This is a genomic window from Ilumatobacteraceae bacterium (genome assembly GCA_033344875.1).
Lineage (GTDB): Bacteria > Actinomycetota > Acidimicrobiia > Acidimicrobiales > Ilumatobacteraceae > Ilumatobacter.
In genome coordinates, this window is sequence record JAWPMO010000001.1 from 573,446 (window position 1) to 630,781 (window position 57,336).

Genomic DNA, 57,336 nt, shown 5'->3' on the forward strand with positions numbered 1-57,336 from the left:
CACCGCCGCGGTGGCCAAGGCGCTCGAGCACGGGCGCGTGGCATCCGGCGACAACGCGCTGGTCCTCGCCGGGTCGCCTGACCGCGACGCCACCACGGCCGCCAACGTGATGCGGGTCGTGACGGTTCGTTGACCGAGATCTGGTCGGCGAGCGCAGGTCCCGACGACGCACCGCACATCACGCTCATCCACGGCTCGCTCGATCGTGCCGCCGGACTGCTCAAGCTGAGCCGACGGCTCAGCGGCCGGTATCGGGTCACCCGCTACGACCGCCGGGGCTACGGGCGGTCGTTCCCGAGCGACGGCCCCTTCGGCATCGACGAGCAGGTCGCCGACCTGTCCGCCCTGCTGGCGGCCGAGTCCGGTCGGGTTCGGCCGAGCGTGCTCGTCGGCCACAGCTACGGCGGCAACGTCGCGCTCGCGCTCGCGCAACATCGCCCCGACCTCGTCGACGGCGTCGTCACCTACGAGACGCCGCTGTCGTGGCGCGACTGGTGGCCGGGCGAGTCCGCGGGCGGCGACGCGGTCGCGTGGCGTTCCGACCCGGCCGAGGCGTCCGAGCGGTTCATGCGCCGCTTGATCGGTGATGAGCGATGGGAGCGTCTGCCGGCCTCGACGAAGCGATCCCGCCGTGCCGAGGGTCCGGCGATGGTCGGCGAACTGCTCGACCTGCGGGCTCGGCCCGCGTGGCTGCCCGAGCGGATCTCGGTGCCGGTGCTGGCGATGTACGGCGAGCACGGTCGGCCGTACCATCGACGTGCCGCCGAGACGATCGCGAGCGAGCTGGCCGACGCCGAACTGGCGATGCTGGCGGGTGCCCGGCATCCGGGTCCGAACACCCACCCGGACGACGTCGCCGAGATGGTGCACGCCTTCGTCGAAGCGCGGGTCAGGCCGACGACGACAGCGTGAGCACCACGGCGGCGGTGGCTGCGACCGCAGCGAGCGTGACCGTGCCCGTCATCCCGAACGCCTCGTAGAGCTGCCCGCTGACCACCACGGCGCCGGCGCGGCTGATGGTCCCGCACGCGTTGCTGATCCCGATCGCGCGTCCGCGCGATTTCGGTGCCGCCTCGGTGACGAGCGTCAGCGACGAGACGAAACCGAACTCGAACCCGGTGAGGAACACGAGCAACCCGACGATCGCCACGGCACGCGAGTCGCCGGCACCGAGCATCACGCCGAGCCCGGCGAGCAGTCCGGTGAGACCGATGAGCACCGAGCGTCGGGAGCCGATTCGGTCGCCGACGGTCGCGACCCCGGTCGACGACGCGAGTTCGACGGCCCCGAACCCCGCGGCCACGACGCCGAGCCCTCCGGTCGAAATGCCGTATGCGTCGTCGAGCCAGGTCCCGGCGACGACGAATGTGCCGAGCCCGGCGGCGGCGGTCGTGGCCGATGCGAGCATTGGGAACCAGGCCGACCGGGGGAGTGGCGCCCGGGGCGGCTCGACACCGCTGGCGTGGTGCGTCGTGCCGGGCGACACGAACGCGGTGACGGCTCCCGCCGCGACGAGGCTCACGATCGCGAGCGCCACGAACGGTCCCCGCCAGCCGAACCGCTCGATGAGGACGGCCACGATCGGTGCGCCGACGAGGAGCGCGATCGCCCACGATGTCTCGAACACCCCGATCGCGCGTCCACGTGCCGAGAACGCGACCCGGTGCCCGATCCAGGTGTGGCCGGCGACGGTGAGGTTCGACACACCGAGTATCAGGATGACGAATGCCACGGCGAAGCTCGTGACGGTTCCGATCAGGGCGATCAGCGACGAGACGGACACGGCGGCCAGGCCGAAGACGAACACGCGCCGCTCGTGCCCTCGGTCGAGCAACGGCCCGCTCCCGATCGTGCTCAGCCCCGCCAGTTCGGACACGCCCATGATGCCGGTGAGGGTCCCGGTCGTCGTCGAGAATGCCCGTTCGAGGGTGGGGAGGAACGGGCCGACCCACCGCAGCGCGGTGTTCGACACGACCTTGGCGCCGGTGAGGACTCCGAGTTGCGTTCGTCGCGACCGCTGAGCAGCCGCCGGAGTCACGAGTCGGAGGTCCGTTTGATCTCGATGTCACGGCCGAGGAACGAGCACGTGGTGTCGACATCGGGGTCGTTCAGATCGACGCCGGCGGCCCGAACCTTCTCGGAGCACTCCTGGAGCGACGAACGCTGCGTCCACACGAGGAGGGCGAGCAGACCGAGGATGACGACGAGCGCCACCTTCTGCATGACCTCCTTCATGATCCACGCCGAGACGAGTGCGAGGCCGACCAGCGCGACCACCACCAGTACGGCGATCGTCTTGGCCTGACCGAGCGTGAGCGCGAGCATGCGGCGAGTGTAGGTGAGCGGGCGTGTCGCTGGCGGTTCGCCGAGTACGGCCCGTATGGTGGTCGAATGTCCGACCAGCCGATCCAGATGTCGAGTGGAATTCCCACCACGGTGCTACCCGAGCCCGACCCAGCGCTTCGGCACGAACTGGGCCAGGCACGCCAGGCACGCCAGGCCGACGATCCCCGCGAGGCGGTGTCGTCGTTCGTTGCGGCCAACCCACGTTCGCTCGACGGTTGGGCCGAGCACGGCGACCTCGGGCGTGACGTGATGGACCGGTACGCCGCCTACCGAGTCGGCTATCACCGCGGTCTCGATGCACTGCGGGCCAACGGATGGCGCGGTTCGGGCTACGTGCGTTGGTCGGCGCCGGGCAACCAGGGTTTCCTGCGCTGTCTCCTCGGCCTCCATCTGATGGCCACCGAGATCGGCGAGGACGACGAAGCCGGCCGTTGCGCCCAGTTCCTGATGCAGCTCGACCCGTCCGGTGTGCCTGAAGAGTATGTGGAGGCGATGCGGCGATCATGACCGGCCGACGCCCCGTCGGAGTCGTGCTCACCGGAGGGGCGAGCACACGGATGGGGGTGGACAAGGCGACGTTGACCGTCGGAGACAAGCCGATGGCGGTCCGCGTCGCCGATGTCATGTGGGAGGCCGGGTGCCAGCCCGTCGAGTGCCAGGGCGGCGATCTCGCTGCCATGGCCGAGTACGGACTCGAGGCGTTCCCGGATCGCGACCCGGGCAGCGGCCCGGTCGCTGCGATCCGCGACGCGCTCGTCCGCCACGACGACCGAGACGTCGTCGTGGCCGCGTGCGACCTGATCGAGCTCGATGCGGCGACGGTCGCCGCGCTCGTGTCGGCCGGGGAGTCCGATGGTGAGCCCGATGTCGTCGTCGTGTCGGCCGGGGGTCGTCGTCACCTGATCTCGTGGTGGCGCTCCGGGCTCGGCAGCGGGCTCGACGAACTCGTGGGCGCCGGCGTCACCTCGTATCGCGGCGCTCTCGACCGGTTCCGAGTGCTCGAGGTCGAGGTCGATCCGGCGGTGGTTCGCAACGTCAACACCCCCACTGACCTGGGTGATGTCGGGTAGCCTCCGATCTCGTATGACGATCCAGGAGATCACGGTCGACGAGTTGGCCACCATCATCGAGCAGGGCGGTCGGGTGATCGACGTGCGCGAGCCGGCGGAGTTCGACGAGGCCCGCGTGCCCGGCGTGCAACCGGTGCCGCTCGGCACGGTTCCGCAGAACGTCGAGGCGTTCCGCGGCGACGGCACCACGTACGTCATCTGCCGATCCGGCGGACGGAGCATGCAGGCGTGCGAGTTCGTCGCCGCCCAGGGCGTCGACGTCGTCAACGTCGCGGGCGGCACGCTCGCGTGGATCGCATCCGGCCGCGACGTGGCGTCCGGTCCGGCGTGACCGTCTCACACCCGCACCGCTGGGTCGATCAGCAGGACGAGCTCGAATCGATCGTCCTCGAACTGCTCGATCAGCCCCGCTACGCGATCGACACCGAGTTCCATCGGGAGCGGACGTACTATCCGGCGCTCGCCCTCGTCCAGATCGCCTGGCCCGACAACCTGGTGCTCATCGACCCGCTCGCGCTCGACATCACGGCACTGCGGCCGCTGTTCGAGTCCGACGTCGTCGCCGTGTTCCACGCCGCACAGCAGGATCTCGATGTGCTGACCCACGCCGTCGGTGCGGTGCCCGAACGCTTCTTCGACACCCAGATCGCCGGCGGTTTCGTCGGCTACGGCACGCCGTCGCTGGTCTCGCTCCTCAACGGCGAGATCGGTGTCAACCCGCCGAAGGGCGATCGCCTCACCGACTGGCTCCGGCGGCCGCTCACCGAGGCACAACGCAACTACGCCGCGCTCGATGTGGCCTACCTGCTCGAGGTGCAAGACCGGCTCACGGCGCAGCTCGCGGAGCTCGGGCGGCTCGACTGGGTCACCCAGGCGTGTCAGGAACTCCGCGACCGTCCGGTCAGTGGCCAGCACCCCAACGATGCCTGGGCTCGGTTGAAAGACGTGCGGGGTCTGCGGCCCCGGCCGCGTGCGGTCGCCCAGGCCATCGCCGCATGGCGCGAGCGCACCGCGATGGAGCGCAACGTGCCCGTCCGTCAGGTCCTGCCCGACCTGGCGATCCTGGGGATCTCGCAGCGCCAGCCCAGCTCCGACAAGGAACTGTCCCAGGCGAGGGGGGTCGACGACCGCTTCAGTCGGGGCAAGGTCGCCGCTGCGATCCTCGAGGCGGTCCGGGTCGGCAAGGCGGCCGAACCGCCCGAAGCCCGAGGCGGCACCGACGACCTCGAACGCGACCTGCGGCCGGCGGTCACGCTGATCTCGGCGTGGGTGAGCCAGGTGGCCAAGACGGAGAAGATCGACACCTCGATGCTCGCGACCCGCGCCGATCTGGTGGCGTTCCTGTCCAACGACGAGTCGGCGCGCCTGCGGCACGGATGGCGCAACGAGATCCTCGGTGAGGGGATCGAACGCCTGGTCACCGGTCGCGCGGCGTTGACGTTCGACCGCGGCGCGGGCCTGCGCCTCGTCGACGTCCCCGACGCCTGAGGTCCGCTCGGGTCAACGCGAGGCGGCACGAACGGCGCCGCGGACCTTGCGCCACAACGTGTCGAACACGGCGATCGGCTCGGCGGCCCGTGATCCGTACGAATGGATCGAGCGACGCTCGCCGACCGCCTGGTTGAACACGACGCGCTGCGGGACCTCGGGCGTCCAGATCGCGGGGCGACTGACGATCCGTGCCAGTTCGGCGATCCGGCGTTCGGCTTCGCGCGAGACGGCCGGCACCCGGTTGAGGACGACGCCGGCGAGTTCGAGGTCGGGGTTGGTCGAGTCCCAGACGTCGTCGATCAGATCGGCGACGCCGCCGATGCCGCGGAGTCCCAACGCCGACGGTTCGACCACGATCAGCGCGTGACGGGACGCCGTGAGTGCGCTCCGGGTCAGGCTGCCGAGGGACGGTGGGCAATCGATCAGGACCGCTTCGTATCCGTCTTCCACCCGCGCGAGCGCCTTGCGGAGCCGCTTCGAGGGTCCGGCCTCGAGTTCCTGCAACCCGGACGAGCTGGGGAGGACGTCCACGTGGTCCGACCAGGCGGAGGGTCGGATGATGTCGTCGATCCGGCGGGCCTTGTCGGCGAGCAGGTCGACCACCGTGGGAGCCTCGGCGTCCGGTTCGATCCCGAGCACCCAGGAGGTCGATGCCTGCGGGTCGAGATCGACCACGAGGACGCGGCGGCCGGCTGCTGCGGCGGCCGACGCCAGGCCCAGTGTGACGGTCGTCTTGCCGACACCACCCTTCTGATTGAGGATCGCGAGCGTTCTCAGCATGTCTGCATGCTGCCACGGACGCTGGGCCGGCGCACCGGCGAGTTCTGATGGGCAAGACTGCCGAAGCGGCGAGATGACCAGGTAGGGTGCACTGCACTGTCAACTCTCTCGCAAGTAGGAGCCCTGTCGTGAAGAAGGGTCGTCATCGTCGCTTCGAAGAAGCACGAAAGCTCAAGCAATCAGGCCCAGGGGCCTTTGACCTCGGTTTCGGAGATCGTTCGCGCGGCGACTCCGAAGACGACGATGAGTACGCTGCGCTCGCCGAGAAGTACGGCGTCACGTTCGAAGACGACGACGACTCCGACGACTGAGTCCCATCCTGATCTCACGCGTCGGCGTGATCGATCGACGTGAAGCGCCACCTCGCTCAACTGAACATCGGGCGCCTGCGCGCCCCGTCCGACGATCCGCTGGTCGCCGAGTTCATGGAAGCGCTCGATCCGGTCAACGAGCTCGCCGACCGGAGTCCCGGGTTCGTCTGGCGGTTCCAGACCGACGAGGGCAACGCCACGGCCGAACGCCCTTTCGACGACGAGGGGATCCTGGTGAACTTCTCGACGTGGGAGAGCATCGAGGCGCTCGCCGACTACGTCTACCGCAGCGAGCACGCCGTGTTCATGCGCCGGCGCCGCGAGTGGTTCGAGCGGTTCGACGGGGTCCATCAGGTCCTGTGGTGGGTTTCGGCAGGTCATCGACCGACGGCGGCCGAAGCGATCGAGCGGCTCGATCACCTGCGCGAGCACGGGCCGACGGCACACGCGTTCACCTTCCGCCATCGGTTCGCGCCCGATGTGCCGGTCGACGAGGTCGCCGACAGCGACACCCACCGATCGTGACGACTCAGGTGCGCAGCGTCGGGTGGGGGAGCGGCACCCACTCGGGGCGCTCCAACTGTTCGAGCATCAGGTCGTAGATCGGCGCTCCGACCAGCTCGATGATCTCGTCGCGCGAGGTGATGTACACCGGGTCGGCGCCGACGAATGCCTCGGGTGCCTCGGTGCACCACCAGTGGAACTCGTCGCCACCCTCGCCCCAGTCACGTCGCTTCCACTCGCGGAGGCGCGACGTGACGTGGCCGTTGTCGTCGGTGGTGTGCTCGAGGCGGATCGGCACCTGCCAGCAGACGTTCGGCTTCCAGTCGAGCGGCCGTTCGCCGGCCTCGAGCGCTGCGATGTGCAGGGCGCACCCGGTGCCGCCCTCGAACCCCGGACGATTCAGGAAGATGCAGGCGTCGTCGACCAGTCGGGTCACGGTCGGCGGTTCGTCGTCGCTGTCCGGGTCGGGGTCGCCGGCCCGAAGGAAGCCGCCCTTGAGTGCCTTGGCGTGGAACTGCATGTGCCTCGGCTCGATCTTGACGAACGCCGTCACGACCGTCTGGACGTCGTCGTCGTCGACGAAGTGGGCGCCGTAGCTGCAGCAGCCCTGCGACATCTCCTCGGCGGGGGCGTCGAGCACGCCCTGGCACCCCTCGCCGAAGATGCACTTGTGGTTCGAACGGAGGTAGGTCGCATCGAACATCCACGTCCGCTGTTCGGCGGGATCCTCGAACGAGATCCATTCGTGCACGGAATCGGCGTCGGCCACGGCGCCGCAGGGTACCCGCGAATCGTGGCCGCCGGCCCGCTCAGACGACAGCAGGTTCGCGGACCTCGTCGGGCTCGGTCGCGGTCTCGCGGACGGGTCCACGAACGACGAGGTACGCGAGGGCTACGGCGGCCAGGCCGACGCCCACCCACATCGACTGGACCCAGCCGTCGACGAACGCGTGCTGGGCCGCTTCGATGATCGCCGGGGCACGATCGCCGGCCTCGGCGGCGACGGCGAACGCGCTGCCGATGCCCTCGCCGGCCGGCTCCACGAGCTCGGGTGGGAGCCCTTCGAGCGCCGGCTCGATCGCGCTGGCGTATCCGGAGCTGAGGATCGACCCGAGCAGGGCGACCCCGACGGCACCGCCGACCTCGCGGGAGGTGTCGTTGAGCGCCGATGCGACGCCCTGCTTCTCGGCGGGAAGGGTCTCGGTGATCGCCGCGGTCGAGGGCGTCATCGTGAGGCCCATGCCGAGTCCGATGATCACGAGGCCGGGCAGCACCGACATGTAGCCGCCTTCGACCGATGCCCGGAGTGCGAGGGTGACGAGCCCGGTCATGAAGATCGCGACGCCGAGCATCATCGTGTTGTTGCTGCCGATCCGTTGCGCCACCTTCGGGGCGACCGTCGACATCGGCATCATCATCGCGGCCATCGGCAGGAGGCCGACCGCCGAGCGCAGCGCCGACCAGCCGATGACGGCCTGGAAGTACGGGAACAGCACGAGGAAGATGCCGAACATGACGGCGAACACGATCACGAGCGTCACCGAGCCGGCAGCCAAACCACGGTTGCGGAACACGGAGATGTCGAGCAGCGGGTCGGCGTGGCGGCGCTCCCAGATGACGAACGCCACCAGCGCGATGACGCCGGCGACGATGCCGGCGACCGCGATCGGGTCGGACCAACCGCGCTCGGGGCCCTCGTGGATGCCGAGCACCAGTCCACCGATGGCGACGGCGGACAGGACCGATCCGAGCGTGTCGAACGGGTGCTCGCTGTCTTCGCTGGAGTTCGGGACGAACCGGATCGCCATCACGGCCGAGACGGCGACCAGGACCACCGGGAGCGCGAACAGCCAGCGCCAGGTGACCACGTCGACCATGAACGAGGAGACGAACAGGCCGATGATGCCGCCGCTGCCGGCGAATCCGGCCCAGATGCCGATCGCCTGGGCACGGTCCTCCTCGGGGAAACTGGACGTGATCACCGACAGGGTGACCGGCATGACCATGGCGGCTCCCATGCCGGCCACGACGCGAGCGCCGATCATGAACGCGGTCGTCGTCGCGATGCCGGCGCCGATGCTGGCCAGGCCGAACAGCGCGAGCCCGACGAGGAGCACCGGCTTGCGGCCCCAGCGGTCGCCGATCGCGCCGATCGGCATCAGGAGTGCCGCCAGCGCGATCGTGTAGGCGTTGATGATCCAGAGGATCGCGTTCTGCGAGGCGCCGAGGTCGATCGCCAGGTCTTGCTGGGCGACGTTGAGGCCCGAGACCGACGCGATCACGGCGATCAGGGCCGTGCACATGGCGATCAGGATGTTGCGTTGGGCACGCTTGTCGGTGGTGACGACGTCGGTGTCGTGCAGCTCGTGCTGCTGGGCGGGGGGTGTAGTCACGGATGCCTCCGGGCGATCGATGGGATGATGGGTGGACGAGCGCCGGATGACGCAACAGTAGAACGAAACGGTATCGTAGCGAAGTATCGGAATCGAGCAGAGAGGGGGCAGTGTGACAACGAACACATCATCGAGAACGAACGACGGCGAGACGTCCGGTGAGGCCCCGCGGGGCGACGAGTGCGGCGCGGTCGACCCGCGGGTGGTTCGCAGCCGACGGCTCGTGCTCGCTGCCGCCACCGAACTCCTGGTCGAGTCCGGGCCGCGGGCCGTGACGGTCGATGCCGTGTCCGAGCGGTCGGGTGTCGCGAAGTCGACGATGTACCGACACTGGGACTCTCGCACCGCGTTGCTCGTCGACGTGATGTCGTCGAACGTGCCCGACGTCGCGGTACCCGACCCCGGCCTCGGCTTCGCCGAGGCGCTGCGCTCGCTTGTCCGCGACGTGGCGGCCACCCTGGGGACGCCCGAGTGGGCGAGGCTCCTGCCGGCGCTCCTGTCGCTGCAACAGCACATGCCCGAACTCCGGCAATTGGCCGAGACCGACCACGAGCGGAAGATGGGTGCCTTGAAGCGGGTGCTCGACCTCGGCGGCGCCGAGGGGGTGCTCCCCGGAGACATCGACGCATCGCTCGTCGCGACGGTCGTGATCGGACCGGTCATGTTCGCTGTCCTCACGGGCCGACTCGACGAGATCGACGCGGTCGCCGACTATGCGGTCGACCGGTTCCTCGCGTCGTACCGCGCCTGATCCGGGCGGCTGCCCGGTCGCTACGTTGTCCGGATGCGCCCCGAACACCTCGACCTGCTCCACGCCGTCGGCCGACCGAGCCTGACCCCTGACGGAGCGATGGCGGTCGTCCCCGTCACCCGCCCCGATCTCGGCGACGACGAGTACCGCGGTGGGCTGTGGGTCGTGCCGATCCGTGGCGGTGCGGCTCGACGGCTGACGAACGGCGACCGCGATCTGGCGCCGGCGGTCAGCCCCGACGGCACCACGGTCGCGTTCGTGCGGAGCTCGGCCGGCGGGGCGCCGCAGATCCACGTCGTGCGGATCGACGGCGGCGAGCCGATGTGCCTGACCGATCAGCCGATCGGTGCCGGTACCCCCACGTGGAGCCCCGACGGGCGTCGGCTGGCGTGGAGCGCTCGCGTCGCCGAACCGGGCCGCTACGGGACCGAGGACGCCGACGGCAAGGCGCCGGATCCGGGCGCCGAACCTCCCCGACTCGTGCGCGAGTTCGCGTACCGCAGCGACGGGCTCGGCTACACCCGTGACCGCCGCCAACATCTGTTCGTCCTCGACGTGCCCGACCTCGGCGGTGGCCCGGGCGACTCTGAGCCGACGTTGCCCGTCGAGGCCCGCCAGGTGACCGACGGCGACGTCGACGACACCAACCCGGTCTGGAGCCCGGACGGGACCCGGCTCGCATTCCTCTCGGCCCGTCACCCGACGCGCGAGTCCGACCTGCGCTCGTCGGTGTACCTGGTCGACGTCGACGGTGCCGACGGGTCCGACGCGGCGCTGCCCGCTCCGACCATGGTGGTCGACGGTGACCTCTCCGTGGGCGGGGCACAGTGGTTGCCCGACGGTCGACTCGTGCTGCTCGCGACCGACATGGGTCCGACCGGACGCGATTTCGTCGGCCGCCCGACCCAGCTGTTCGTCACCGAGACGGTGGTCGGCGGGAGCGGCCCGGTCGCGGTTCGGGCGCTGACCGGCGACGTCGAGTTCGACCTCGCGGGCGGCACCGACGCCCTCGTCGTCGTCGGCGACCGCGTCATCGTCCGCGACCTGCATCGCGGATCGGATCGTGTGCTGGCGGTGGCCGCCGACGGATCGGCCGCGGACCGACCGCAGATCCTGCTCGACCGATCCGTGGTCGTGTCGGGCCTGGCCGCCGGCGCCGACGACACGATCGTCGTCGCGGCCTCGGACGAGTCACGCGTCGGCGACCTGGCGCTCCTGACCGATGGCGAACTGCGGTGGCTCACCGACGTGAGCGAACGGCTCCGGGCCGACGGCGGGCTGGTGCCCGTGATCGACGTCGAGGCCCCGACGCCCCAGGGAGGAGTGGTGCACGGCTGGGCGCTGCTGCCCGACCCGACCGAGTACGGCGACGGGCCACACCCCGTCCTGCTGGTCATCCACGGTGGGCCGTTCGCCCAGTTCGTCGGGTCGTTCTTCGACGAGGCGCAGGTGTACGCGGGCGCCGGGTACGCGGTGCTGATGTGCAACCCGCGCGGCTCGGCCGGCTACGGACTCGACCACGGCAGGGCGATCCGGCATGCGATGGGCACCGTCGACGCCGATGACGTGCTGACCTTCCTCGAACACGCTCTCGGCCGCGACGAACTCCCGCTCGACGCCGATCGGGTCGGGGTGATGGGCGGCTCCTACGGCGGTTACATGACCGCACTGCTGACGACCCGGACCGACCGGTTCGCCGCCGCGATCGTGGAGCGTGGCTACCTCGACGCCGACTCGTTCGTCGGATCGTCCGACATCGGCTGGTTCTTCCCGGGGGAGTACCACGGCTCCCCGGAGGCGGCGGTCGCGCAGAGTCCGATGGGGCAGGTCGCACGGGTCACCACCCCGACGCTGGTGATCCATTCCGAGGCCGACTGGCGCACGCCGGTCGAGCAGGGTCAGCGGTGGTTCACCGCACTGAAGATGCAGGGCGTCCACACCGAGCTGTTGCTGTTCCCCGGCGAGGGGCACGAGTTGAGCCGGAGCGGCCGGCCGCGACATCGCCGGGCGCGGTTCGAGCACGTCCTGCGATGGTGGTCGGAGCATCTGCCGGTCGCCGCGGCGACCGACTGAAACGCCGGGCGGCGACGATTCCCCACCGTGGCGGCGGCGGTCGCCTCGGTAGGCTGTCCGGACTATGAGTAGCGGCCTGACCAGCGATATCACCGCGGATCGACTCCGCCAGTCGTTCATCGATTTTTTCGCTGCCAAGGACCACACCCCGGTCCCGTCGGCCAGCCTGATCCCGCACGACCCGACCGTCATGTTCACCGTGGCGGGCATGGTGCCGTTCAAGCCGTACTTCGTCGGCGACGAGGTGCCGCCGTACGCCCGTGCCGTCAGCTCGCAGAAGTGCGCCCGCGCCGGCGGCAAGCACAACGACCTCGACGACGTCGGCCGCACGAAGCGACATCTCGTGTTCTTCGAGATGATGGGCAACTTCAGCTTCGGCGACTACTTCAAGGAGCAGATCATCCCGTGGAGCTGGGAGCTGGCCACCGCCGGCCGCGAGAGCGGCGGCTGGGGTATGGACGGCGATCGGCTCTGGATCACGGTGCACGAGAGCGACGACGAGGCCGAAGCGATCTGGCACGAGCAGGTCGGCGTCCCGATGAGCCGCATCCAGCGGCTCGGCGACAAGGACAACTTCTGGCAGATGGGCGACACCGGCCCCTGTGGGCCGTGCTCCGAGATCCACATCGATCGCGGCCCCGAGTTCGGTCCCGACGGCGGTCCGCTCGGCGATCCGGCCGGCGACCGGTTCATGGAGTTCTGGAACCTGGTGTTCATGCAGTACAACCAGGCCCCCGACGGCAGTCGCACGCCGCTGCCCAGGCCGTCGGTCGACACCGGTGCCGGCCTCGAGCGCATCCTCGCGTTGCTGCAGGGCGTCGACTCGGTCTGGGAGACCGACCTGATGGCGCCGCTCGTCGAGACCGCCGAGTCCGTCACCGGCAAGCACTGCATCAGCGGCGACTACGACGACCGCGACAGCTTTGCGATGCGGGTGCTCGCGGAGCACGCCCGGTCGTCGACGATGCTCGTCAGCGACGGTGTCTTCCCGTCCAACGAGGGTCGCGGCTACGTGTTGCGGCGCATCATCCGGCGAGCGGTGCGCTACGCGTTCCTGCTCGGCACCGAACAGCTCGTCATGCCGCGGCTCGTCGAAACGGCGATCTACGTCATGGGCAACGCCTACCCCGACGTCGTGAAGAACCGCGACTTCCTGCTCGGTGTGCTGACACGTGAGGAGGAGCGCTTCCGCCACACGCTCAAGACCGGACTGTCGATCCTCGACGACGAACTCGAGTCGGGCGAGAGCCTCACCGGCTCGACCGCGTTCCTGCTGCACGACACCTACGGCTTCCCGCTCGAACTGACACAGGAGATCGCCGGCGAACGCGAGATCGAGGTCGATCTCGCCGGGTTCCAGGCCGAGATGACCGAGCAGCGCGAGCGGGCCAAGTCGGCCCGCAAAGACGCGTCGGCCGACGACGGGCGGCTCGAGGGCTACCGCGAGGTCGTCGAGCAGTTCGGCACCACCGAGTTCGTCGGGCACGCCGACGACGAGTCGCAGAGCCGCGTGCTCGCGGTGCTGCCGGCCGGGCACGACGACGACGGCAACGAGTTGGTCGAGATCTTCCTCGACCGCACGCCGTTCTACGCCGAGTCGGGTGGCCAGGTCGGCGACACCGGCACGATCACGACCGACACCGGTTCGGCACGGGTGAGCGACACCACGTTCGCCCTGCCCAATCTCCGCCGCCACACGGCGGTGGTCACCGCGGGCACGATCATCGGTGGTCAGGAGGCCACGGCAGCGATCGACGCCGATCGCCGCAACGCGATCCGCCGGAACCACACCGGTACCCATCTGCTCCACTGGGCGCTGCGCCGCGTGTTGGGCGACCACGTCAAGCAGGCCGGCTCGCACGTCGACGACGAACGCCTCCGCTTCGACTTCTCGCACTACGACGCGGTGACCGCCGACGAGATCGAGGAGATCGAGCGTCTGGTCAACGAGGAGACGCTGCGCAACGAGCGGGCCCGCATCTTCGAGACCACCAAGGAAGAGGCCGAGGCGATGGGCGCCATCGCCTTCTTCGGCGACAAGTACGGCGACATCGTGCGCGTCCTCGAGGCCGGTCCGTCGATCGAGCTCTGCGGCGGCACCCACGTCAGGGCCACCGGCGACATCGGCACCGTCAAGGTCACGAGCGAGTCGTCGATCGGCTCCAACCTGCGTCGCATCGAGGCGATCACGGGGGCTGCGTCGGTGGCGATGCTCCAGCGCGACGAGCGTCAGCTCTCCCGGATCGGCGACCTGGTCGGCACGACCGGCGACGTCGTCGAGGGCGTGCAGCGCAAGCTCGACGAGGTCAAGGCGCTGCACGCCGAACTCAAGCAGATGCGGGCGCAGTTGGCGACCGGTCGGGCGAGCGAGATCGCCGGCGACGCCACCGACGGCGTGGTCGTCGCCCGGATCGACGGTGTCGACCCCGGTGATCTGCGCGACCTGGCGATCGCCGTGCGTCAGCAGGCGGGGATCCGCCGTGTCGTGCTGATGGGAGAGACCGCGAGCGGCGGAGTCAGCCTCGTCGCCGCCGTACAGCCCGACGAAGGGATCCCGGCCGCCGACCTGATCAAGACCGCCGCTCGGGCGGTCGGCGGTGGCGGTGGCGGCAAGGGCGACATCGCGACCGCGGGTGGCAAAGATCCGTCCGGCCTCGACGAGGCGATGCGGATCGCGCAGGAGGCCGCACGCGGCTGATGAGCACATCGTCGCCCGGTGCGAGCGAGGGAGCGTCATCGAGCGAGCTGGCTGCGGCCTCCGTGGCCGGGGAACGGCGTGATCGTATTCGGGCGTTGGGCATCGACCCGGGCTCGAAGCGGATCGGTGTCGCCGTCAGCGATCTGTCCGGCTCGATCGCTTCGCCGTTGGTCGTCATCCAGCGCAGCAAGTCGAAGCAGCACGACCTCGGCGAGATCGCCAGGCTCGCTCGCGACGAAGAGGCCGACGTGATCGTCTACGGCCTGCCGCTCAACATGGACGGCTCGATGAGCAAGGCGGCCAAGACTGCCACCTACGAGGCGAAACAGCTGGCTACGTTGGTCGACGTGCCGGTCGAGATGCATGACGAGCGCCTGACCACCGTGTCGGCCGATCGGAGCATGCTCGACGCGGGGATGAACGCCCAGCAGCGCCGTCAGGTCGTCGACAAGGTCGCCGCGGCGATCATGCTGCAGTCGTGGCTCGACGCCCGCGCGATCCGTCTCGCTCGCGAGGATCGGCCACAGCCATGAGCCGTCCGACCCTCCGCCACCGAACGGAGCGAACCGGGTTCGCTCCGTTCGCCCGAGCCCGTGGGTGTCGGTGGTGGCCGTGAGCCTGATCGAGGAGGAGGAGCCGAACCTCGACCGCCGTCGGTCCGACTGGGCGCTCGACGAGTGGGACGAGGTCGCCGAGGTTCCGCTGGTCGAACCACTGCGGCAGCAGACCCGCATCGTCAAGTGGGTCGTGTGGATCGCATTCGCGCTCGTCGTGATGTTGATCATCGTGGCCGGCTACGTCGGCTGGTGGTATCTGGGCCAGACCCGTCCCGACACCGAACCGGGCGATGCGGTGGCGTTCACGGTGCTCGAGACCGACACCCTCGACTCGCTGACCACTCGACTCGTCGACGAAGGGTTCGTCGTCGACGAATCCGTGTTCAAGTGGTACGTCGAACAGAAGGGCGGCCTCGAACTGACGCCCGGCTTCTACCAGTTGCCGTCCGGGGCGCACATGGGCGACGTGCTCGCCCGGTTGCGCACGCCGCCTGGTCAGACCTACTTCCGGGTGACGTTCCCCGAGGGGTTCACGCTCGAACAGATGGCCGAACGGCTCGACGAGGCGTCGCCACGGCTCGACGCCGAGGCGTTCCTCGCCACCGCCGAGGGCGGCGGGCTGCCCGTGCCGTTCGACCGGCCGCCGGGCGTCACCACCCTCGAAGGGTTGCTGTTCCCCGACACGTACCAGGTGTCGAACGCGGACAACGAGGCCCAGGTCGTCGACCGCATGATCAAGATCATGGAGCGGGTCGCCGCTCAGGAGGATCTCGAGGCTCGGGCGGCCGAACTCGGCCGTACCCCGTACGAGATCCTGATCATCGCGTCGATGATCGAGAAGGAAGCGAAGCTCGACGAGGATCGCGCCAAGATCGCCAGGGTCATCTACAACCGTCTGTTCATCGACATGAACCTCGAGATCGACGCCGCGGTGCGGTACGGCGCCCCCGACGGTGTCACCGAGTTCTCCGAGATGCGCCAGATCCCCGGCCCGTACAACACGTACCTCAACGGCGGGCTGCCGCCCACGCCGATCGCCAATCCCGGCCGGGCGTCGATCCGGGCTGCGCTCAACCCCGCGCCCAATCCGCCGCCCGGCGATCCGGTGTGCCAGGTGCTCGACGACCCGACGCAGGGCTGCATCTACCTGTTCTACGTGCTGATCAACGAGGAGGGCGGCCACGCGTTCGCCGTCACCGGCGAACAGCACCAGGCCAACGTGAACCGCGCCGCCGACCTCGGGCTGCTCGACTGATGACACGCCTCGCCGCCGTGATCGGCTCGCCGGTCCGGCACTCGTTGTCACCGGCGATGCACAATGCCGTGTTCGAAGCGACCGGTCTCGACTGGCGGTTCACCCGGTTCGACATCGTCGAGGGCGGGGTTCCGGCGGCGCTCGCGGCGATGCCGGTCCTCGACATCGGCGGGTACGCGGTCACGATGCCCCACAAGGAGGCGGTCGCCGCTGCGGTCGACGAGATCGACCCCGCTGCACAGGCGCTGAACTCGGTCAACACCGTGGTGCTGCGCCCCGACGGATCGACCTATGGCGCGAGCACCGACGGAATCGGGTTGGTCGCCTGGGTCGGGGCCTCGGGGGTCGAGGTACAGGACCAGTCGATCGTGGTGCTCGGTGCCGGCGGCGCTGCCCGCCCGATCATCGATGCGTTCGGCCGCGCCGGTGCGGCCGAGATCATCGTCGTCAACCGGACGCGGCGCTCCGCCGAACAAGCCGCAGAACTCTCGCCGGTGGCCCGGGTCGGCGGCGTCGACTCGATTCCCCACGCCGGGCTCGTCGTCAACGCGACCTCCGTGGGGATGGGGACCGACGACTGCCCGATCGATCCGGCGCTGTTGCACGACGGCCACGCCGTCGCCGACATCGTCTACCACCCGCTCGACACAGCGCTGCTGCGGGCTGCCAGAAGCGTCGGCGCACGGGCGATCGACGGACTCGGCATGCTCGTGTACCAGGCGGTCGAGCAGGAGGAACTGTGGACCGGGTTCCGTCCCGACCCGACGCTCATGCGCTCCGCCGCCGAGCGGGCGTTGTCGAACTCCCGTTGAGCACGGGTCGGTGGTCAACCGCCGTTCGATCGGACGGGGCACCGGGATAGCCTCGCTCGAATGCTTCGTTTCCTGACCGCCGGTGAGTCCCATGGACAGGCGCTCGTCGCCGTGGTGGAGGGTTTGCCGGCCGGTTTGGAGATCACCGTCGAGGAGATCCAGTCCGAGATGGCCCGCCGCCGGCTCGGCTACGGCCGCGGCCCCCGTCAGAAGTTCGAGCAGGACGAACTCACGCTGATCGGCGGCGTTCGCCATGGTCGCACGCTCGGTTCGCCGGTCGTGATCGAGATCAAGAACTCCGAATGGTTCCGCAGCGACAAGTGGCACGAGGAGATGTCGCCGGCACCGGGCGAGACCAAGGATCCCCTCACGCAGGTGCGTCCCGGCCACGCCGACCTGGCGGGGATGCAGAAGTACGGCTTCACCGATGCCCGTGACGTGCTGGAACGCGCGTCGGCCCGCGAGACCGCCGCTCGCGTGGCCGCCGGTTCGCTCGCCAAGAAGCTGCTGTCGCACCTCGGCGTCGAGATCATCTCGCACGTGATCCAGATGGGCGATGCCCGCGTCGCAGCCGATGCTGCCCGTCCGACGCCGGCCGACCTGGCCGCCGTCGACGCCTCCGAAGTTCGCTGCTTCGACGCCGACGGCACCGAGCGCATGGTGGCAGCGATCAAAGCGGCGGCCAAGCAGGGCGACTCGCTCGGCGGCATCGTCGAGGTGCTCGGGTTCGGTGTCCCGGTCGGGCTCGGCTCGCACGTGCACTGGGACCGCAAGCTCGACGCGATGCTCGCGCAGGCCCTGATGTCGATCCAGGCGGTCAAGGGTGTCGAGATCGGCGACGGGTTCGAGGTCGCCGGACGTCTCGGTAGCGAGGCCCACGACGCGATCCGCTGGGATTCCGAGCACGAGCGGTACGCCCGCCTGAGCACGCTGGCCGGCGGGCTCGAGGGTGGCATGACCAACGGTGAACTGGTCGTGGCCCGGGCGGCGATGAAGCCGCTGGCCACGCTCAACCGGCCGACGCTCGAAACCGTCGACACCGAGACCAAGGAATCGGGTGTGTCGTTCAAGGAGCGCACCGACGTCACCGCGGTCCCGGCGATGGGTGTGGTCGCCGAGACGATGGTCGCGCTGATGCTCGCCCAAGAGGCGCAACGCAAGTTCGGCGGCGATTCGGTCGACGAGTTCGTCCGCAACGCCGACGCATTCCGACGTTCTCTCTGACCCGAACTGGCAGACTCGGGAGATGAGTGGACTCCGCCGGATCACGGTGCCGTTGGCCGAACGTTCGTACGACGTGTTGGTGGGGCACGGAGCCGCCGAGTTCCTCGGCACGCTGATCCCGGCCTCGGCCAAGCGGGCGGCGGTCGTCACCCAGCCGGGACTGCCGCTCGAGATCGAGGCCAGCATCGCCCACGAGCGGTTCGAGATCGGTCGTGGCGAGCAGCACAAGTCGCTCGAGACCGTCGGCGAGCTCTGCCGAGGGTTCGCACGCATGGGCCTGACCCGCAACGACGTCGTGATCGGCGTGGGCGGCGGGATGGTCACCGATGTGGCCGGCTTCGCCGCTGCGAGCTATCACCGCGGTGTTCCCGTGGTGCACGTCGCCACCACGCTGCTCGGCATGGTCGACGCGGCGATCGGTGGCAAGACCGGGGTCAACCTGCCGGAGGGCAAGAACCTGGTCGGAGCGTTCTGGCAGCCATCGGGTGTCGTGTGCGACCTCGATGCCCTCGAGACGCTGCCGGCACGCGAACTGCGGTGTGGCTACGGCGAGATGGCCAAGTACCACTTCCTGACCGGGGACGATCTGCTGAAGATGGAACTCGCCGACCGGGTGGCACGATGCGTCGAGATCAAGTCCGACGTCGTGGCGTCCGACGAGCGCGAAGGCGGCCGCCGTGCCCTGCTCAATTACGGCCACACCCTCGCCCACGCGCTGGAGATCGCGACCGAGCACCGGCTGGCCCACGGCGAGGCGGTGGCGATCGGGTTGATCTTCGCGGCCCATCTCTCCGAGGTCATGGGGCGGATCCCACTGGAGCGGATCGACGAACACTTCGCGGTCGTGGGGAGGGAGTACGGCCTCGGTACCGACATCCCGGCGGGTCTCGACCCGCGCCAACTGCTCGAACTGATGCGGCGCGACAAGAAGGCCGTCGCCGGGCTGACGTTCGTGCTCGACGGTCCCGACGGGGTCGAGGTCGTGTCGGACGTCCCCGACGAGCCGGTGCTCGACGCGCTCGACCGCATGGTCTGAGACCTCGTGGGTGCCACCCGACTCGTCACCGAACGCCTCGTGCTGCGCGGCTGGCGCGAGTCGGACCGGGCGGCCTTCCACGCGATGAACTCGGATCCGCAGGTGATGGCGACGATCGGTCCGGTCATGACGAGAGCGCAGTCCGATGCGTTCATGAACCGTGTCACCCACCACTTCGACGAACACGGCTTCGGCCTGTGGTGCGTCGAGTTCGACGGTGTGGCCGTCGGCTTCACCGGGTTCATGGTGCCCTGGTTCCGCGAGGGCGTCGAGATCGGGTGGCGGATCCGCAGCGGATACTGGGGTCGTGGCCTCGCTCCGGAGGCAGCGGCGGAGTGCCTGCGACACGGTTTCGACGATCTCGGATTCGACGAGATCATCTCGTTCACGGCGGTCGGCAACACCAGATCCCGTCGGGTGATGGACAAGATCGGCATGGAGCGAGACCCGACGGGCGACTTCGACCATCCCGGCGTTCCCGAGGACAGCCCGCTGCGCCGGCACGTGCTGTACCTGCTCCGGCGGCCCGGCCGAGCCACGGCTGCCGACGCGGTCCGAACCGATCGTTGAGAACAGCCACGTTTGACATCCGGGTGGTCGGGTAAACACCGCCGGACCACATGGACACCGAACACGGTGCGACCACACACCGAAAAGGCGGCAGATGAACGCGGGTGAAGCGAGTGCAATTCGATCGACGGCGACGACGTCACCGGGTTCGGTGCAACGGATCGAATCGCTGTGGCGTGCCGCGGTCGGCTCCGCCCGCACCCAGGTGGGCCGCGACTCGGGTGGCGTGTCGTCGAACGACCCGGGGCGTCACGGTGAGCGTGAGGCTCCGACCCGACCGATCGGCGATCGGTCGCCACGTGGGCGGGCCCGTCGACGGAGGCTGTTGCTGGCGCTCGCCGACGCCACCGCGCTGGTGGTGTCGCTGTGCGTTGCTCTGACGTGGCTCGGGTCGCCACGACCGGCCACGCCGCATGGCGTGGCGTTCGAGGTCGCGGCGCTGGTGGCGGCCTGGATGTTCGCGCTCGTGACCAATCGCCTGTACCTGGCTCGCTGTGTGGAGCGGGCGCTCGAGGAGACGCGCCGGATCCTGGTGTCGGGCGGCGTGGCGATGTCGGCGTATCTGATCGCCTGCTACCTCGTCGGGGCCGAGCCGGCGAGCCGCGCCTGGGTGATCGGTGCGTACGCGGTCGGGTCGATGGGTCTCGTCGTGGAGCGAGCGATCGCCCGATTCGTCTTCCAACGTCTTCGGCGGCGGGGGAAGTCGGTGCGACGCATCGCGATCGTCGGCAGCGACGCACATGCGATCGCGCTGTACCGATCAGCGGTCGACGACCCCGACGCCTACGACGTCGTCGGGGTGATCGGCGACGGTGGGTCGTCGGGAAGCGTGCAGGTGCTGGGTGGGTACGACCGGGCGGTCGAGTTGCTCCGTGAGCACGGTTGCACGGGCGCGATCGTGTCGCTGGCATCGCTCACCAGAAGCCAGGTCAACTCGGTCGTGCGCTCGTTGACCGATGCGAAGATGCATGTCGCACTGGCGACGAACATGAGCGACATCGACGTGCACCGGCTGCGGGCGCAACAGATGGACGGCGAGGTCATGATGTACGTCGAACCGACGGTGCGCACGGGTTGGCGGATGGTGGCCAAGCGCACGTTCGACCTGGTGTTGTCGTCGGTCGCCCTGCTGCTGTGCCTGCCGGTGCTCGCGGTGGTGGCCGTGGTGATCAAGTTGGACTCGGCCGGGCCGGTGCTGTTCCGTCAGGAGCGGGTGGGTCGCAACGGCGTGCCGTTCGACATGATCAAGTTGCGCACGATGTGCGTCGGCGCCGAGGCGAAGCTCGACGAGTTGAGCGAGTCGAACGAAGCGAACGGTCCGATGTTCAAGATCAAGGCGGACCCACGCATCACCCGTTCGGGGCGCTGGTTGCGACGACTGTCCATCGACGAGCTCCCTCAGTTCTGGAATGTGCTCCGTGGCGACATGAGCCTGGTGGGACCTCGGCCCGCGCTCGCTCACGAGGTCGAGGCATGGGACCCGGAGCTCCGCAAACGCCTGGAGGTGCCGCCGGGCCTGTCGGGTCTGTGGCAGGTGTCCGGTCGTTCGGACACGACGTTCGAGCAATACCGTCGACTCGACCTGTACTACGTCGACAACTGGTCGTTGGCGCACGACCTGCGCGTGATCGTCAAGACCGCCTGGGTCGTGCTGGCCATGAAGGGCGCGAGCTGACGAGGCCGAACCATCGCTGCTTCCGACCGAGCGCCGACTACCGTGACTGCTCGTGAGCAAACTGGTGATGCTGTTGCACGGCCCGAACCTGAACCTGCTGGGGGAGCGCGAGCCGGAGATCTACGGCACCGACACGCTCGACGACTACGTCGACTTCACCGGAGCGGCCGCTGCAGCCCACGACATGACGGTCGAGGCGTACCAGTCCAACCACGAGGGTGACCTGATCGAGCACATCCACCACGCTCGTGGACGTTGCGATGCGATCATCATCAACCCCGGTGCGTTCACCCACTACGCCTGGGCGATCCACGACGCGCTCGCGGCGTTCGAGGGGCCGGTCGTCGAGGTACACATCTCCAATCCGAACGCCCGCGAACCGTGGCGCCACACGAGCGTCATCGCGCCGGTGTCGACCGGATCGATCATGGGGTTCGGCAAGCAGGGCTACGACCTCGCAGTCCGTGCGGTCGCCGCCAAGTTGGCCTGAACCTCCGTGGACACCACGACGCTGCCACCGATCGGTTTCCGGGGGCGGGCCGACGCGATCCGCGACCGGCTGACCGATCATGCGGCCGAGGCGATGGCGATCACGAACCTCACCAACGTTCGCTGGCTGACCGGGTTCACGGGGTCGAACGCCTCCGTGGCACTGCTGCCCGACCGGCTCGTGCTGGTCACCGACGGCCGGTACCGCGAGCGAGCCGCCGACGAGTTGGCTTCGGCCGGCGTCGACGGCGATGTCGTCGTCGGGTTCACGCAGGCCGAGCAGCACGATGCGTTCACGAGGTCGTTCGAGGGTGTCCGGGCGGTGGGCGCCGAAGCGGGGTCCCTGACCCACGCCCGCTGGACCGCACTGGCGGCCGACCTTCCGCTCGTGGCCGCCGATGGCTTGGTCGAAGACGGTCGCCGCTCGAAGGACGAGGGTGAGGTCGCCCGGATCGCGGCGGCGTGCGGCTTCGCCGACGCCGCGCTGGCCGAGGTCGCACCGCTGCTCGGCGACGGGTTGACCGAGGCCGACGTGCGGATGGAACTCGAGTACCGCATGCGGCGGCACGGCGCCGACGGCCCCAGCTACGACACGATCGTCGCGTCGGGCCCGAACCATGCCGCCCGCCCGCACCACGAGGCCGGTTCCCGCCTGATCGTCGACGGTGACACGGTGGTGATCGACGTCGGGGCGCTCGTCGACGGCTACCACTCCGACATGACGCGCAGCTACGTGATCGGTGAGCCGACCCGGCAGCAGAGCGAGATCTACGCCTTGTTGCTCGAGGTCCAGCAGGAGGGGATCGGTGCCGTGCGGTCCGGCATCCCCGCACGCGACGTCGACGCGACCTGCCGTGACCTGATCGCCGAGGCGGGATATGCCGACTGGTTCATCCACTCCGTCGGTCATGGCGTCGGGCTGGTGATCCACGAAGACCCGTTCGAGTCGCCCACGTCCACGTCCGAACTTCGGGTCGGCGATGTCGTGACGGTCGAACCTGGCCTCTATCGTGTCGGATTCGGCGGTTTCCGCATCGAAGACCTCGTCGAGGTCACGGAATCCGGTTGCCGAACACTCACTGCATCGCCGAAGGACTCGCCATGCCCACCATCACCACCAACGACCTGAAGACCGGCATCACGCTCGAACTCGACAACGGTCTGTTCCAGGTCGTCGACTTCCAGCACGTCAAGCCGGGCAAGGGCAGCGCCTTCGTGCGCACCAAGCTCCGCAACGTCAAGACCGGCAACGTCTTCGACCGCACCTTCAACGCCGGCATCAAGGTCGAGCAGGCGATCATCAATCGCGAGGACATGCAGTTCCTCTACCGCGACGCCGAGGACTACGTGTTCATGAACACGAGTACGTACGAGCAGATGCACGTGCCGCCGGTCGCGCTGGGTGACGCCGCCGACTACCTGATCGAGAACATGACCGCCCAGGTCGCGTTCTTCAACGACGAGATCATCGGCGTCGAGATCCCGGCCTCGGTCGAACTCACGATCACCGAGACCGAGCCCGGCGTGCAGGGCGATCGCAAGACCGGCGCCACGAAGCCGGCGACCCTCGAGACCGGCAAGGTCGTCAACGTGCCGCTGTTCGTCGAGCAGGGCGAGAAGATCCGCGTCGACACCCGCTCCGGCGATTACATGACGCGGGTCTGACGTGCTCCGCCCCGACGAGCGCTCCGACGCTCGAGAACGAGCCCTCTACCTGCTGTACGAAGCGCACTCGAAGGGCATCGAACCGTCAGCGACGATCGAGCTCCAGGTCATCGCCCCCGACGAGCTCACGCAAGAACTCGTGTTGGGGGTCGGCCGGACGATGGCCCAGCTCGACGCGCACATCGAGCAACGTGCCAAGGGCTGGACACTCGCCCGGATGCCGGTGCTCGACCTCAACGTGATGCGGCTCGGCGTGTTCGAACTGCTCGAACGGACCGACGTGCCCACCGCCGTGGTGCTCAACGAGGCCGTCGAGCTCGCCAAGCGCTTCTCGACCGACGACTCCGGTCGGTTCGTCAACGGCGTGCTGGCGGCCGTCGCCAACGACGTCCGCAACAGCGCCTGACGAAACGGTGCACGCTCCCGTCGATCTGATCGCCGGCGGCCAGCGTGGCCGGTGACGGACGGACGACCTCGGCTAGCGTTCGTCGGATGAGCGATCCGTCGCCCGCGGTGGTCGAACGCGGCGACACGCCGACGGCAGAGGGTTCTATCGACGGCGACACCGGCGACACCGGCGACACCGGCGACATCGTCGAGATCGACGACGACACGTCTGTGGACGATGTCGACGAACCGCATGTCGGGCAGTGGTCGCCGGCCCGGCTGACGAGCGTCGAACCGGCGACGTGGGTCGTGGTCCTGCTGGTTGCGGCCTACACCGCCTACTTCACGAACCGCACGCTCGACATCCATCACGGGCTCGGAACGGCGTCGTACGACTCGGCGCTGTACGACCAGGGAGTGTGGTTGCTCTCCCGCTTCGAGACGCCGTTCGTCACCCTGATGGGACGCAACCTGTTCGGGGACCACACGTCGTTCATCCTGCTGCTGCTGGTCCCGGTCTACTGGGTGATGCCGGCCGCCGGCGTGCTGTTCTTCAGTCAGTCGCTCGCGATCGGCGCCGGTGCGATCCCGGTCTACCTGGTCGCGAGGTCGCGGTTGTCGTCGAGTTGGCTCGGTGTGCTGTTCGCCGCCGTGTACCTGCTGCATCCCGCCGTGTCGTGGACCAACATGGAGAACTTTCATCCCGACTCGTATCTCGGGGTCCTCGTCGGCTTCGCCATCTACGGCGCGGTCGAGCGACGGTGGCGCGTGTACACGGTCTCCGTCGCACTCGCGCTCCTGGTCAAGGAGGACGTGTCGCTCGTCATCGTGCCGCTCGGCATCTGGGTGGGTTGGAAGCGCAACCCTCGTTACGGGCTGGTCACCGTGCTGGCATCGGCGGCGTTCATGGCCGTGGCCATGCTGGTGGTGATGCGATCGCTGATCGGCGTCCCGACCCGGAATGGCTGGCGGATCCCGTTCGGAGGCCCTGCGGGATTCATCGAGACCGCGGTGCGGAACCCGACCCAGATCGCCGATCACTTCCGATCGGAGGGGCGTCCCTGGTACGTGTGGCAGATGTTGAGCCCGACGGCGTTCATGTTCGCCCGCCGTCCGAGCGTTGCGGCGATCAGCGCGCTCGTGCTCTTCACGAACGTGCTCAGCACGTTCTGGTACCAGTTCCACATCCAGTACCACTACAGCCTGGTCGTGGTGCCCGGGTTGGTGATCGGCACGGCGTACGCGATCGGCTCGCTCGACGGTACCGGCTGGTGGACCAGGGGCCGGTCGCTCACCGCCGTGGCGGTGTGCTCGCTCGCAGCGGCGTACGCGTGGGCGCCGCTCCCGTACGCTCACCACGAGGTCGGTTACTGGGCGCCGAGCCACCCGAGCGCGGTCGCCGCCCGGGAGATCATGGCGGAGGTACCCGACGATGCGTCGGTGGCGGCGCACTACGCGCTCACGCCGCACCTGGCCCACCGCCGCGAGATCTATGAGTTCCCGAATCCGTTCCGTGTGCGGCTCTACGGCACCGACATCGCGATGGAGAACACCCGACTCGAACGTCGGTCCGAGGCGGTCGAGTACCTCGTCCTGCAGGTGGGCAAGTCGCCCGAGGTGCTGCTCGACTTCGAGCGGATCCGCACGGCGTTCACGCGTGTGTCGGCGAACGAGTACTGGGAGCTCTGGCGGCGCGACCCGACGATCGCCCTGCCGCCGCTCGACCTCGGCGGCGATGTCCCGTGACCGGGTCGTCGGGTACGGTCACCGCGTGTCCACGTCGCAGCTGATCGTCGTCCGCCACGGTGAGACCGAGTGGTCTCACACCGGTCGGCACACGGGGCGCACCGACATCCCGCTGACCGAGCGCGGCGAGGAGGAGGCCCGGGACGCCTCACGAACGGTCGCTGGATGGAGCGTCGACCGGGCGTACACGAGTCCACTGGTGCGGGCCCGTCACACGGCGCAGCTGGTGGAGCCCGCCTGCGAGCTGGTCGTCGACGACGATCTGGTCGAATGGGACTACGGGGTGTACGAGGGCGAGGCGACGCCGCAGACGCGTGAGCGCATTCCCGGCTGGTCGGTCTGGACACACGAGATCGTCGACGGCGAGTCGGTCGACGAGGTGGGGGAGCGCGCCGACCGGTTCATCGCGCGCTTCGACCGCGAGGTCGGCGGCGGCGGTACGGGCGTGGTGTTCGCGCACGGCCATCTGCTCGCGATCCTGATCGCCCGCTGGTGCGGCCTGCCGGCGGTCGAAGGGCGGCGGTTCGCGCTCGCGACGGCGACCGTCAGTCTCCTCGGTTGGCACCGCGAGGATCGGGTGATCCGAGCGATCAACCACCGGGTGGGCGACCGCCTCGACCCGCCGGCGCGAGCGTGACGGTACGAGGCAGCGAGGTTCAGCGCGGTCCGCGGACGAGTCGACCGGGCAGTTCGCCGGTGAACGCGTCGTCGGTGACGGTCTCGACGCCGGCGCAGAACGTGTGGCGGTAACCGCTCGCTTTCTGGACGAGGCGCGGGGCGCCGCCGGGCAGGTCCCAGGCCATGCGCGGCTTGCCGAACGTGAGCGCGTCGTAGTCGATCACGTTGACGTCGGCGCGCATCCCGGGTGACAACAGACCGCGATCGCCGAGACCGTAGAGCTCGGCGGTCTGGCGGGTCTGACGGTGGATGACGTACTCGAGCGGCATCTTCGGTCCGCGCGACCGGTCACGGGTCCAGTGGGTGAGCATGAACGTGGGGGTGCCGCCGTCGCAGATCACACGCACGTGGGCGCCGGCGTCGGCCAGGCCCATCCGGGTCGACGGGTTCATGTGTGCGTCGTACACGAAGCTGAGGTCGCCGTAGCTGTAGTTGAAGAACGGCGAGTACAACATGCCGTGGCCGTCGGCGGTGAGCAGTTGGTCGATCATCAGGGCCATCGGGCCGGCGCCGGTCCGGGCAGCGACGGCACCGACCGCCTCGTCGGGCGAGGGCTCGTAGTCGATGTCGCCGTCGGCGACCGCCCAGATCTTGTGCGTCACGTTGAGGACGGCTCGCTCGAAGAACCCGCCGTCGTCGGGGACCTCGTCGATGATGCGGTCGCGGATCGGTCCGGCCTGCAGCGCCCGGCGGCGTTCGTCGAGGGGCAGCTCGGCGATCTCCTGGTACGCCGGGTGGAACATCAGCGGGTGATAGCTGCCCTCGAGGCACATCAGGAGTCCGACGGTGCGGCCGTGGACCTGGGCGACGATCGGCACGCCGTTGGCGCGGTCCTCGTCGAGCTTGGCGATCACCTGCTTCCACAGGTCGGGCTGCTGGTCGGTCTGCGAGAAGTTGACGCTGACGGTGCGGCCGCTTCGGGTCGCGAGCTCGCGCATCCAGGTCCACTCCTGGTCGGGGAGGATCACGTGCTCGGGAGCGAACTGGAACACCCCGTGACCGACGTCGGCCATCGCGTCGGCGATGCCGTACAACTCGGTCGCGTCGACCATGGTGCCGGGCACGAGCTCGCCCGACTTCGACTTGTGGAGCGGTGTTCGACTGGTGGAGAAGCCGAGCGCGCCCGCTCGCAGGCCCTCGCCGACCAGGTCGGCCATGGCGCCGATGTCGTCGGAGTTCGCCTCCTCGTTGGCGGCGCCGCGTTCACCCATCACGTAGCCCCGCACCGCGCCGTGCGGCACCTGGGTGCCGATGTCGAGCACGTACCGGCGACGATCGAGGGCGTCGAGGTACTCGGGGAAGGTCTCCCACTCCCACTGGATGCCCTCGGTCAGCGCCGCGCCGGGGATGTCCTCGACACCCTCCATCATCTCGATCAGCCACTCGTGCTTGTCGGGGGCCGCCGGGGCGAAGCCGACGCCGCAGTTGCCCACGACGGCCGTCGTGACACCGTGCCACGAGCTGGGCGTCAGGTACGGGTCCCAGGTCGCTTGGGCGTCGTAGTGGGTGTGGACGTCGACGAAGCCGGGCGTGACGAGCAGCCCGGTCGCGTCGATCTCGCGGGTGCCGGGCCCGACGTCGGTGCCGACCGCGGCGATGACACCGCCGTCGATCGCGACGTCGGCGACGCGGGCGGGCGCCCCGCTGCCGTCGACCACGTTGCCCCCACGGATCACCAGATCATGCATGGCGGTCACGGTATCGCTTGCGGAGGTTCGACGTGGGTGGCGGCGGAACGCCCACCCGCGTGCACGTTCAGGTCACGACGAGCTCGGCGAACATGCCGTGTGCGAGATGGGGCGCACCTCCGTCGACGTCCGGAGGGCCGTCGCTCGTCGCTGCTGCGGCCAGGTACTCGTCGGGATCGGCCCCCGTCGGGATGAAGCAGGCGATCAGGTAGCGCCCGGGCTCGGTGAGGGTGCCGTCGCCGACCGCGACGATCTGTTCGTCGCTCCCTGGCGCTGCGAGCACCACGAGCGCCGGCTCGCTCGCCATGAGCGCCGCCGCGTCGGCGAGCACGTCGTCGACCGAACGGTCGTCATCGTCCGCGAGTCGGAACGCGACGAGTTCGTGGAGCTCGCTCGACGACGTGTTGGAGACGGCGATCTCGGTACCGGCGGGGACGGAACTCGGCAGGTCGTCGAAGCTGAAGTCGCTCATCTCGACCTCGATCGTGCCGGGTTCGGCGGCACCGTCGTCGCCGCACCCGACGAGTGCGAGTGAGGCAAGGGCGAAGACGGCGGCGACGGGTCGGTGTGGTCTGGTCATGATGTTTCCTCGGATGTCGGGGGCGGGTGTGGGGACGCGGCTCATGCGAGCGGCCCCGGGGGCGGCCCGAGCACTTCGATGCCGTGGGCGGCGCACACGGTCGAGACGTGCGCGGGATCGATGCCCTCGGCCTCGATCGTCGTCGGGTCGTCGATCGGACGTCCGAGCGTGCTGACGAACGTGTCGAACGACGGCTGCGTGTCGCGTCCGGAGCTGATGGTGGTGAACCGGGCCGAATCCGACTCGACCTGGAAGGTGTGGGGGATGCCGACCGGCAGTACGGCGACGTCGCCGGCACTCACCAGCGACTCGACGTCTCCGGAGCGCAGCCGGATGTCGCCGTCGGACACGATCATGATCTCGTCCTCCTCGGCGTGTGCGTGCAGCGGGGGACCGAATCCGCGTGGCGCGGTGAACTCGACCACGTTCGTCCCCGACGACAGGTCGCTGCTGCGGACCTTGACCGTGGCGAGGTGGTCGAGGAAGTGGTGGTGTTCGCCGGTGCCCGCCGGCACGGCTCGGACGACTGGTTCGGTGCTGGTGGAGTTGCTCATGCCCACACCGTCGTCCGGCGCTCTTTCGAAACTCTTCAGGCGGCGACGACCGACTCAGTTCGGCAACAGGATGGCGTCGAAGTCGTCGGCCTCGACCCCGAGCTCGGTCATCCGAGCCTGGTACGTGACATACGCCTCGCGGGCGGCTCCGTGGCTGCCGCCCGTGTGGAGGCCGGCGATGACGGCGCAGTGGGCAGGGTCGTCGTAGGGATCGAGCGTGAGGATGCGGCTGCCGACGGCGGCTGCCTCGAGGGGCTCGCCGCGCTCGAGCGCCTGGTCGATCAGTTGCCGAGCCGCGATCAGGAATCGGTTGCGGGCGGCGGCGCGAGGCGGGGCCGCCCAATCCTCGTACTCGTCGTCGGGGAGCAGGTCGCCCGGGTACGCCTCGTAGATCGCGAGCGGGTCGTCGAGGCGATTGAACGCGACGAGGTCGCACCGGACGTGGTCGACGTCGAGCCGGATCGTCGACCGGTCGGCGACGACACCGCCGTCGAGGATGCGTCGGACCGTCGACAGCTGCACCGACAGCCGGGGCCGCAGCCGGTCGTGATCGGGCTCGTCCGGCCACAGCAGGTCGCAGAGTTCGTCACGTGTGACCGGCCAACCCTCGGCGACCACCAACCGCTTCAACAGTTGCCGCGCCCTTCGCGAACCCCAGGCCGACGGGTCGACCTCATCGCCGTCGACCGTGACGGCGAATCGACCCAGCACGAAGATCTCGACCTGCGGCCGGCTGCGTCTGACGGGAGCGGTGGAGACCGTGCCCGTGACGAAGTGTTCGATCGTGTCCATGATGGCGTCGATGTCGGCGGCGTACATGAAGTGGTCGGCGCCGGGGAACTCGACGACCCGGGCGTCCGGCAACGCAGCTGCTGTCTCGTGGGCGAACCGCACCGGCGTGATCGGATCGTCCGTGCGATGGAGGAGCAGGACAGGGACCGTGATCCGGGGCAGTACGTCCCTGGCGTCCATCAGCCCGTTCATACGCATCAGCGTGACGATCGCGTCGCGGCTCGCCGATTGGCGCTCGTAGCCGGCGTGCCACGCCCGGAACTCCGGGTCGTCGACCAGCGACGGTGCGAAGAGTTCGGGGGTGAGTGTCTCGGGTGTGCCCCAGGCGTCGGCGAACCGGAGCAGTCCTTCCTGGCGTCCGTCGTCCGGCTCGGCCTGCTCACGGTCGATCAGGCGGGCGCCGGAGCCGTCGAGGATGATCCCGGCGACGCGGTCGGGGTAGGTCGCGGCGTACAGCAGCGTCATCGGCCCGCCCTCGGACGTGCCGAACAGGAACGCCCGCTCGACGTCGACCGCGTCCATCACCGCACGCAGGTCGTCGACCCGCTGGTCGACTTCGGGCAGGAACACGTTCGGTCCGATGCGCCCGTGCCGCGCTTGTCGAAGTGGACGAAGCGGCAGAACGAACCGAACCGGTCGAGCATCGTTCGGATCCCCGGCCAACCCCAGCAGTGTTCGATGTTCTGTGCCATCGGCGGGATGGAGACCATCGTCGGCGGACCGCTGCCGAAGACCTGGTAGGCGATGTTCGTGGATGCCGCGCTGGCGAAGCGGATCGGCGCGCGCGAGTGGTCGGTCTCGTCCATGACTCCGATTCCACCACATCGGCGCGCGCGGCGGCCTGGCGCGCTAGGTTGCTGTCCCGACCGTGAAGTGAGTTCTGTGAGGCTCACACGGCAGGAGACAACGTGACGAACACCAAACAGGTCCTCGGGCCTGACGACGTGCGCCGGGCGATCACCCGGATGGCACACGAGATCATCGAGCGCAACCACGGCATCGACGGGGTCGCTCTGATCGGCCTCCAACGTGGGGGCGTCTGGCTCGCCGAACGACTCGGTGCCGAGATCGAACGCATCGACCGGGCGGTGCCCGTCGGCTCGATCGACGCCTCGCTCTACCGCGACGACATCGGGCTGCGGCCGGTCTCGCCGGGCAGCGTCAGCCACGTCGACTTCGAGGTGCGCGACGCCGTGGTGGTCCTGGTCGACGACGTGCTGTACACCGGACGCACGGTCAAGGCGGCCCTCGATGCGATCACCGACTACGGGCGTCCGAGCGCCGTGCAACTCGCCGTGCTGGTCGACCGGGGCCACCGTGAGTTGCCGATCCGGCCCGACTTCGTCGGCAAGAACCTGCCGACCTCGACGTCGGAGCGGGTCGCCGCCACCGCCGACGGGGTGACGATCTCGTGAAGCACTTCCGTTCGATCGAGGAAGCCGGCGTCGACGGGATCACGAAGTTGCTCGACCTCGCCGACCACATGGCCGAGGTGAACCGCCGGCCCAACCCGAAGGTGCCGGCGCTTCGCGGCAAGACGGTCTGCAACGTCTTCTTCGAGGACTCGACCCGCACCCGGCTCAGCTTCGAGACGGCCGCCAAGCGATTGTCGGCCGACATCATGAACTTCGCCGTCTCGTCGTCGAGCGTCAACAAGGGCGAGAGCCTGCGCGACACCATCGAGACGATCGCCGCGATGGGGGTCGACGCGTTCGTGATCCGCCACGGTTCGAGTGGTGTCCCGTGGCAGGTCGAACAATGGACGAACGCCTCGGTCGTCAACGCCGGCGACGGCTGGCACGCCCATCCGACACAGGCGCTGCTCGACTGCTACACGATCCGCACGGCGCTCGATCGGCGCGAGAGCTTCGACGGCCTCAAGATCGCGATCGTCGGTGACGTCAAGCACAGCCGCGTCGCCCGCAGCGACATCCGGGCGTTCACGCTGCTCGGCGCCGACGTCACGCTGGTGGCGCCACGAACGCTGCTGCCGCCTTCGGTCGACGTGCCGACCACGACCGACCTCGACGACGTGATCGGCGACGTCGACGTGCTGTACCTACTGCGCATGCAGCAGGAACGGATGACCGAGTCGCTGGTGCCGTCGCTGCGGGAGTACACGAGCCGCTTCGGCCTGACGCCGGCCCGGGCGGCCCGACTCGCTGAACACGCCCTGATCATGCACCCCGGTCCGATGAACCGCGGGGTGGAGATGGCGGTCGATCCGAGCGAACTGCCGGGATCGGTCATCACCCAGCAGGTCACGAACGGCATCGCCGTTCGCATGGCCGTGCTGTTCGAGTTGCTCGGCAGTGGCAGCAATCTGGAGGAGAACGTATGAGCGAACAGATCCTGATCACCGGTGGCACCGTCATCGACCCGACGGGCGAGCGGCACGCCGACGTCCGGATCGCCGACGGACGAGTCGTCGCGGTGGCCGACCGGCTCGGTCCCGCCGACGGCGATCGTGTCATCGACGCATCGGGATGTGTCGTGAGCCCCGGCTTCGTCGACCTGCACACGCACCTGCGCGAGCCCGGCAAGGAGGAAGCCGAGACGATCGAGACCGGCTCCCGTGCGGCGGCGAAGGGCGGTTACACCTGCATCGTCGCGATGCCGAACACCGACCCGACCCAGGACTCGGTCAGCGTCGTCGAGTTCGTCCGCCGGCAGGGCGAGATCGCCGGCCTGTGCGACGTACGTCCGTCGGGGTCGATCACGATCGGCCGGCGAGGTGAGCAACTGTCGCCGTTGGGCGAACTGGCCGAGGCCGGCGTGCACCTGTTCACCGACGACGGCGACGGTGTACAGGATCCACTCCTGATGCGTCGTGCGCTCGAGTACGCGGCCGATCTCGGCATCGTGCTCGCCCAGCACTGCGAGGTGAAGCGGCTGACCGAAGGCGCCGTGATGCACGAAGGAGACTGCTGCTCGACGTTCGGACTGCCCGGCTGGCCCTCGATCGCCGAGGAGATGATGGTCTTCCGCGACATCGAACTCGTCCGCCTCACCGGAGCACCCGTGCACATCCTGCACCTGTCGACCGCTCGGAGTGTCGATCTGGTGCGGGTGGCGAAGGCCGACGGCCTGCCGGTCACCGCCGAGGCGACGCCGCACCACATCAGCCTCACGGACGAACTCCTCGCCGGATACGACTCGATCTACAAGGTCAATCCGCCCCTGCGCACGATGGTCGACGTCGAGGCCGTTCGGGCCGGCGTCGCCGACGGCACGATCGACGCGATCGCGACCGATCACGCACCGCACGCACCCGAGACCAAGGAACAGCCGCTCGATCACGCGCCCCCCGGCATGCTGGGCCTGGAGACGGCACTCGGGGTGAGCCTGGCCCATCTCGACATGCCGGTCGCCGCGGTCGTCGCCGCGTTGAGTTGGAAGCCCGCCGCGATCGCCGGCGTCGCCGACGACCACGGCCGCCCGATCGCCGAGGGCGAACCCGCCAACATCACCGTCTTCGATCCCGACGAGACCTGGCAGGTGGTGCCCGCCCACCTGGCGAGCAAGAGCCGAAACACCCCCTTCGTCGGCGTGGAACTCCGCGGGAGGGTTCGCCACACGATCCTGCGCGGACAACTCACCGTCGGGGACGGCACACCGCGTCGATGAAGCATGACCATGCGATAGGATGCATGACCATGCATCGAGTCACCGGCCAGCGCCGTCGCGCTGCCGAACGCCCAGCACACGCCCCATCCAACCCCCCGACAGGAGCAGCAACATGACGATCCAGGAGGGCCAGCTGGTCCTGGCCGACGGCAGCGTCTTCGAAGGTGATTTGATCGGTGCGCCGACCAACGGTGGCGTCGCCACCGGCGAAGTCGTGTTCAACACGGCGCTGTCCGGTTACCAGGAGATCATCACCGACCCCAGCTATGCCGGGCAGATGATCACGTTCACGTATCCGCACATCGGCAACTACGGGGTGAACGCCGTCGACGAGGAGTCCCGCGGCGCGTTCTGTCGCGGCGTGATCGTGCGCGACATGGCGCGCCGTCACAGCAACCATCGTGCCGAGGGACACCTCGACTCGCTGCTCCACCGGCACGGGATCCCCGGCATCGCCGGCATCGACACGCGCCGTCTGACGCGCATCATCCGCGACACCGGAGCGATGCCCGGTGCTTTCGGTGACGCGAGCGAGGCCGATCTCCTGGCCGCCGCGGCCGGCGAGCCGGGCACCGACGGCGTCGACCTGGTCGCGCAGGTCACCACCGCGGAGGCGTACACGTTCGACGCCGCCGCCGGCGCCCCCGATCGCGTGATCGTGGCGTACGACTTCGGGATCAAGACCAACATCGTCCGGCACCTCTCGCAGCTCGGGCGGGTCGAGGTCGTCGCCGCATCCACCAGCGCCGCCGACGTCCTGGCGATGTCGCCCGACGGCGTGTTCCTCTCCAACGGCCCCGGCGACCCGGCGGTCGTGCAGTACGCCGTCGACGAGATCTCACAGCTCATCGGCAATGTGCCGGTGTTCGGGATCTGTCTGGGGCACCAATTGCTCGGCCGGGCGCTCGGCGCCGGCACGGTCAAACTCCCGTTCGGTCATCACGGTGCCAATCATCCGGTCAAGAACCTGGTGAACGACACGATCGAGATCACCAGCCAGAACCACAACTTCGCCGTCGACGCCGATTCGTTCTCCGGCCTCGGCAAGCAGGTGCGGATGACGCACGTCAACCTCAACGACGGTGTCTGCGAGGGGCTCGAGGTCGTCGGGGAGCGGTGCTTCAGTGTGCAGCACCATCCGGAGGCCGCACCCGGGCCGCACGACAGCCGCTATCTGTTCACCCAGTTCGACGAACTCATGACCACCGGGAAGGTGAGCGCCTGATGCCGCGCCGCGACGATCTCCACTCGATCCTGATCATCGGCTCCGGCCCGATCGTGATCGGGCAGGCCTGCGAGTTCGACTACTCGGGCACGCAGGCGTGTCGAGTGCTCCGCGAGGAGGGGTACCGGGTGATCCTGGTCAACTCGAACCCGGCGACGATCATGACCGATCCCGACTTCGCCGACGCCACGTACGTCGAGCCGATCACCTGGGAGGTGGTCGCATCGATCATCGAACGCGAGCGGCCCGACGCGGTGCTGCCGACGCTCGGTGGTCAGACCGGGCTCAACACGGCGATGGAGTTGTACGAGCGAGGACTGATCGGCGTCCCCGGCAAGCCGGAGATGATCGGCGCCAACGCCGAGGCGATCGCCACGGCCGAAGACCGCGAGCGGTTCAAGCAGGCGATGACCGAGATCGGTCTCGAGTCGCCCCGTTCGATGATCGCCCGCAGCATGGACGAGGCGCGCGTGGCGGTCGAGCAGATCGGTCTCCCGATCATGATCCGCCCCGCCTACATCCTCGGTGGCCGTGGCACCGGCATCGCCCACGACGCCGCCGAGTTCGAGCGGATGGCGAAGAACGGCCTCGACGCCAGCCCGATCGGCGAGATCCTCGTCGAGGAGTCGATCGTCGGTTGGAAGGAGTACGAGCTCGAGGTCATGCGCGACCACGCCGACAACTGCGTGATCATCTGCGGCATCGAGAACGTCGATCCGATGGGCGTGCACACCGGCGACTCGATCACGGTGGCGCCGATCCAGACGCTCACCGACGTCGAGTACCAGCAGATGCGCGACGCAGCGCTCGCGTGCATCCGTCGCGTCGGCGTCGAGACCGGCGGCTCGAACGTGCAGTTCGCGGTCGACCCGGCGACCGGCCGCCAGGTCGTGATCGAGATGAACCCGCGCGTCTCACGGAGTTCGGCCCTGGCGTCGAAGGCGACCGGGTTCCCGATCGCCAAGATCGCGGCCAAGCTCGCCGTGGGCTACACCCTCGACGAGATCCCGAACGACATCACCAAGGCGACACCGGCGAGTTTCGAACCGACGATCGACTACGTGGTCACGAAGATCCCGCGCTGGGCCTTCGAGAAGCTGCCGGGCACCTCGGGGATCCTCGGGACGCAGATGCAGTCCGTCGGCGAGGCGATGGCGATCGGGCGCACGTTCCCCGAGTCGCTGCAGAAGGGTCTCCGTTCGCTCGAGCAGGGCCGGCTGGGTCTCAACTGCGACGCGGCGAGCGAGCAGTACGCCGACATCACCGACGAGGAACTGCTGTCGAGCACGGCGACGCCGACGCCCGACCGGATCTTCCACATCGGTGAACTGCTGCGGCGCGGTGTCTCGATCGAGACGATCAACGAGGTCAACCACTTCGACCCGTGGTTCCTCGATCAGATGTCGATCATCACCGAGGAGCAGGCCGTGCTCGCCGAGACGGGCCGGGACGCGATGACGCAGCGGTCCTGGCGGCGCGCGAAGCGCCTCGGGTTCTCCGATGCGCAGCTGGCCTGGCTCTGGGGTGACGACGAGGACGATGTCCGCGTCGCCCGAGAAGCCGCCGGTGTGATCCCGACCTACAAGACCGTCGACACCTGCTCGGCCGAGTTCGCGGCCGAGACGCCGTACCACTACTCCACGTACGAGGACGAGAGCGAAGTCCGGTCCAGCGACCGCAAGAAGGTGATCATCCTCGGCTCGGGTCCGAACCGGATCGGCCAGGGCATCGAGTTCGACTACTGCTGCGTGCACGCCAGCTTCGCGCTCCGCGAAGCCGGCTACGAGACGATCATGGTCAACTGCAACCCGGAGACGGTCTCGACCGACTACGACACCAGCGACCGCCTGTACTTCGAGCCGCTCACGAAGGAGGACGTCCTCAACGTCATCGCCGCCGAGCAGCCGTACAAGGTGATCGTCTCGCTCGGTGGGCAGACGCCGCTGAAGCTCTCGGGTGAGATCCCGGTCGAACTCGTCGCCGGCACCTCCGCCCAGTCGATCGACGACGCCGAAGACCGCGAGAAGTGGAACCAGCTCTGCAACGAGCTGCAGATCCCGCAGCCTCCCGGTGGCACCGCCGTCGACCTCGAACAGGCACTGTCGATCACCGACGAGATCGGGTTCCCGGTGCTGGTGCGCCCGAGCTACGTGCTCGGCGGCCGGGCGATGCAGATCGTGCACGACCGCAACCATCTGGCGCGGGCGATGGACGAACTCAGCGGAATCGGGAGCCTCGGCAAGGAAGGCGGTCTCTCCGCGGAGCGCCCGGTGCTGATCGATCGGTTCCTGGCCAGCGCGACCGAGGTCGACGTCGACGCCATCCGAGACCACACCGGCGAGGTCCTGATCGGTGGTGTGATGGAACACGTCGAGGAAGCCGGGGTGCACTCGGGCGACTCCGCGTGCGCGATCCCACCCCAGACGCTGCCCGACTGGGTCGTCGAGGTGATCAAGGCGTACACCCGGTCGATCGCGAACCGACTCGACGTGCGTGGCCTCATCAACGTGCAGTACGCCGTGACCGGCACGACGGTCTACGTGATCGAGGCCAACCCACGGGCGAGCCGCACGGTGCCGTTCGTCGCCAAGGCCAAGGGTGTCTCGCTCGCCAAGGTCGCCACCCGGGTGATGCTCGGCGCGACCCTCGCCGAACTGCGCCACGAGGGCGTGCTGCGCGAGCCGGTCACCGGTCACGTCGCGGTCAAGGAGGCGGTATTGCCGTTCAACCGCTTCCCCGAGGTCGACCCGGCCCTCGGCCCGGAGATGCGTTCGACCGGCGAGGTCATGGGCATCGACGACACGTTCGGGCGAGCGTTCTTCAAGGCCGAACTGGCGGCGGGCAACGGATTGCCGAACGAGGGCACGGTGTTCCTGTCGCTCAACGACCAGGACAAACCGGCGGGTCTCGTCGTCGCCCAGCGGATGCGCGAGCGCGGGCTCAGCCTCGTCGCCACGGCCGGCACGGCCGACTATCTCGCTCGCTTCGGCGTCGAGGTCGACCAGGTGCTCGGCAAGGTGCAGGATGTCGACGGTGGGCGGACCGCCGTCGACCTCATCGCCGACGGCACGATCGTGTTCGTGGTCAACACGCCACGGGGCTCGGTCGGCCGGAGCGACGGCGAGCACATCCGCAAGGCTGCATCGATGCACCGGGTGAGCTGCGTGACGACCGTCAGCGCCGGTCTCGCCGCCGCGCAGGGCATGGGCGAGTCGCCGGCGCAGCTCCCCGTCAAGAGCCTGCAGGAGTACCACGCTCGATGACCGTCGACACCCGCGTCACGATCGGTTCGGTCGAACTCCGGCACCCGGTGATGACCGCGTCGGGCACGGCGGGCTACGGCAGCGAGTTCGCCCCGTACTTCGACCTCGCGTCGATCGGCGCGGTCGTGACCAAGTCGATCGCGCCGTTCGAGTGGGCCGGCAATCTGGCCCCGCGGGTGCATCCGACGCCGCAGGGCATGATCAACGCGGTCGGCCTCCAGGGGCCGGGCATCGAGCACTGGTTGACCCATGAGTTGCCGGCGCTGACGGCGACGGGTGCGACGGTCGTGTGCAGCATCTGGGGGCGTTCGGTCGACGACTACCGTCGGGCGGCCGAGATGCTCGCGTCAGCGCCGTCGGCGGTCGTCGCGGTCGAGGTCAACCTCTCGTGCCCGAATCTCGAGGGTCGCGGCAGCATCTTCGCCCACGACGTCGACCTCTCGGCCGAGGTGATCGCCGCCACCGACGCCTGCGGGCGCCCGCGGTGGGCCAAGTTGAGCGCCAACACCGACCGGATCGTCGACGTCGCAGGAGCCTGCCACGACGCCGGCGCCGAGGCGGTCACGCTGATCAACACCCTGCTCGGACTCACGTTCGACCCCGAGACGATGCGGCCGTCGCTCGGTAACGGCGGCGGCGGTCTGTCCGGTCGGGCGATCCATCCCGTCGCCGTCCGAGCCGTCCACGACGTCCGCCGGGCACATCCCGGACTGCCCATCGTCGGCGTCGGGGGCGTGGCGACCGGCTGGGACGCCGTCGAGATGATGGTCGCCGGCGCCCAGGCGGTGCAGGTCGGGACGGCGAGCTTTGCCGATCCTCGGGCATGCGCCCGGATCGCCGAGGAGATGGTGACGTTCGCCACGCGGCGCGGGATTGCACGTCTGGCGGATTGCAACGCGGTAGTTTGACCGGCATGGCAACACCTCCGCAGTTGACACCTGAGCAAAGGACGGCTGCCCTCGCGAAGGCGGCCGAGGCTCGCGCGGCCCGGGCCGACATCAAGGCACGACTGAAGATGGGTTCGATGAGCCTCCAGGAGGCGCTCGACTCCGACGATCCGAACGTCGGCAAACTCAAGGTCGTCTCGATGCTCGAATCGCTGCCGGGCGTCGGCAAGGTCAAGGCGCGTCGCGTGATGGACGACGTCGGTATCGCCGACAACCGTCGCGTGCAGGGTCTCGGCGCACAGCAACGCGCTTCCTTGCTGAACCAGCTTGGCTCGTGAACGTCTGATCATCGTCGTCTCCGGCCCCGGAGGCGTGGGCAAGGGCACGATCGTCGATGCCCTCGTCCGGCGCGACCCCGGTCTGTGGCTGAGCCGGTCGTGGACGACCCGCGAGCGCCGTCAGGGCGAGGACGAGGACGCCTACGTCTTCGTGACGTCCGAGGAGTTCGAGAAGCACATCACCGACGGCGGGTTCCTCGAGTGGACCGAGTTCCTCGGCAACTACTACGGCACGCCGCGACCCGACCACCTCGAGGGCGACAACGACATCGTGCTCGAGATCGAGCTCGACGGTGCCCAGCAGGTCAAGCGCCAGTACCCCGAAGCGATCCTGATCTTCGTGCTGCCGCCGTCGCGCGAAGAACAGGAGCGCCGCCTCCGCGGCCGCGGCGACCCGGGCGACAAGGTGCAGGCCCGGCTCCGCAAGGCCGAGATCGAGGAGCCGGTCGGGCGCGAACAGGCCGACCATCTCGTCGTCAACGACGAACTCGACCGGACCGTCGACGAGATGATGGCCATCATCGAGCGCGAACGCGGCCGGTCGGGTATCTCCCGGTAAGCTTGTCGGGCTGCAATTCGCACCCACTGAGGAGCTGGTCCATGGCAAACAGCCACGAAACGATGATGACGCCCGCGATCGAGGGTTTGCTCGACCGCGTCGACTCCAAGTTCAGCTTGGTCACCCTCGCTGCACGTCGGGCGCGCAACATCAATTCGTACTTCAACCAGCTCGGTGACGGCCTCGGCCACATGATCCCGCCGCAGGTGTCCTCCACGGCCCGTAAGCCGCTCAGCATCGCGTTCGAAGAGATCTCGGTCGACAAGATCGTCCAGACCGACGCCCCCGAGCCGGTCGAGCCCGAGCTCGACCTCCCCGAGGGCGACCTCGACACCGACGCCTGACATGTCCGGGCTCCGGCTCACGGCTCCATCGACCGCCCGCATCGCGACAGCGGGCTGAGTCGTGCTCGCCGGCAAGCGAATCGTCCTCGGTGTCACCGGGGGGATCGCGGCGTACAAGGCCGTCGAGGTCAGCCGCCGTCTGGTCGACGCCGGCGCTCACGTGGTCCCGGTGATGACCGAGGGGGCCGAGCGGTTCCTCGGGCCGACGACGCTGTCGGCACTCGCCAGTGAGCCCGTCAAGACACGGTTGTGGGACGACCCCGAGACGCCGATCCCGCACACGAAGTTGGGCCAGGGTGCCGATCTGATCCTGGTCGCACCGGCGACCGCGCGCCTGATCGCCGCGCTGCGGATGGGGCTGTCGACCGATCTGCTCACCAATGTCCTGCTGGCCACCCGTGCGCCGGTGATGATCTGCCCGGCGATGCACACCGAGATGTGGGAGCACCCCGCCGTCGTCGACAACATCGCGACCCTGCGCGAGCGCGGCGTGCACATCGTCGATCCCGAGGCCGGTCGCCTGGCGGGCGGCGACGTCGGTGCGGGTCGTCTGGCGTCGCCCGAGTCGATCGTCTCGGCGGTCGAGCAGCTCTTCACCCCGCGCGACCTGGCCGGGGTCGACCTGGTGGTCAGCGCAGGCGGCACTCGCGAACCGATCGACGCCGTGCGCGTCATCGCCAATCGCAGTTCCGGCAAGCAGGGGTACGCGATCGCGGCCGAGGCGGCCCTGCGCGGCGCCAACGTGACGATCGTGTCGACGGTCGATCTGCCGGTGCCGCACGGTGCCGAGATCGTTCCGGTCGACACCGCAGCCGACATGGAAGCGGCGATGCAGCGCCTCGCCCCCACGAGCGATGTGGTGATCATGGCCGCCGCGGTCGCCGACTTCCGACCCAAGGTCGCAGCACCCAACAAGCTCAAGAAGCACGACGGCGTGCCCGAGATCGTCCTCGAACCGACACCCGACATCCTGGCGGGGCTCGGCGCCGCCAAGCCCGCCGGCCAGGTGCTGGTCGGCTTCGCCGCCGAGACCGACGACCTGGTCGCCAACGCCGAGCGCAAACTGGCCGCCAAACATCTCGACCTCATCGTCGCCAACGATGTCGGGGCCCCGTCCACGGGCTTTCGGCACGACACGAACGCCGTCACGATCCTGGCGCCCGGTGCCGAGCCGCACGTGGTTCCACTGGCCGACAAACGTACGATTGCGGCGTCGGTGATCGACCGAATCGTGTCGATCCGTGATGCAGCCGGCTGAATCTGCCACGCTGCCAACCCATCTCCGTGTCGGCGTCGCTGTCGCCCACCGACACATCAACCCAGCATCGACAGCAGAACCGAGGAGGAGCCGTGGCTCGTTGGACATTCAGTTCCGAGAGTGTGACCGAAGGTCACCCGGACAAGATGGCAGATCAGATCAGTGATGCGGTACTCGACGCCATTCTGACCGAGGATCCCGACGGTCGCGTCGCCTGCGAGACCATGGTCACGACCGGGCTGTGCGTGATCGCCGGCGAGATCAGCACGACCGCCTACGTCGAGATCCCTCGGATCGCTCGCGAGACGATCAACGGCATCGGCTACGACAACGCCCTCTACGGCTTCGACGGGAACACCTGTGGCGTGATCGTCTCGATCGACGAGCAGAGCCCCGACATCGCGCAGGGCGTCGACTCGTCCGAAGAGCTGCGCGCCGGGCAGGCCGGCGAAGACGTCATCAACGCCCAGGGCGCCGGCGACCAGGGCATGATGTTCGGGTACGCCTGCAACGAGACACCCGACCTCATGCCGCTGCCGATCTGGACGGCTCACCGTCTGGCCGAACGGCTGGCCGAGGTCCGCAAGTCGGGTCAGCTCCCGTACCTGCGTCCCGACGGCAAGACCCAGGTCACCTACGAGTACGAGGACGGCCGCCCGATCGGCATCAGGAGCGTGCTGATCTCCACCCAGCACCAGGACGGCATCGATCGCGACAGCGTCATCCGTCCCGACCTCATCGAGCAGGTGATCCGACCCACGATCCCCGAGCAGTACGCCGACGACGACTACGACGTGTTCGTCAACCCGACCGGCACGTTCGTGCTCGGCGGCCCCCACGGCGATTGTGGCCTGACGGGTCGCAAGATCATCGTCGACACCTACGGCGGCATGGGCCGCCACGGTGGCGGCGCCTTCTCGGGCAAGGATCCGTCGAAGGTCGACCGCTCCGCCGCGTACGCCACCCGATGGGTCGCGAAGCACGTCGTCGCGAGCGGTGCCGCCGACCGGTGTGAACTGCAGGTCGCGTACGCGATCGGCATGGCCCAGCCGCTCAGCATCCACGTGACCACGTTCGGTACCAACCACGTCGACGACGCCACGATCGAAGCAGCGGTCCGCGAGGTCTTCGACCTCCGCCCCGGTGCGATCGTCCGGGATCTCGACCTGAAGAAGCCGGGCTACCAGCGTTCGGCCGCGTACGGACACTTCGGTCGCTCGGGCTTCACCTGGGAAGACACCAACCGCCTCGACGACTTCAAGGCTGCCGTCGGCCTCTGAGCTGCGACGAGGCACGGTGACCGTCGCCAGGGTGCTCCCCAACGTCACCGGACTCGACAAACAGTTCGACTACCTCGTCCCGGCCGCGCTCGTCGGCGATGTCCACGTGGGCTCGCTGGTTCGCGTCGAACTCCATGGGCGTCGCATCGGCGGATGGGTGGTCGCGCTCGACCCTCCCGATGCGCTGGCGGTCGACGAACTCAAGGAGATCGCCAAGATCACCGGTCATGGCCCGTCCGAGGACGTGGTCGAGCTGTCCGAGTGGGCGTCGGTGCGGTGGGCGGCACGGCGGCGCCGGTTCCTGATCGCGGCATCCCCGGAACGGGCGGTCCCGCGGATCCCTGCGGAGCGACGGTCCGGCACGGTGGTCGAACCGCGGTCGCCGGCATCGACCGCGATCCTCGAATCGGGCGGGGGAGTACTCCGGCTCCCTCCGGCCAGCGATCCGATGCCGGCGGTGCTGAGCGCGGCGGCGATCGGGCCGACCTTGGTGATCGTCGCCGCGGTGGACCAGGCGATGCTGCTCGGCGCCCGCCTGCGCCGCTCGGGGCTCGTCGTCGCAGTGATGCCGAAGGAGTGGCCCGCGGCGGCGGGTGGGGTCGACGTGGTGATCGGTGCCCGTGCGGCCGCCTGGGCACCCTGCCCCGGCCTCCGCTGCGTCGTCGTGCTCGACGAGCACGACGAGACGCTCCAAGAGGAAGGCTCGCCGACGTGGCACGCGCGTGACGTGCTGATCGAACGGGCCCGTCGTGTCGACGCGGCGGTCCTGCTCGTGTCGCCGGCCCCGACGCTGACCGCGCTCGAATGGGGGCCGCTGACCAAGCCGCCGATCGACCGTGAGCGTGCGGGTTGGCCGATCGTGGACGTGATCGACCGGACCGATGACGAGCCGTGGAAACGTTCGCTCGTGACGTCCGACCTCATCCGTCACCTGCGCGACCCGGAGCGGACCGTGGTGTGCATCAGCAACACCACGGGTCGTGCTCGCCTGTTGGCCTGCCGACAGTGCCGTGAACTCACTCGCTGCGAGCGGTGTGATGCCGCCGTCATCCTCGACGACGACGGCGATCTCGCATGTCTGCGCTGCGGCACCGTGCGTCCACCCGTCTGTCTCGTGTGCGGTGCGGGGCGGTTCGCGAACCTCCGCCCGGGTGTCACCCGTCTGCGCGAAGAGCTCGAGGCCGCGGCGAACCGTCCGGCGGTGCTGGTCACCGGAGCCGACACCGAACGTCCGGCGCCTGCCGGGGTGTACGTCGGGACGGAGGCGGCCCTGCATCGGGTCGATCATGCCGACACCGTGGCGTTCCTCGACTTCGACCGGGAAGTGCTCGCCCCCCGGTACCGCGCCGCGGAGCAGGCGATGGCGTTGCTGGTTCGGGCCGCCCGCCTGGTCGGCCCCAGATCACGGGGCGGACGCATCCTGATCCAGACCTTTCAGGCCGACAACGAGGTCATCCGAGCGGCACTGCACGCCGATCCGGGCCGGATCGTCGACGGTGAACGTGAGCGTCGCCGCATGCTCGGGCTCCCTCCGTTCGGCGCGCTGGCGGAGATCAGCGGTGCCGGGAGCGACGAGTTCGTGGCGTCGATGCCACCGACCGTCGGCGTGGAGATCGTCGGCGGCGACGGTGAGTACGTCGCCCGTGCCGATGACTGGATGGTGCTCGGTCGAACGATCGCGGCGGGTACCCGGCCCGCCGGCGCCCGTCTGCGGATCGCGGTCGACCCGAGCCGCTGACAATGGCCGGTCAGCCGGTCAGCCGGTCAGCCAGTCAGCGACCGGCGTCGGCGGAGCGGCCGGTTCGGCGTACGAGTTGCAGCACACCGCCGACCAGGACGAGGACCGACGCGTACGCGAGCAGGATCGAAGTTGACGACGACCCGGTGCGCGGCAATCGGGTAACCGGCGTGGTGGTCTGAGGTCCCGGGTTCGTGGTCGTGGTCGTGGTGGTGGTGGTCGTGGTCGATCCGGGCGGGACCTGCTCCTCGTCGATGCAGTCGACGGTGCCGGTGAACGTCCACATCGTCGTGGTGCCCGACTCGAACTCGTAGCCGGCGTTCGGCGTGGCCACGACCGTGATCGAGTACGACTCGCCTTCCGCGGCACCGAGGTCACCGTCGACGGCGAACGTGTACGCATCGCTGACCGGTGTGTCGACCACGAGGTCGTCGTTCTCGCAGACGAGTGCAGGTGCGGCTGGGGCGGTCTCGACGAGGCAGTCGACGGTGCCCGAATACGTCCACTCGTCTGTCGTGTAGGCCGGGAACTCGAACCCGGGTCTCGGTTCGGCGGTGATGGTGATGGCCCAGGTGTCGCCTTCGCCGTCGGCGGGGTCGGTGGTGGTGATGGTGTAGTCGATGCTGGCGGTGTCGTCGGCGCCGATGATGACGATGGTGTTGTTGGGGCAGTCGTAGGAGGCGACGGGTGTGGTGGGTGTCGTGGTGTCGAGGCAGTCGACGGTGCCGGTGAAGTCCCAGTGGGTGGTGGTGTCGGTGGGGAATTCGTAGCCGGGTCGGGGGGTGGCGGTGATGGTGATGGCCCATGTGTCGCCTTCGCCGTCGGCGGGGTCGGTGGTGGTGATGGTGTAGTCGATGCTGGCGGTGTCGTCGGCGCCGATGATGACGATGGTGTTGTTGGGGCAGTCGTAGGAGGCGACGGGTGTGGTGGGTGTCGTGGTGTCGAGGCAGTCGACGGTGCCGGTGAAGTCCCAGTGGGTGGTGGTGTCGGTGGGGAATTCGTAGCCGGGTTGGGGGGTGGCGGTGATGGTGATGGCCCAGGTGTCGCCTTCGCCGTCGGCGGGGTCGGTGGTGGTGATGGTGTAGTCGATGCTGGCGGTGTCGTCGGCGCCGATGATGACGATGGTGTTGTTGGGGCAGTCGTAGGAGGCGACGGGTGTGGTGGGTGTCGTGGTGTCGAGGCAGTCGACGGTGCCGGTGAAGTCCCAGTGGGTGGTGGTGTCGGTGGGGAATTCGTAGCCGGGTTGGGGGGTGGCGGTGATGGTGATGGCCCAGGTGTCGCCTTCGCCGTCGGCGGGGTCGGTGGTGGTGATGGTGTAGTCGATGCTGGCGGTGTCGTCGGCGCCGATGATGACGATGGTGTTGTTGGGGCAGTCGTACGACACCGTCGGCTCGATCGGCTCGACGGTGTCATCGCAGTCGACGGTGCCCGAATACGTCCACTCGTCTGTCGTGTAGGCCGGGAACTCGAACCCGGGTCTCGGTTCGGCGGTGATGGTGATGGCCCAGGTGTCGCCTTCGCCGTCGGCGGGGTCGGTGGTGGTGATGGTGTAGTCGATGCTGGCGGTGTCGTCGGCGCCGATGATGACGATGGTGTTGTTGGGGCAGTCGTACGACACCGTCGGCTCGATCGGCTCGGTTCGGCAATCGGTGGCGGCCGGACGGGTGGCGGTTGCGTCTCGGGAGCCTGATGCCGACGGGGTGCCCGTCTCCTTGATGAACCACTGTGACTCCACGACCACGGTCACCGCATCGACCGATGCGTCGAACGGGCCGAGTTGGGCCACGTACGGGACCTGATCGTCGGCCGACGCACTCCACTCGGACGTCGCGCCCTCGACATGGTGTCGGCTCTGCCAGTCCTTGTCCCAGTCCCGATCTGACCGGGCCGTGACGGTTGCCGTCCAGGGCGACTCGTCGCCGCACACTCGGTCGGTCGAGACCGAGATCTCGGGATGATGTGCTACGGCCGACCCGCTGAACGTCAACGCAGCGAACAGGCCGACGAAGGCGGCCACGAACGCACACACGATCTGGTGAATGGCGAGACGTCGATGCACGATTCCAGCTTTCCGAGCCATGGGCGGTCCTCCGCCGGTTCCGGCCGCCGATTCTCACCGCGGTCATCGGGCATTTCAATGTAATGACAGCGAATTCCTCACGAATTGTCCTCGCTGAGCGCGAGTGGGCGCCAAAGCACCACGGTACGCGGTGGTACGTATCAATGCTTGAGGAAGTCTCGACAGTTCGGCCGCTGGCAGCGGTCGCGGAGCTCTGTTCGCCTCAGAGCGTGAGATCCGAGACGACTTCGATCAGTCGATCGAGTTCGGCCTCGGAGTTGAAGTAGTGGACGCCGACCCGAGCGACGGCGTCGATGTTCCGACGGCCGAGGTCCCACCTGGCATTCACCGCTCCGGGCGCGCCGATGTTGATGCCGGCCGCGCCGAGCGACGACCGGATGTCCACAGCGGTCAGGCCCTCGAGGGTGAAGGTGACGATGCCGCAGCGGTCATCGCCTTCGTCGCGGACCCGCACCCGGTCGAGCCCCGCGAGCTGACCGCGAAGTCGTTCGGCCAGCATCCCGACCCGTTCGGCGATCGTGTCGAGGCCGACGTCGAGCGCATACCGCGTGGCCTCGGCGAGTCCCACCTGGGCGGCGAACGATCGCTCGCCCAGCTCGAACCGAGCGGCTCCCGGGGTGTGCTCCCAGGTGTCGTCGCCGGTCCAGATGCCGGAGCGGCCGTCCACGAACGGTGACGGGCCGAGCCGATCGACCGTCGAACGGCGGGCATACAGCACGCCGGTGCCCCGCGGACCCCGCATGAACTTCCGACCGGTGTACACCAGGAAGTCACAACCGAGTCGGTCGACGTCGAGCGGGCGCTGCCCGGCGACCTGGCAGGCGTCGAGCAGGAACGGCACCCCCGCATCGCGGCACAGACGACCGACGTCGGCGGCCGGGTGCACGGCTCCGTTGCTCATCGACACCTGCGTCAGACAGACGAGTCCGACGCGATCGTCGATCGCCGCCGCGAGTGCCGCCAGGTCGATCGTGCCGCGCTCGTCGTTCGGGATCGTCTCGACGAGCACGCCCCGGTCGCGCGCTTGGAGCAGGCCGAACGCGTTGCCCTGGTACTCGCTCGTGCCGGCGAGGACACGGTCGCCCGGTTGCAGGTCGATCGACAGGAACGCCCGCCACCAACCCTCGATCGCACTGCCCTGGAACGCCACTTCGTCGACGCCGCACCCGAGCATCCGGGCGGTCAGCAGGGTGAAGTCGTGAAGGTCGTCGGAGCGGGCGGCGGCCACCTCGTAGCCGCCCATGCGCTGCTCCTCCCTGAGGTAGTCGACCTGGGCGTCGACCACCGACCTCGGCGGGAGTGACGACCCGCAGTTGTTGAGATGGACGATGTCGTCGACGCCGAGTGTGTCACCCCGGACCCGTGCGAGGTCGATCATGGCCCGGACCCTACGTGGGGTCGGGGTCGTCCGCTCGCCCGACCGCTCGGGCGGAGCACTCGAGCAGCCGGAACCCGGCGCGGCTCGCCCGCCGTTCGGTGCGGAAACCCTGACCGTCGAGCCACCGGTGGAGCGAGTCGGCACCGAGGTGCTTCTGGACGACGAGCACGGCGGTGCCGTCGTCGGTCAGTCGTCCGAGCCAGCCGCCGAGCAGCTCGCGCATCGCCGGTTTGCCGATCCGGATCGGGGGGTTCGACCAGATCGTCCCGAAACGCAGGTCGGCCGGTACGTCGTGCGGTGCGCACGCCCTGAGGTTGTCGGCGCCGGCGCCGGCGGCATTGCGGGAGGTCAGCGCCAGCGCTCGCTCGTTGGTGTCGACCGCCCAGACGGTGGCGTCCGGGCTGCGCAAGGCGAGCGTGATCGCGATCGCCCCGCTGCCGCATCCGAGATCGAGCAGGTCACCCGATGCGGCCGGGGCCGGGGCCTCGCGGAGGAGCAGGGCGGTGCCGGTGTCGACGTGACCGTGGGAGAACACGCCGCGGTCGGTCTCCATCGTGAAGGCGACGTCGGGCAGGGCGACGTCGACCGTTCTCACGTCGGATCGGACCGAAGGTTGCTCGTCGAAGTAATGGGACACCGCAGGTAGCCTGCCATGCCATGGCCTACGCGATCCGCACCTTCGGCGACCCGGTCCTGAAATCGAAGGCCGCTGAAATCACCGATGTCGACGGCAAGCTCGTGCGGCTCGTCGACGACATGTTCACCACGCTGTACGAGAGCGACCTCGGCATCGCGCTGGCCGCCCCGCAGATCGGTGTGCAGAAGCAGATCTTCGTGTGGGACCTCGACGGCGAACGCCAGGTCATCTTCAACCCCGAGATCGTCGAGAGCGACGGCGAGTGGGTCTACGACGAGGGATGCCTGTCGATCCCCGGGTTGTACGTCGAGATGCTGCGGCCCAAGACCGTGCTGATGCGCGGGGTCGACATCAACGGCGACGTCGTCGAACGTGAGGCCGACGAGCTCGAGGCACGCATGTACCAGCACGAACTCGACCATCTGCACGGTGTGCTGATGTTCGATCGGATGCAGCCCGATCAACGCAAGGAAGCGATGAAGGAGTACCGACGGCTGCAGGCTGAGGCGGCTGCGCCCAAGCCGGCCGAGTCGCGCTTCCGTCGTCTGCGTCTGCAGTGAGGCTCGTCTACCTCGGTACGCCCGAGATGGCCGTGCCGCCGCTCGAGGCGCTGGTCGCTGCCGGGCACGAGGTCGCCCTGGTCGTCACGCGGGTCGACAAGCGGCGCGGCCGGGGGAGCGGCACGTCGCCGAGCCCGGTCAAGGAAGCTGCGGTTCGGCTGGGCCTGCCGGTCTCGCACGAGGTCGACGACGTGCTCGCGGTCGGCGCCGAACTGGGCGTGGTCGTGGCCTTCGGCCGCATCATCAAACCGCACGTGCTCGCCGAGTTGCCGATGATCAACCTGCACTTCTCGTTGCTCCCACGGTGGCGCGGTGCGGCACCCGTTGAGCGGGCCCTGCTCGCCGGCGACGAGATCACGGGCGTCGATGTGATGGCGGTCGAGGAAGGGCTCGACACCGGCGGGATCTACGCCGAGGTCGAAGTCCCGATCGGGCCGACCACCACCGCCGACGAGCTCCGCCACGAACTCGTCGACGTCGGCACCCGCCTGCTGATCGACACGCTCGCGGCCGGCCTCGGTGAACCGGTCGAACAGGTGGGTGTGCCCACCTATGCCGCCAAGATCGACCCAGCCGAGCTCCGCATCGACTGGTCCGCTCCGGCCGACGAGATCCATCGTCTGATCCGGGTCGGCGGTGCCTGGACCACGTTCCGGGGCGAGCGCTTCAAGATCCACGCCGCCGATCTCGCCGACGGCGAGATCGTTCCCACGGTGGTGCAGCCAGCCGGCAAACCACGGATGGATGCCGCAGCCTGGCGAAACGGTGCTCGCCCGGCCGAAGGTGAAGGTTTCGAATGATGACAGCCCGACGTGTGGCATACGACGCACTCAAGCGGATCGACGCCGACGGCGCGTACGCCAACCTCGTGCTCGGGTCGATGCTCGACCGGTCGGAGCTCTCGGATCAAGATCGACGCTTCGTGACCGAACTCGTCTACGGGACCACGCGGATGCGGCGGGCCTGCGACGCGCTGATCGACCGGTTCGTCACCACACCGCCCGATCCGGCGACCCGCACCCTGCTGCGACTCGGCGTCTACCAGCTGGAGTTCGCCGGGGTGCCACCCCATGCCGCGGTGAGCGAGACGGTCTCGCTGGCTCCCAAGCGGGTGCGCGGCTTCGTCAACGCGGTCTTGCGGAAGGCCTCCTCGACCGACATGGTCTGGCCGTCGGACTTCGCCCGCCTCAGCTACCCCGACTGGATCGGCCGGTTGCTCGTCGACGAGCTCGGCGACGACGCCGCGATGCGGTCGCTCGCCCGCATGAACGAAGCGGGGTCGATGACGGTCCGCGCCGACGGCTACGTGCAGGATGCGTCGTCGCAGTGGGTCGCGGCAGCGGTCGAGGCGGTCGCCGGTGAGCGTGTGCTCGACACGTGTGCGGCACCGGGGGGCAAGGCCACGGCCTTGGCGACGACCGGGGCCTCGGTCGTCGCCGCCGACGTCCGACCGCGACGCGTCCAACTGATCGCCGAGAACGTGGCTCGGCTCGGCTCGGCCGACGTCGAGACCGTCGTCGCCGACGCCACCGACCCGCCGTTCGAGCCGGGGTCGTTCGACGCCGTGCTGATCGACGCTCCCTGCAGCGGTCTCGGCGCGCTCCGCCGCCGCCCCGACGCCCGCTGGCGGATCCAGCCCGACGACGTCGCCGAACTGGTCGCTCTCCAACGACGGATCCTCGCGGCATCCGCGCCGCTCGTCGCTCCGGGTGGGCGACTGGTCTACAGCGTCTGCACGCTGACCGCGGCGGAGTCGATCGACCATGCGGTGCCCGACGGCTTCGTCGTCGACGATCGTGTGCCCCCGGCGGGTGCATGGCAGGCGTTCGGACACGGTTGGCGAGTGCTGCCTCACGAGGCCGACACCGACGGCATGGTCCTGATTCGGTACCGTCGGGCGACATGAGCCACACCGGCACGCACGAGGCGGACGAGCGGCCGCTGCTCGCCAAGGTCCTGACCGTCAGCGACGGCGTGTTCCACGGGGCTCGCGACGACACCGGGGGTCGCGGCCTGGCCGATCATCTGAGGGCGAACGGTTTCGACGTCGTCGATCATCAGGTGACCCAGGACGGCGCCGACGAGGTCGCCACCCGTCTGACGGCGATGTCCGACGGATTCGCCGGGTTGATCGTGACGACCGGCGGCACCGGGTTCGCGCCACGCGACCAGACCCCCGAGGGCACCCGGTCGGTCATCGAGCGTGAAGCACCCGGGTTGGCCGAGGCCATGCGACTCGTCAGCCCGTTCGGACGGCTCTCGCGAGGCGTCGCCGGGGTCCGGGGACGGTCGATCATCTGCAACACCCCGGGCTCGCCGAAGGGCACCATCGAGCAGATCGACGCCGTGATCGACGTGCTGCCGCACGCACTCCGGCTGTTGCACAGCGACCCCACCTCGCACTGACCGGTGACGTTCGGGGGCCGGCTCAGGCGGAGAGGCGTTGCTCCCGGACCGGCTCGATACGCAGACCCTCGTAGTAGTGGTGGATCGTGCGGACCGACCCGTCGTTGCGCCATTTCGTGATGGCGGCGACGTCTCCGCAGTCGTGTCGGCGGCCGTATCGGAAGTGTTCGCGATACTTCCGGGCACCGTCGGCGAAGAAGCCTTCGACGGCGGGCGCACCGAGCGCCGGATCGTGCAACCGACCCTGCCGGTAGTGCCGAACCTGCTTGGGTTTGCCGTGCGCGCGGAACCGCACGTACGCCGGTGTCCGAGGCTCCGGGTCGTCGAGTTCGCCACGCGAGAGCCACATCACGGTGTCGAGGCGGCCGTCGACCGACACCCGGACGCGTCCGGTGAACCCGGGCGGCACCGCCGACGGTGAGGTGACGTCGATCGTCGCGACGAAGCGGAACGACATGGAGTTCGGGAAGAGGTCCACTGTGACGTGTATCGACCCGGGTTTCCTCGTGCTTGAGCCCGGCCGAGCACGAACTCACCGAGGCCACGAGGCGATCCCTCGCTAGCCTCGCCCGGGTGCTGCGACTCGTCCTCCCGAAAGGCTCGCTCGAGCGAGCGACGTTCGAACTCTTCGAAGCTGCCGATCTGAGCGTGGTTCGCTCGTCGGCGGTCGACTACAAGGCGACCATCGACGACCCCCGGGTCGACGAGGTGCGCATCCTCCGCCCGCAGGAGATCGCCGGCTATGTCGAGGAAGGTCTGTTCGACCTCGGCATCACGGGCCGCGACTGGGTCGAGGAGACCGGCGCCCAGGTCGAGAGCCTCGGCGAGCTCAAGTACTCCAAGGCCACGTCCAAGCCGGTCAAGGTCGTCGTCGCGGTCGCCGGTGACTCCGATGTCCAATCGGTCGCCGACCTTCCCGACGGGGTGCGCGTCACCTCCGAGTATCCCGAGATGACCAAGCGGTTCTTCGCCGAGCGCGGCGTGAACGCCGACATCCGGCTCTCCTACGGCGCCAGCGAGGCGAAGATCCCCGACATCGCCGACTGCGTCGTCGACATCACCGAGACCGGGCGGGCGTTGCGGGCGGCGGGTCTGCGCGTGATCGACACGATCCTGACCAGCTACACCGAGGTGGTCGTCAACAAGGAGTCGTTCGCGAATCCCGAGAAGCGCAAGGCGATGGATCAGCTCATGACGTTGCTCAACGGCGCCCTCGAGGCCCGTGGCAAGGTCCTGCTCAAACTCAATGTGGTCGCCGACCGGCGCGACGCGGTGCTCGCGGCCCTGCCGGCGGAGAAATCGCCGACGGTCAACCAACTCGCCAACGGCGACTACGCGATCGAGACCGTGGTCGAGAAGACCGGCATCAACTATCTGATCCCGGAACTGACCGAAGCCGGCGCGACCGACCTGCTCGAGATCCCGATCAGCAAGATCATTCATTGATGATGGTCGGGACCGGGATGATGGTCGGGACCGGTCTCCGCTTCGCCTCGACTGCGAGACGCCCGTGCTGAGCGGCACGGTCACCGAGTTCTCCGATGAACGGGGGCTCGGCACCGTCACGGCCGCCGACGGGCAGGCCTACCTGTTCCACGTGATCGAGATCGCCGACGGCACCCGCACGATCGAGGTCGATCAACCGGTCACCTTCGTGCCGCTCCCGAAGTTCGGGCGGCTGCAGGCCGGCGGCGTCCACAAGGTCTGATCATGGCGCCGGGCGACGAACGCACACGGCGGATCGTCGACGTGCTCATGGCGCTGCAACCCGGCGAGGTCACCACCTACGGCGACGTCGCCGAGACGGCCGGGTATCCCCGGCAATCACGTCTGGTCGGCCGGATCCTGGCGACCACCGATCTCGATCTGCCGTGGTGGCGGGTCGTCAACGCGGCCGGCAGGCTGGTGCCCGGCAACGAGCGAACCCAGGCCGAGCTCCTCACCGGCGAGGACGTCATCGTCCGCAACGGACATGTGGCGTCGGCACCGTTCGGCCGGTTCGGCGAGCACTGACGGCCGACGGCGCTCGTCAGTCGTCGCCGGGGCTCGCCTGCCCGGTCTGTGCCTTCAGCCCGACGAACGCCATCTTGATGTTCGCCAAGGCGTCGCGCATCGTCGGCGCATCGTCGCCCAACCGGTCGCCGAGACCGTCGACGAGCATCCCCATCGCATCGATCGCCAGCGAGGCGGACACGAGATCGGGCGTCTCCGACGACAGGTGGATCGCACCGAGTTCGTACAGGCCCATCACGTGATTGGTCACCACCACCTCGGCCGGGACGTCGGCGAGCCGTGCCCGGGCCTCGGCCATCGCGGCCTCGATCTGGGCAGCCTGGTCGGCGGCCTCCTGGTCGTCGGGGCCGTCGCCCATACCCTGCAGGTCGGTTTCATCACTCACGTGCGATACCCTACCGAGGCCGGTTGTTTCGACGACCGGTCACAACCGAGGCGAAGTGGGGTTCACGAACACCGAGTCCCCACCCGGCCACCGACTGGCTCACCGAGCCGACCGAGTGCGTCCGGGTCGATGAAGATCACGGCCTGCCATGCCGTCCGTGCCCGACGGGCACCGACGTCTGGTGAGTCTGCTCCGCATTGACGATTCGCGTCGAGCAGACCCAGACAGCGAACATGGGAGGCAAACCCATTGCACAGGAGTGATCAGTCATAGCACCGCCGAAGAGCGACCAACATCGTGTCAACGACCGCATCCGAGCCCGCGAGGTTCGCTTGATCGGTCCCGATGGCAATCAGCTCGGGATCAAACCTGTTCCCGAGGCGCTCCGGATGGCCCGTGGGCTCGACCTCGACCTCGTCGAAGTCGCGCCGATGGCGAATCCACCCGTGTGCCGGATCATGGACTACGGCAAGTTCCGGTACGAAGAAGCGCAGAAGGCCAAAGAGGCGCGTCGCAAGACCACCCACGTGACGATCAAGGAAGTCAAGTTCCGTCCGAAGATCGGCAAGGGTGACTTCGACACCAAGATGCGTCACCTCATCGAGTTCATCGAAGAGGGACACAAGGTGAAGGTGACACTGCAGTTCCGAGGGCGCGAGATGGCCCACCCGGAACTCGGTCGCAAGATCCTCGACGACGTGATCCAATCCGCCGGTCCGATCGCCAAGGTCGAGAATCAGGCACGAATGGAAGGTCGCAGCATGTCGCTCGTGCTGTCACCCGACAAGCAGGCGCAAGAGGCGATCAAGAAGGCAGCCGAAGAAGCGGAGAAGAAGGCAGCAGCCGAGGCTGCTGCAGCCGAAGCGGCCGAGTCCGACGACAACGCTGACGAGGCGCCCCCCGAAACAGCACCAGGAGACGAATGATGCCGAAGATGAAGACATCGAAAACGGCCGCCAAGCGGTTCAAGAAGACCGGCAAGGGTCAGCTGCGTCACGAGCAGCAGAACAACCAGCACAAGTTCGAGTCGAAGACGTCGAACCGGAAGCACCGCCTCGACCGTGACGCCGACGTGCACCCCTCCGACGAGAAGCGCATCAAGCGCCTGCTCGGCGAGCGCTGACTCGCAGCGACCACTTACTGAACGACACAAGGAGACACCACCATGGCACGCGTCAAGCGCGGCGTGACGAAGACGAAGCGTCACAAGAAGGTCCTGAAACAAGCCAAGGGCTACTACGGCAACAAGAGCCGCTCGTTCCGGGCAGCGAACGAGCAGCTGCTCCACAGCGGGCAGTACGCCTTCCGTGACCGGCGGGCGAAGAAGGGCGAGTTCCGTCGCCTCTGGATCCAGCGGATCAATGCGGCATGTCGTCAGAACGACATGACGTACAGCCGCTTCATCGCCGGCCTCAACGCCGCCGGCATCGAGGTCGACCGCAAGATCCTCGCCGATCTCGCCGTCACCGACGCAGCAGCCTTCTCGGCGCTCGTCGCCCAGGCGAAGGCTGCGCTCTAGGAGCCACGTCCTGAGCGAACCACTCGCGTTCAACAACTCGAAGGTTCAACGACTGCGGCGCCTCTCGGGGCGCCGCAGTGCGCGTTCCGAGGAGGGTTGCTTCGTCGTCGAGGGGCCCGTGTTGATCGCCGAGGCGGTCGCGGCCGGGTGGGAGATCGAGGCCGAGTTCGTGGCCCCGGGAGCCGACGCGGTCTCCGCCGCCCCGCTGTTCGAGTTGGCCGACGGTGTGCTCGAGCGGGTGGCGACGACCGAACGGCCGCAGCCGAACCTCGCCATCGCCCGATCGCGCCCGGGTGAGCGGGCGATGCTGGGCGCAGACGGAACCTGCGATCTGGTGGTCGTCGCCGACCGCCTGAGCGATCCGGGCAACCTCGGCACCATGCTGCGGTCCGCCGAGGCGTCCGGTGTCGACGCCGTGGTGCTCACGCCGGGGTCCGTCGACCCGTTCAACCCGAAAGTGGTTCGGGCGAGCGCCGGAGCGCTGTTCCACGTCCCGGTCGTCGAGGCGAGCCTCGACGAGGTCCGGGCGGCGGGTCTGGAGCTGATCGGCACGTCGTCGCACCAGGGGGAGCGCCACGTCGACGCCGACTGGAGCGGCCGCGTCGCCCTCGTGCTCGGCAACGAGGCGCACGGCTTGGCCGACGACGCCGACGTCGATCGTTGGGTGCGCATCGAGCATCGGGGTCGAGCCGAGAGCCTGAACGTCGCGATGGCGGCCACCGTGCTCGTGTTCGAGGCAGCGCGTCATCGGTCGGAATCGCCCGAAAGTCCCGCCGCACCGGCATGCTGACACCATGACCGACGACCGCACACAGATGGGCGACCGACAGGTCGAGGCACGGATCGGGGCAACCGTCACCGCGCCGGCCGACCTGGCGGTGTCGATCGCGGTCGCCGCCGGTGTGCCGACGTCGCACGAGCGTCTGTCGATCCGGCTCGACGGGGTCGAGGTCGCGGTGTCCGAGATCGTCACCGAGCACGGTGGCCGCATCCACCTGATCAGCGATCTGCATCCGGGCCGTCTCGACATCGACTACGCCGCGACCGTCGACGGTGTCGCCGACGAGGCGAAGGTCTCCGCCTACGACACGTGTCGGTACATGCGTCCGAGCCGGTACTGCCAGTCCGACGAACTCGGACCGTTCGCCCGAGCGGAGTTCGCCGGCCTCTCCGACGACGAGTTGTTGCCGGCGATCTCGAGTTGGGTCGGCGCCAACCTGCTGTACGTGCCCGGCTCGTCGCGTCCGACCGACGGTGCCGTCGCCACGCTGCTCGCTCGCGAGGGTGTGTGCCGCGACTACGCCCATCTCACCACCGCGCTGCTGCGGGCCAACAGCGTGCCGGCCCGGGTCGTGTCGGTGTACGCCCCCGGGCTCGACCCGATGGACTTCCACGCCGTGACCGAGGTCTGTGTCGGAGGAGCCTGGACCGTCGTCGACCCGACCTGTCTCGCCCCGCGCTCGTCGATGGTGCGCATCGCCACGGGTGCCGACGCGACCGACACGGCCTTCATGTCGACCCTCCGCGGTCAGGTCGACCTCGACGAGATGCAGGTCACGGCATACGTGACCGATGCCCTGCCCGTCGACGACGTGTTCGAGCAAGCCACCATCGGCTGACAACCTCTCCTTGGTGGCCACCGACCGGACGCCTAGACTGTCGGCCGTGACGACGGCCCTGCGATTTCGGTGCCCCGGGTGGACCACCCGGGGAC

63 protein-coding genes (1 of these 63 running past the window's edge) are annotated in these 57,336 nt (G+C 68.7%); 48 read left to right on the forward strand and 15 right to left on the reverse strand.

The annotated features are described in order from the left end of the window. Positions 1-133: the 3' portion of a pyruvate kinase gene (pyk, locus tag R8G01_02700; GenBank protein MDW3212879.1), read on the forward strand. It extends 1,301 nt beyond the left edge of the window; only the last 133 of its 1,434 coding nucleotides appear in the window; its start codon lies beyond the left edge, outside the window; it ends in the stop codon at positions 131-133. Next, complete coding sequence (locus tag R8G01_02705; GenBank protein MDW3212880.1) at positions 130-912, forward strand: alpha/beta hydrolase; 783 nt, start codon at positions 130-132, stop codon at positions 910-912. The genes pyk and R8G01_02705 overlap by 4 nt, the downstream gene beginning before the upstream one ends. Here R8G01_02705 and R8G01_02710 read toward each other — a convergent pair. Further along, the gene (locus R8G01_02710; protein MDW3212881.1) at positions 890-1,972 is read right to left on the reverse strand and encodes an MFS transporter; all 1,083 of its coding nucleotides are present in this window, start codon (positions 1,970-1,972) and stop codon (positions 890-892) included. The genes R8G01_02705 and R8G01_02710 overlap by 23 nt on opposite strands. 62 nt (positions 1,973-2,034) lie before the next feature. Further along, positions 2,035-2,325 carry a hypothetical protein gene (locus tag R8G01_02715; GenBank protein ID MDW3212882.1) on the reverse strand — a complete coding sequence of 97 codons (291 nt, stop codon included), beginning with the start codon at positions 2,323-2,325 and terminating at the stop codon, positions 2,035-2,037. A gap of 66 nt (positions 2,326-2,391) precedes the next feature. Here R8G01_02715 and R8G01_02720 point away from each other — a divergent pair, with 66 nt between their 5' ends. From R8G01_02720 to R8G01_02735, 4 genes are read left to right on the forward strand one after another with little or no spacing between them, the layout of a single operon-like run. Continuing rightward, positions 2,392-2,853, forward strand: coding sequence for a DUF3151 family protein (locus tag R8G01_02720; GenBank protein ID MDW3212883.1), 462 nt, complete (start codon positions 2,392-2,394; stop codon positions 2,851-2,853). Beyond that, positions 2,850-3,416 carry a molybdenum cofactor guanylyltransferase gene (locus R8G01_02725; protein ID MDW3212884.1) on the forward strand — a complete coding sequence of 189 codons (567 nt, stop codon included), beginning with the start codon at positions 2,850-2,852 and terminating at the stop codon, positions 3,414-3,416. Before R8G01_02720 ends, R8G01_02725 begins: the two co-directional genes overlap by 4 nt. 13 nt (positions 3,417-3,429) lie before the next feature. Beyond that, the gene (locus R8G01_02730) at positions 3,430-3,747 is read left to right on the forward strand and encodes a rhodanese-like domain-containing protein (GenBank protein ID MDW3212885.1); all 318 of its coding nucleotides are present in this window, start codon (positions 3,430-3,432) and stop codon (positions 3,745-3,747) included. After that, positions 3,744-4,904, forward strand: coding sequence for an HRDC domain-containing protein (locus R8G01_02735; protein MDW3212886.1), 1,161 nt, complete (start codon positions 3,744-3,746; stop codon positions 4,902-4,904). Before R8G01_02730 ends, R8G01_02735 begins: the two co-directional genes overlap by 4 nt. A gap of 12 nt (positions 4,905-4,916) precedes the next feature. Here R8G01_02735 and R8G01_02740 read toward each other — a convergent pair whose 3' ends face one another. Beyond that, positions 4,917-5,687 (reverse strand): ParA family protein, encoded by a 771-nt coding sequence (locus R8G01_02740; protein MDW3212887.1) that lies wholly within the window; start codon positions 5,685-5,687, stop codon positions 4,917-4,919. A 128-nt stretch (positions 5,688-5,815) separates the two neighbouring features. Here R8G01_02740 and R8G01_02745 point away from each other — a divergent pair, with 128 nt between their 5' ends. Together R8G01_02745 and R8G01_02750 are read left to right on the forward strand one after the other, a co-directional pair. Further along, positions 5,816-5,998, forward strand: a complete 183-nt coding sequence (locus tag R8G01_02745) for a hypothetical protein (protein ID MDW3212888.1) — start codon at positions 5,816-5,818, stop codon at positions 5,996-5,998. 39 nt (positions 5,999-6,037) lie between these two features. Continuing rightward, positions 6,038-6,523, forward strand: coding sequence for a DUF3291 domain-containing protein (locus tag R8G01_02750; GenBank protein ID MDW3212889.1), 486 nt, complete (start codon positions 6,038-6,040; stop codon positions 6,521-6,523). Between the two features lie 4 nt (positions 6,524-6,527). On the opposite strand, the gene R8G01_02755 is transcribed toward R8G01_02750, so the two are convergent. Together R8G01_02755 and R8G01_02760 are read right to left on the reverse strand one after the other, a co-directional pair. Further along, on the reverse strand, positions 6,528-7,271 hold the full coding sequence (locus R8G01_02755; GenBank protein MDW3212890.1) for a hypothetical protein: 744 nt from the start codon (positions 7,269-7,271) through the stop codon (positions 6,528-6,530). A 40-nt stretch (positions 7,272-7,311) separates the two neighbouring features. Continuing rightward, a complete protein-coding gene (locus tag R8G01_02760; GenBank protein ID MDW3212891.1) occupies positions 7,312-8,895 on the reverse strand; it encodes an MFS transporter in 1,584 nt (527 codons plus the stop codon). Positions 8,896-9,007: 112 nt separating this feature from the next. Between R8G01_02760 and R8G01_02765 the strand changes: the two genes are divergently transcribed. From R8G01_02765 to R8G01_02840, 16 genes are all read left to right on the forward strand, one after another. Continuing rightward, on the forward strand, positions 9,008-9,646 hold the full coding sequence (locus tag R8G01_02765) for a TetR/AcrR family transcriptional regulator (GenBank protein MDW3212892.1): 639 nt from the start codon (positions 9,008-9,010) through the stop codon (positions 9,644-9,646). A 33-nt stretch (positions 9,647-9,679) separates the two neighbouring features. Beyond that, positions 9,680-11,719, forward strand: a complete 2,040-nt coding sequence (locus R8G01_02770; protein MDW3212893.1) for a S9 family peptidase — start codon at positions 9,680-9,682, stop codon at positions 11,717-11,719. 64 nt (positions 11,720-11,783) lie between these two features. Then, a complete protein-coding gene (gene alaS, locus R8G01_02775; protein MDW3212894.1) occupies positions 11,784-14,417 on the forward strand; it encodes an alanine--tRNA ligase in 2,634 nt (877 codons plus the stop codon). Between the two features lie 95 nt (positions 14,418-14,512). Further along, the gene (gene ruvX, locus R8G01_02780) at positions 14,513-14,950 is read left to right on the forward strand and encodes a Holliday junction resolvase RuvX (protein ID MDW3212895.1); all 438 of its coding nucleotides are present in this window, start codon (positions 14,513-14,515) and stop codon (positions 14,948-14,950) included. Between the two features lie 79 nt (positions 14,951-15,029). Further along, the gene (mltG, locus tag R8G01_02785) at positions 15,030-16,229 is read left to right on the forward strand and encodes an endolytic transglycosylase MltG (GenBank protein ID MDW3212896.1); all 1,200 of its coding nucleotides are present in this window, start codon (positions 15,030-15,032) and stop codon (positions 16,227-16,229) included. Continuing rightward, a complete protein-coding gene (aroE, locus tag R8G01_02790) occupies positions 16,229-17,041 on the forward strand; it encodes a shikimate dehydrogenase (GenBank protein MDW3212897.1) in 813 nt (270 codons plus the stop codon). The genes mltG and aroE overlap by 1 nt, the downstream gene beginning before the upstream one ends. Positions 17,042-17,101: 60 nt before the next feature. Next, positions 17,102-18,265: a chorismate synthase gene (aroC, locus tag R8G01_02795; GenBank protein MDW3212898.1), complete on the forward strand. Its 1,164-nt coding sequence runs from the start codon at positions 17,102-17,104 to the stop codon at positions 18,263-18,265. A gap of 22 nt (positions 18,266-18,287) precedes the next feature. Further along, a complete protein-coding gene (locus tag R8G01_02800; protein MDW3212899.1) occupies positions 18,288-19,301 on the forward strand; it encodes a 3-dehydroquinate synthase family protein in 1,014 nt (337 codons plus the stop codon). A gap of 6 nt (positions 19,302-19,307) precedes the next feature. Next, positions 19,308-19,871: a GNAT family N-acetyltransferase gene (locus R8G01_02805; GenBank protein ID MDW3212900.1), complete on the forward strand. Its 564-nt coding sequence runs from the start codon at positions 19,308-19,310 to the stop codon at positions 19,869-19,871. A 151-nt stretch (positions 19,872-20,022) separates the two neighbouring features. Beyond that, complete coding sequence (locus R8G01_02810; GenBank protein MDW3212901.1) at positions 20,023-21,546, forward strand: sugar transferase; 1,524 nt, start codon at positions 20,023-20,025, stop codon at positions 21,544-21,546. A gap of 52 nt (positions 21,547-21,598) precedes the next feature. Beyond that, positions 21,599-22,036 carry a type II 3-dehydroquinate dehydratase gene (aroQ, locus tag R8G01_02815; GenBank protein ID MDW3212902.1) on the forward strand — a complete coding sequence of 146 codons (438 nt, stop codon included), beginning with the start codon at positions 21,599-21,601 and terminating at the stop codon, positions 22,034-22,036. Positions 22,037-22,042: 6 nt separating this feature from the next. Beyond that, positions 22,043-23,164 carry an aminopeptidase P family protein gene (locus tag R8G01_02820; GenBank protein ID MDW3212903.1) on the forward strand — a complete coding sequence of 374 codons (1,122 nt, stop codon included), beginning with the start codon at positions 22,043-22,045 and terminating at the stop codon, positions 23,162-23,164. Continuing rightward, on the forward strand, positions 23,137-23,700 hold the full coding sequence (efp, locus tag R8G01_02825; protein ID MDW3212904.1) for an elongation factor P: 564 nt from the start codon (positions 23,137-23,139) through the stop codon (positions 23,698-23,700). The genes R8G01_02820 and efp overlap by 28 nt, the downstream gene beginning before the upstream one ends. Before the next feature lies 1 nt (position 23,701). Continuing rightward, entirely contained in the window at positions 23,702-24,106 is a 405-nt protein-coding gene (gene nusB, locus R8G01_02830) for a transcription antitermination factor NusB (protein MDW3212905.1), read from the forward strand. A gap of 86 nt (positions 24,107-24,192) precedes the next feature. Next, positions 24,193-25,833, forward strand: a complete 1,641-nt coding sequence (locus R8G01_02835; protein ID MDW3212906.1) for a DUF2079 domain-containing protein — start codon at positions 24,193-24,195, stop codon at positions 25,831-25,833. A 25-nt stretch (positions 25,834-25,858) separates the two neighbouring features. Continuing rightward, the gene (locus R8G01_02840) at positions 25,859-26,470 is read left to right on the forward strand and encodes a histidine phosphatase family protein (protein ID MDW3212907.1); all 612 of its coding nucleotides are present in this window, start codon (positions 25,859-25,861) and stop codon (positions 26,468-26,470) included. A gap of 19 nt (positions 26,471-26,489) precedes the next feature. Here the strand turns inward: R8G01_02840 and R8G01_02845 are convergent, their stop codons facing one another. The 5 genes from R8G01_02845 to R8G01_02865 all read right to left on the reverse strand — a co-directional run bounded on the left by R8G01_02845 (position 26,490) and on the right by R8G01_02865 (position 30,931). Beyond that, on the reverse strand, positions 26,490-28,199 hold the full coding sequence (locus R8G01_02845) for an amidohydrolase family protein (protein MDW3212908.1): 1,710 nt from the start codon (positions 28,197-28,199) through the stop codon (positions 26,490-26,492). Positions 28,200-28,266: 67 nt separating this feature from the next. Further along, entirely contained in the window at positions 28,267-28,779 is a 513-nt protein-coding gene (locus R8G01_02850; GenBank protein ID MDW3212909.1) for a hypothetical protein, read from the reverse strand. 41 nt (positions 28,780-28,820) lie between these two features. Then, complete coding sequence (locus R8G01_02855; protein MDW3212910.1) at positions 28,821-29,333, reverse strand: cupin domain-containing protein; 513 nt, start codon at positions 29,331-29,333, stop codon at positions 28,821-28,823. A gap of 54 nt (positions 29,334-29,387) precedes the next feature. After that, positions 29,388-30,695: an alpha/beta fold hydrolase gene (locus R8G01_02860; protein MDW3212911.1), complete on the reverse strand. Its 1,308-nt coding sequence runs from the start codon at positions 30,693-30,695 to the stop codon at positions 29,388-29,390. Then, complete coding sequence (locus R8G01_02865) at positions 30,647-30,931, reverse strand: hypothetical protein (protein ID MDW3212912.1); 285 nt, start codon at positions 30,929-30,931, stop codon at positions 30,647-30,649. Before R8G01_02865 ends, R8G01_02860 begins: the two co-directional genes overlap by 49 nt. A gap of 102 nt (positions 30,932-31,033) precedes the next feature. On the opposite strand from R8G01_02865, the gene pyrR reads away from it, so the two are divergent. From pyrR to R8G01_02925, 12 genes are all read left to right on the forward strand, one after another. Further along, complete coding sequence (gene pyrR / locus R8G01_02870) at positions 31,034-31,540, forward strand: bifunctional pyr operon transcriptional regulator/uracil phosphoribosyltransferase PyrR (protein ID MDW3212913.1); 507 nt, start codon at positions 31,034-31,036, stop codon at positions 31,538-31,540. Then, complete coding sequence (locus R8G01_02875) at positions 31,537-32,466, forward strand: aspartate carbamoyltransferase catalytic subunit (GenBank protein MDW3212914.1); 930 nt, start codon at positions 31,537-31,539, stop codon at positions 32,464-32,466. Before pyrR ends, R8G01_02875 begins: the two co-directional genes overlap by 4 nt. Then, the gene (locus R8G01_02880) at positions 32,463-33,752 is read left to right on the forward strand and encodes a dihydroorotase (protein ID MDW3212915.1); all 1,290 of its coding nucleotides are present in this window, start codon (positions 32,463-32,465) and stop codon (positions 33,750-33,752) included. Before R8G01_02875 ends, R8G01_02880 begins: the two co-directional genes overlap by 4 nt. Positions 33,753-33,864: 112 nt before the next feature. Then, on the forward strand, positions 33,865-34,977 hold the full coding sequence (carA, locus tag R8G01_02885; protein MDW3212916.1) for a glutamine-hydrolyzing carbamoyl-phosphate synthase small subunit: 1,113 nt from the start codon (positions 33,865-33,867) through the stop codon (positions 34,975-34,977). Next, positions 34,977-38,240: a carbamoyl-phosphate synthase large subunit gene (gene carB / locus R8G01_02890; protein ID MDW3212917.1), complete on the forward strand. Its 3,264-nt coding sequence runs from the start codon at positions 34,977-34,979 to the stop codon at positions 38,238-38,240. The genes carA and carB overlap by 1 nt, the downstream gene beginning before the upstream one ends. Then, positions 38,237-39,148 carry a dihydroorotate dehydrogenase gene (locus tag R8G01_02895; GenBank protein ID MDW3212918.1) on the forward strand — a complete coding sequence of 304 codons (912 nt, stop codon included), beginning with the start codon at positions 38,237-38,239 and terminating at the stop codon, positions 39,146-39,148. The genes carB and R8G01_02895 overlap by 4 nt, the downstream gene beginning before the upstream one ends. A gap of 5 nt (positions 39,149-39,153) precedes the next feature. Then, a complete protein-coding gene (mihF, locus tag R8G01_02900) occupies positions 39,154-39,465 on the forward strand; it encodes an integration host factor, actinobacterial type (protein MDW3212919.1) in 312 nt (103 codons plus the stop codon). Further along, positions 39,455-40,024 (forward strand): guanylate kinase, encoded by a 570-nt coding sequence (gene gmk, locus R8G01_02905; protein MDW3212920.1) that lies wholly within the window; start codon positions 39,455-39,457, stop codon positions 40,022-40,024. The genes mihF and gmk overlap by 11 nt, the downstream gene beginning before the upstream one ends. Before the next feature lie 41 nt (positions 40,025-40,065). Then, a complete protein-coding gene (gene rpoZ / locus R8G01_02910) occupies positions 40,066-40,368 on the forward strand; it encodes a DNA-directed RNA polymerase subunit omega (GenBank protein MDW3212921.1) in 303 nt (100 codons plus the stop codon). Positions 40,369-40,429: 61 nt separating this feature from the next. After that, positions 40,430-41,626, forward strand: a complete 1,197-nt coding sequence (gene coaBC, locus R8G01_02915; GenBank protein MDW3212922.1) for a bifunctional phosphopantothenoylcysteine decarboxylase/phosphopantothenate--cysteine ligase CoaBC — start codon at positions 40,430-40,432, stop codon at positions 41,624-41,626. A 92-nt stretch (positions 41,627-41,718) separates the two neighbouring features. Further along, on the forward strand, positions 41,719-42,906 hold the full coding sequence (metK, locus tag R8G01_02920) for a methionine adenosyltransferase (protein ID MDW3212923.1): 1,188 nt from the start codon (positions 41,719-41,721) through the stop codon (positions 42,904-42,906). A gap of 16 nt (positions 42,907-42,922) precedes the next feature. Next, the gene (locus tag R8G01_02925; protein MDW3212924.1) at positions 42,923-44,644 is read left to right on the forward strand and encodes a hypothetical protein; all 1,722 of its coding nucleotides are present in this window, start codon (positions 42,923-42,925) and stop codon (positions 44,642-44,644) included. A 34-nt stretch (positions 44,645-44,678) separates the two neighbouring features. Here R8G01_02925 and R8G01_02930 read toward each other — a convergent pair whose 3' ends face one another. From R8G01_02930 to R8G01_02940, 3 genes are all read right to left on the reverse strand, one after another. Then, positions 44,679-46,703, reverse strand: a complete 2,025-nt coding sequence (locus R8G01_02930) for a hypothetical protein (protein ID MDW3212925.1) — start codon at positions 46,701-46,703, stop codon at positions 44,679-44,681. 223 nt (positions 46,704-46,926) lie between these two features. Then, positions 46,927-48,102, reverse strand: coding sequence for an aminotransferase class V-fold PLP-dependent enzyme (locus tag R8G01_02935; GenBank protein ID MDW3212926.1), 1,176 nt, complete (start codon positions 48,100-48,102; stop codon positions 46,927-46,929). A gap of 10 nt (positions 48,103-48,112) precedes the next feature. Beyond that, positions 48,113-48,739 (reverse strand): methyltransferase, encoded by a 627-nt coding sequence (locus tag R8G01_02940; protein ID MDW3212927.1) that lies wholly within the window; start codon positions 48,737-48,739, stop codon positions 48,113-48,115. Positions 48,740-48,759: 20 nt separating this feature from the next. On the opposite strand from R8G01_02940, the gene def reads away from it, so the two are divergent. Genes def through R8G01_02960 form a run of 4 tightly spaced genes read left to right on the forward strand, consistent with a single transcriptional unit; the run spans position 48,760 to position 51,705 of the window. Then, entirely contained in the window at positions 48,760-49,299 is a 540-nt protein-coding gene (gene def / locus R8G01_02945; protein ID MDW3212928.1) for a peptide deformylase, read from the forward strand. Continuing rightward, positions 49,296-50,099, forward strand: a complete 804-nt coding sequence (locus tag R8G01_02950) for a methionyl-tRNA formyltransferase (GenBank protein ID MDW3212929.1) — start codon at positions 49,296-49,298, stop codon at positions 50,097-50,099. The genes def and R8G01_02950 overlap by 4 nt, the downstream gene beginning before the upstream one ends. Continuing rightward, positions 50,099-51,205, forward strand: coding sequence for a transcription antitermination factor NusB (locus tag R8G01_02955; protein ID MDW3212930.1), 1,107 nt, complete (start codon positions 50,099-50,101; stop codon positions 51,203-51,205). The genes R8G01_02950 and R8G01_02955 overlap by 1 nt, the downstream gene beginning before the upstream one ends. Beyond that, positions 51,202-51,705, forward strand: coding sequence for a MogA/MoaB family molybdenum cofactor biosynthesis protein (locus R8G01_02960; GenBank protein ID MDW3212931.1), 504 nt, complete (start codon positions 51,202-51,204; stop codon positions 51,703-51,705). The genes R8G01_02955 and R8G01_02960 overlap by 4 nt, the downstream gene beginning before the upstream one ends. Before the next feature lie 22 nt (positions 51,706-51,727). Here the strand turns inward: R8G01_02960 and R8G01_02965 are convergent, their stop codons facing one another. After that, positions 51,728-52,183: a hypothetical protein gene (locus R8G01_02965; protein ID MDW3212932.1), complete on the reverse strand. Its 456-nt coding sequence runs from the start codon at positions 52,181-52,183 to the stop codon at positions 51,728-51,730. 95 nt (positions 52,184-52,278) lie between these two features. On the opposite strand from R8G01_02965, the gene hisG reads away from it, so the two are divergent. The 3 genes from hisG to R8G01_02980 all read left to right on the forward strand — a co-directional run bounded on the left by hisG (position 52,279) and on the right by R8G01_02980 (position 53,718). Then, the gene (gene hisG, locus R8G01_02970) at positions 52,279-53,151 is read left to right on the forward strand and encodes an ATP phosphoribosyltransferase (protein ID MDW3212933.1); all 873 of its coding nucleotides are present in this window, start codon (positions 52,279-52,281) and stop codon (positions 53,149-53,151) included. A gap of 64 nt (positions 53,152-53,215) precedes the next feature. Further along, a complete protein-coding gene (locus R8G01_02975; GenBank protein ID MDW3212934.1) occupies positions 53,216-53,413 on the forward strand; it encodes a hypothetical protein in 198 nt (65 codons plus the stop codon). A gap of 2 nt (positions 53,414-53,415) precedes the next feature. Next, entirely contained in the window at positions 53,416-53,718 is a 303-nt protein-coding gene (locus tag R8G01_02980) for an MGMT family protein (protein MDW3212935.1), read from the forward strand. A gap of 16 nt (positions 53,719-53,734) precedes the next feature. Here R8G01_02980 and R8G01_02985 read toward each other — a convergent pair whose 3' ends face one another. Continuing rightward, positions 53,735-54,103 carry a hypothetical protein gene (locus tag R8G01_02985; protein ID MDW3212936.1) on the reverse strand — a complete coding sequence of 123 codons (369 nt, stop codon included), beginning with the start codon at positions 54,101-54,103 and terminating at the stop codon, positions 53,735-53,737. A gap of 269 nt (positions 54,104-54,372) precedes the next feature. On the opposite strand from R8G01_02985, the gene infC reads away from it, so the two are divergent. The 5 genes from infC (at position 54,373) to R8G01_03010 (ending at position 57,241) form a co-directional block, all read left to right on the forward strand. Then, positions 54,373-55,029 carry a translation initiation factor IF-3 gene (gene infC / locus R8G01_02990; GenBank protein MDW3212937.1) on the forward strand — a complete coding sequence of 219 codons (657 nt, stop codon included), beginning with the start codon at positions 54,373-54,375 and terminating at the stop codon, positions 55,027-55,029. Then, complete coding sequence (gene rpmI / locus R8G01_02995; GenBank protein ID MDW3212938.1) at positions 55,029-55,226, forward strand: 50S ribosomal protein L35; 198 nt, start codon at positions 55,029-55,031, stop codon at positions 55,224-55,226. The genes infC and rpmI overlap by 1 nt, the downstream gene beginning before the upstream one ends. 42 nt (positions 55,227-55,268) lie before the next feature. After that, a complete protein-coding gene (rplT, locus tag R8G01_03000) occupies positions 55,269-55,622 on the forward strand; it encodes a 50S ribosomal protein L20 (protein MDW3212939.1) in 354 nt (117 codons plus the stop codon). A gap of 118 nt (positions 55,623-55,740) precedes the next feature. Beyond that, positions 55,741-56,412, forward strand: a complete 672-nt coding sequence (locus tag R8G01_03005; protein MDW3212940.1) for an RNA methyltransferase — start codon at positions 55,741-55,743, stop codon at positions 56,410-56,412. A 4-nt stretch (positions 56,413-56,416) separates the two neighbouring features. Further along, entirely contained in the window at positions 56,417-57,241 is an 825-nt protein-coding gene (locus R8G01_03010) for a transglutaminase family protein (protein ID MDW3212941.1), read from the forward strand. Positions 57,242-57,336 lie beyond the last annotated feature (95 nt).

Bases quoted from the DNA above. Each gene is read 5' to 3' on its own strand.
- R8G01_02715 (MDW3212882.1), bottom strand. From the start codon at position 2,325: ATGCTCGCGCTCACGCTCGGTCAGGCCAAGACGATCGCCGTACTGGTG.
- R8G01_02720 (MDW3212883.1), top strand. From the start codon at position 2,392: ATGTCCGACCAGCCGATCCAGATGTCGAGTGGAATTCCCACCACGGTG.
- R8G01_02725 (MDW3212884.1), top strand. From the start codon at position 2,850: ATGACCGGCCGACGCCCCGTCGGAGTCGTGCTCACCGGAGGGGCGAGC.
- R8G01_02730 (MDW3212885.1), top strand. From the start codon at position 3,430: ATGACGATCCAGGAGATCACGGTCGACGAGTTGGCCACCATCATCGAG.
- R8G01_02740 (MDW3212887.1), bottom strand. From the start codon at position 5,687: ATGCTGAGAACGCTCGCGATCCTCAATCAGAAGGGTGGTGTCGGCAAG.
- R8G01_02770 (MDW3212893.1), top strand. From the start codon at position 9,680: ATGCGCCCCGAACACCTCGACCTGCTCCACGCCGTCGGCCGACCGAGC.
- alaS (MDW3212894.1), top strand. From the start codon at position 11,784: ATGAGTAGCGGCCTGACCAGCGATATCACCGCGGATCGACTCCGCCAG.
- aroE (MDW3212897.1), top strand. From the start codon at position 16,229: ATGACACGCCTCGCCGCCGTGATCGGCTCGCCGGTCCGGCACTCGTTG.
- aroC (MDW3212898.1), top strand. From the start codon at position 17,102: ATGCTTCGTTTCCTGACCGCCGGTGAGTCCCATGGACAGGCGCTCGTC.
- R8G01_02800 (MDW3212899.1), top strand. From the start codon at position 18,288: ATGAGTGGACTCCGCCGGATCACGGTGCCGTTGGCCGAACGTTCGTAC.
- efp (MDW3212904.1), top strand. From the start codon at position 23,137: ATGCCCACCATCACCACCAACGACCTGAAGACCGGCATCACGCTCGAA.
- R8G01_02835 (MDW3212906.1), top strand. From the start codon at position 24,193: ATGAGCGATCCGTCGCCCGCGGTGGTCGAACGCGGCGACACGCCGACG.
- R8G01_02845 (MDW3212908.1), bottom strand. From the start codon at position 28,199: ATGCATGATCTGGTGATCCGTGGGGGCAACGTGGTCGACGGCAGCGGG.
- R8G01_02850 (MDW3212909.1), bottom strand. From the start codon at position 28,779: ATGACCAGACCACACCGACCCGTCGCCGCCGTCTTCGCCCTTGCCTCA.
- R8G01_02855 (MDW3212910.1), bottom strand. From the start codon at position 29,333: ATGAGCAACTCCACCAGCACCGAACCAGTCGTCCGAGCCGTGCCGGCG.
- R8G01_02865 (MDW3212912.1), bottom strand. From the start codon at position 30,931: ATGGACGAGACCGACCACTCGCGCGCGCCGATCCGCTTCGCCAGCGCG.
- R8G01_02880 (MDW3212915.1), top strand. From the start codon at position 32,463: ATGAGCGAACAGATCCTGATCACCGGTGGCACCGTCATCGACCCGACG.
- carA (MDW3212916.1), top strand. From the start codon at position 33,865: ATGACGATCCAGGAGGGCCAGCTGGTCCTGGCCGACGGCAGCGTCTTC.
- carB (MDW3212917.1), top strand. From the start codon at position 34,977: ATGCCGCGCCGCGACGATCTCCACTCGATCCTGATCATCGGCTCCGGC.
- R8G01_02895 (MDW3212918.1), top strand. From the start codon at position 38,237: ATGACCGTCGACACCCGCGTCACGATCGGTTCGGTCGAACTCCGGCAC.
- mihF (MDW3212919.1), top strand. From the start codon at position 39,154: ATGGCAACACCTCCGCAGTTGACACCTGAGCAAAGGACGGCTGCCCTC.
- rpoZ (MDW3212921.1), top strand. From the start codon at position 40,066: ATGGCAAACAGCCACGAAACGATGATGACGCCCGCGATCGAGGGTTTG.
- R8G01_02935 (MDW3212926.1), bottom strand. From the start codon at position 48,102: ATGATCGACCTCGCACGGGTCCGGGGTGACACACTCGGCGTCGACGAC.
- def (MDW3212928.1), top strand. From the start codon at position 48,760: ATGGCCTACGCGATCCGCACCTTCGGCGACCCGGTCCTGAAATCGAAG.
- R8G01_02955 (MDW3212930.1), top strand. From the start codon at position 50,099: ATGACAGCCCGACGTGTGGCATACGACGCACTCAAGCGGATCGACGCC.
- R8G01_02960 (MDW3212931.1), top strand. From the start codon at position 51,202: ATGAGCCACACCGGCACGCACGAGGCGGACGAGCGGCCGCTGCTCGCC.
- R8G01_02980 (MDW3212935.1), top strand. From the start codon at position 53,416: ATGGCGCCGGGCGACGAACGCACACGGCGGATCGTCGACGTGCTCATG.
- rpmI (MDW3212938.1), top strand. From the start codon at position 55,029: ATGCCGAAGATGAAGACATCGAAAACGGCCGCCAAGCGGTTCAAGAAG.
- rplT (MDW3212939.1), top strand. From the start codon at position 55,269: ATGGCACGCGTCAAGCGCGGCGTGACGAAGACGAAGCGTCACAAGAAG.
- R8G01_03010 (MDW3212941.1), top strand. From the start codon at position 56,417: ATGACCGACGACCGCACACAGATGGGCGACCGACAGGTCGAGGCACGG.